This window comes from Streptomyces sp. NPDC018263, from assembly GCF_055562575.1.
The window spans coordinates 224,738-280,443 of record NZ_JBVHFA010000003.1; the positions used below are offsets into that span (position 1 = coordinate 224,738).

General features: G+C 70.4%; 54 protein-coding genes and 1 tRNA gene (2 of these 55 running past the window's edge). 13 read left to right on the top strand and 42 right to left on the bottom strand.

Annotated elements, in window-relative coordinates; translation table 11 throughout:
• The 7 genes from ACZ3HQ_RS10165 to ACZ3HQ_RS10195 form a co-directional block, all read right to left on the bottom strand.
• Positions 1-754, bottom strand: partial view of an MFS transporter gene (locus tag ACZ3HQ_RS10165; protein ID WP_467509249.1) — the 5' portion only. The gene continues 719 nt to the left of window position 1, outside the view; 754 of the gene's 1,473 nt are visible here — the first part of the coding sequence; the start codon lies at positions 752-754; its stop codon lies beyond the left edge, outside the window.
• Positions 755-841: 87 nt separating this feature from the next.
• Positions 842-1,864: a class II fructose-bisphosphate aldolase gene (gene fbaA, locus ACZ3HQ_RS10170; RefSeq protein ID WP_467509250.1), complete on the bottom strand. Its 1,023-nt coding sequence runs from the start codon at positions 1,862-1,864 to the stop codon at positions 842-844.
• 151 nt (positions 1,865-2,015) lie between these two features.
• Positions 2,016-2,564, bottom strand: a complete 549-nt coding sequence (gene pyrE / locus ACZ3HQ_RS10175; RefSeq protein ID WP_467509251.1) for an orotate phosphoribosyltransferase — start codon at positions 2,562-2,564, stop codon at positions 2,016-2,018.
• A gap of 9 nt (positions 2,565-2,573) precedes the next feature.
• The gene (locus ACZ3HQ_RS10180) at positions 2,574-3,362 is read right to left on the bottom strand and encodes an aldose epimerase family protein (protein ID WP_467509252.1); all 789 of its coding nucleotides are present in this window, start codon (positions 3,360-3,362) and stop codon (positions 2,574-2,576) included.
• Positions 3,363-3,901: 539 nt separating this feature from the next.
• A complete protein-coding gene (locus ACZ3HQ_RS10185; RefSeq protein ID WP_467509253.1) occupies positions 3,902-4,912 on the bottom strand; it encodes an SRPBCC domain-containing protein in 1,011 nt (336 codons plus the stop codon).
• Between the two features lie 537 nt (positions 4,913-5,449).
• Positions 5,450-7,096 (bottom strand): polyamine aminopropyltransferase, encoded by a 1,647-nt coding sequence (locus tag ACZ3HQ_RS10190; protein WP_467509254.1) that lies wholly within the window; start codon positions 7,094-7,096, stop codon positions 5,450-5,452.
• 80 nt (positions 7,097-7,176) lie between these two features.
• On the bottom strand, positions 7,177-7,704 hold the full coding sequence (locus ACZ3HQ_RS10195) for a DUF2617 family protein (protein ID WP_467509255.1): 528 nt from the start codon (positions 7,702-7,704) through the stop codon (positions 7,177-7,179).
• A 1,100-nt stretch (positions 7,705-8,804) separates the two neighbouring features.
• Here ACZ3HQ_RS10195 and ACZ3HQ_RS10200 point away from each other — a divergent pair.
• Positions 8,805-9,992 (top strand): pyridoxal phosphate-dependent aminotransferase, encoded by a 1,188-nt coding sequence (locus ACZ3HQ_RS10200; protein WP_467509256.1) that lies wholly within the window; start codon positions 8,805-8,807, stop codon positions 9,990-9,992.
• A 75-nt stretch (positions 9,993-10,067) separates the two neighbouring features.
• Here the strand turns inward: ACZ3HQ_RS10200 and ACZ3HQ_RS10205 are convergent, their stop codons facing one another.
• Positions 10,068-10,598, bottom strand: coding sequence for a type III secretion system chaperone family protein (locus ACZ3HQ_RS10205; RefSeq protein WP_030816547.1), 531 nt, complete (start codon positions 10,596-10,598; stop codon positions 10,068-10,070).
• Positions 10,599-10,769: 171 nt separating this feature from the next.
• Positions 10,770-13,367, bottom strand: a complete 2,598-nt coding sequence (gene clpB, locus ACZ3HQ_RS10210) for an ATP-dependent chaperone ClpB (protein WP_467509258.1) — start codon at positions 13,365-13,367, stop codon at positions 10,770-10,772.
• Positions 13,368-13,482: 115 nt separating this feature from the next.
• Here clpB and ACZ3HQ_RS10215 point away from each other — a divergent pair, with 115 nt between their 5' ends.
• Positions 13,483-13,896: a pyridoxamine 5'-phosphate oxidase family protein gene (locus ACZ3HQ_RS10215; protein WP_467509260.1), complete on the top strand. Its 414-nt coding sequence runs from the start codon at positions 13,483-13,485 to the stop codon at positions 13,894-13,896.
• Positions 13,897-14,035: 139 nt separating this feature from the next.
• Here the strand turns inward: ACZ3HQ_RS10215 and ACZ3HQ_RS10220 are convergent, their stop codons facing one another.
• Complete coding sequence (locus ACZ3HQ_RS10220; RefSeq protein ID WP_030816552.1) at positions 14,036-14,371, bottom strand: Rieske (2Fe-2S) protein; 336 nt, start codon at positions 14,369-14,371, stop codon at positions 14,036-14,038.
• A gap of 322 nt (positions 14,372-14,693) precedes the next feature.
• On the opposite strand from ACZ3HQ_RS10220, the gene ACZ3HQ_RS10225 reads away from it, so the two are divergent.
• Entirely contained in the window at positions 14,694-15,707 is a 1,014-nt protein-coding gene (locus ACZ3HQ_RS10225; protein WP_467509262.1) for a helix-turn-helix transcriptional regulator, read from the top strand.
• Here ACZ3HQ_RS10225 and ACZ3HQ_RS10230 read toward each other — a convergent pair.
• The 6 genes from ACZ3HQ_RS10230 to dnaK form a co-directional block, all read right to left on the bottom strand.
• Positions 15,691-16,731: a helix-turn-helix transcriptional regulator gene (locus ACZ3HQ_RS10230; RefSeq protein WP_467509264.1), complete on the bottom strand. Its 1,041-nt coding sequence runs from the start codon at positions 16,729-16,731 to the stop codon at positions 15,691-15,693. The genes ACZ3HQ_RS10225 and ACZ3HQ_RS10230 overlap by 17 nt on opposite strands.
• Positions 16,732-16,950: 219 nt before the next feature.
• Complete coding sequence (locus tag ACZ3HQ_RS10235; RefSeq protein WP_467509266.1) at positions 16,951-18,057, bottom strand: sugar ABC transporter substrate-binding protein; 1,107 nt, start codon at positions 18,055-18,057, stop codon at positions 16,951-16,953.
• Positions 18,058-18,368: 311 nt separating this feature from the next.
• Positions 18,369-18,827, bottom strand: coding sequence for a heat shock protein transcriptional repressor HspR (locus tag ACZ3HQ_RS10240; protein ID WP_030816557.1), 459 nt, complete (start codon positions 18,825-18,827; stop codon positions 18,369-18,371).
• Between the two features lie 5 nt (positions 18,828-18,832).
• A complete protein-coding gene (dnaJ, locus tag ACZ3HQ_RS10245) occupies positions 18,833-20,014 on the bottom strand; it encodes a molecular chaperone DnaJ (RefSeq protein ID WP_467509268.1) in 1,182 nt (393 codons plus the stop codon).
• A 45-nt stretch (positions 20,015-20,059) separates the two neighbouring features.
• On the bottom strand, positions 20,060-20,710 hold the full coding sequence (gene grpE / locus ACZ3HQ_RS10250; RefSeq protein ID WP_161192116.1) for a nucleotide exchange factor GrpE: 651 nt from the start codon (positions 20,708-20,710) through the stop codon (positions 20,060-20,062).
• Positions 20,707-22,548, bottom strand: a complete 1,842-nt coding sequence (dnaK, locus tag ACZ3HQ_RS10255; RefSeq protein WP_467509270.1) for a molecular chaperone DnaK — start codon at positions 22,546-22,548, stop codon at positions 20,707-20,709. The genes grpE and dnaK overlap by 4 nt, the downstream gene beginning before the upstream one ends.
• A gap of 284 nt (positions 22,549-22,832) precedes the next feature.
• Here dnaK and ACZ3HQ_RS10260 point away from each other — a divergent pair, with 284 nt between their 5' ends.
• Complete coding sequence (locus ACZ3HQ_RS10260) at positions 22,833-25,115, top strand: (Fe-S)-binding protein (protein WP_467509272.1); 2,283 nt, start codon at positions 22,833-22,835, stop codon at positions 25,113-25,115.
• Positions 25,116-25,197: 82 nt separating this feature from the next.
• Here ACZ3HQ_RS10260 and ACZ3HQ_RS10265 read toward each other — a convergent pair whose 3' ends face one another.
• Positions 25,198-25,524, bottom strand: coding sequence for an antibiotic biosynthesis monooxygenase family protein (locus ACZ3HQ_RS10265; RefSeq protein ID WP_467509274.1), 327 nt, complete (start codon positions 25,522-25,524; stop codon positions 25,198-25,200).
• Between the two features lie 179 nt (positions 25,525-25,703).
• On the opposite strand from ACZ3HQ_RS10265, the gene ACZ3HQ_RS10270 reads away from it, so the two are divergent.
• The gene (locus ACZ3HQ_RS10270; protein WP_467509276.1) at positions 25,704-26,609 is read left to right on the top strand and encodes a YIP1 family protein; all 906 of its coding nucleotides are present in this window, start codon (positions 25,704-25,706) and stop codon (positions 26,607-26,609) included.
• Positions 26,610-26,689: 80 nt separating this feature from the next.
• Here ACZ3HQ_RS10270 and ACZ3HQ_RS10275 read toward each other — a convergent pair whose 3' ends face one another.
• From ACZ3HQ_RS10275 to ACZ3HQ_RS10285, 3 genes are all read right to left on the bottom strand, one after another.
• Positions 26,690-27,187, bottom strand: coding sequence for a phosphoribosyltransferase (locus ACZ3HQ_RS10275; protein WP_467509278.1), 498 nt, complete (start codon positions 27,185-27,187; stop codon positions 26,690-26,692).
• Positions 27,188-27,200: 13 nt separating this feature from the next.
• Complete coding sequence (dcd, locus tag ACZ3HQ_RS10280) at positions 27,201-27,776, bottom strand: dCTP deaminase (protein WP_030816566.1); 576 nt, start codon at positions 27,774-27,776, stop codon at positions 27,201-27,203.
• A 210-nt stretch (positions 27,777-27,986) separates the two neighbouring features.
• Positions 27,987-28,145: a hypothetical protein gene (locus tag ACZ3HQ_RS10285; RefSeq protein ID WP_165425636.1), complete on the bottom strand. Its 159-nt coding sequence runs from the start codon at positions 28,143-28,145 to the stop codon at positions 27,987-27,989.
• Between the two features lie 208 nt (positions 28,146-28,353).
• Between ACZ3HQ_RS10285 and ACZ3HQ_RS10290 the strand changes: the two genes are divergently transcribed.
• A tRNA-Gly gene (locus ACZ3HQ_RS10290) sits at positions 28,354-28,427 on the top strand.
• 50 nt (positions 28,428-28,477) lie between these two features.
• Here the strand turns inward: ACZ3HQ_RS10290 and ACZ3HQ_RS10295 are convergent.
• The 12 genes from ACZ3HQ_RS10295 to ACZ3HQ_RS10350 form a co-directional block, all read right to left on the bottom strand.
• A complete protein-coding gene (locus ACZ3HQ_RS10295) occupies positions 28,478-29,647 on the bottom strand; it encodes a tyrosine-type recombinase/integrase (protein ID WP_467509281.1) in 1,170 nt (389 codons plus the stop codon).
• Positions 29,647-29,838: a helix-turn-helix domain-containing protein gene (locus ACZ3HQ_RS10300; protein WP_393792269.1), complete on the bottom strand. Its 192-nt coding sequence runs from the start codon at positions 29,836-29,838 to the stop codon at positions 29,647-29,649. The genes ACZ3HQ_RS10295 and ACZ3HQ_RS10300 overlap by 1 nt, the downstream gene beginning before the upstream one ends.
• Entirely contained in the window at positions 29,832-31,229 is a 1,398-nt protein-coding gene (repSA, locus tag ACZ3HQ_RS10305) for a replication initiator protein RepSA (protein ID WP_467509283.1), read from the bottom strand. Before repSA ends, ACZ3HQ_RS10300 begins: the two co-directional genes overlap by 7 nt.
• Positions 31,226-31,396 carry a hypothetical protein gene (locus ACZ3HQ_RS10310; RefSeq protein WP_467509285.1) on the bottom strand — a complete coding sequence of 57 codons (171 nt, stop codon included), beginning with the start codon at positions 31,394-31,396 and terminating at the stop codon, positions 31,226-31,228. The genes repSA and ACZ3HQ_RS10310 overlap by 4 nt, the downstream gene beginning before the upstream one ends.
• A 5-nt stretch (positions 31,397-31,401) precedes the next feature.
• Positions 31,402-31,584 (bottom strand): hypothetical protein, encoded by a 183-nt coding sequence (locus ACZ3HQ_RS10315; protein WP_467509287.1) that lies wholly within the window; start codon positions 31,582-31,584, stop codon positions 31,402-31,404.
• A 90-nt stretch (positions 31,585-31,674) separates the two neighbouring features.
• Entirely contained in the window at positions 31,675-32,220 is a 546-nt protein-coding gene (locus tag ACZ3HQ_RS10320; protein WP_467509289.1) for a GGDEF domain-containing protein, read from the bottom strand.
• Between the two features lie 5 nt (positions 32,221-32,225).
• Entirely contained in the window at positions 32,226-32,525 is a 300-nt protein-coding gene (locus ACZ3HQ_RS10325) for a SpdD protein (protein WP_467509291.1), read from the bottom strand.
• Positions 32,526-32,540: 15 nt separating this feature from the next.
• Positions 32,541-32,729, bottom strand: coding sequence for a mobile element transfer protein (locus ACZ3HQ_RS10330; RefSeq protein WP_467509293.1), 189 nt, complete (start codon positions 32,727-32,729; stop codon positions 32,541-32,543).
• Positions 32,730-32,750: 21 nt separating this feature from the next.
• Positions 32,751-33,419, bottom strand: a complete 669-nt coding sequence (locus ACZ3HQ_RS10335; protein WP_467509295.1) for a DUF2637 domain-containing protein — start codon at positions 33,417-33,419, stop codon at positions 32,751-32,753.
• Between the two features lie 5 nt (positions 33,420-33,424).
• On the bottom strand, positions 33,425-33,601 hold the full coding sequence (locus ACZ3HQ_RS10340) for a hypothetical protein (RefSeq protein ID WP_467509297.1): 177 nt from the start codon (positions 33,599-33,601) through the stop codon (positions 33,425-33,427).
• Between the two features lie 12 nt (positions 33,602-33,613).
• On the bottom strand, positions 33,614-34,954 hold the full coding sequence (locus tag ACZ3HQ_RS10345) for an FtsK/SpoIIIE domain-containing protein (protein ID WP_467509299.1): 1,341 nt from the start codon (positions 34,952-34,954) through the stop codon (positions 33,614-33,616).
• A gap of 2 nt (positions 34,955-34,956) precedes the next feature.
• Positions 34,957-35,286: an SCO3933 family regulatory protein gene (locus ACZ3HQ_RS10350; protein ID WP_355191149.1), complete on the bottom strand. Its 330-nt coding sequence runs from the start codon at positions 35,284-35,286 to the stop codon at positions 34,957-34,959.
• 151 nt (positions 35,287-35,437) lie between these two features.
• Between ACZ3HQ_RS10350 and ACZ3HQ_RS10355 the strand changes: the two genes are divergently transcribed.
• Both ACZ3HQ_RS10355 and ACZ3HQ_RS10360 read left to right on the top strand, forming a co-directional pair.
• Positions 35,438-35,752: a putative quinol monooxygenase gene (locus tag ACZ3HQ_RS10355; protein WP_381265193.1), complete on the top strand. Its 315-nt coding sequence runs from the start codon at positions 35,438-35,440 to the stop codon at positions 35,750-35,752.
• On the top strand, positions 35,749-36,984 hold the full coding sequence (locus ACZ3HQ_RS10360) for a helix-turn-helix domain-containing protein (RefSeq protein WP_467509302.1): 1,236 nt from the start codon (positions 35,749-35,751) through the stop codon (positions 36,982-36,984). Before ACZ3HQ_RS10355 ends, ACZ3HQ_RS10360 begins: the two co-directional genes overlap by 4 nt.
• 448 nt (positions 36,985-37,432) lie before the next feature.
• Here the strand turns inward: ACZ3HQ_RS10360 and ACZ3HQ_RS10365 are convergent, their stop codons facing one another.
• The 4 genes from ACZ3HQ_RS10365 to ACZ3HQ_RS10380 all read right to left on the bottom strand — a co-directional run bounded on the left by ACZ3HQ_RS10365 (position 37,433) and on the right by ACZ3HQ_RS10380 (position 41,372).
• Positions 37,433-38,470, bottom strand: coding sequence for an XRE family transcriptional regulator (locus tag ACZ3HQ_RS10365; RefSeq protein WP_467509304.1), 1,038 nt, complete (start codon positions 38,468-38,470; stop codon positions 37,433-37,435).
• The gene (locus ACZ3HQ_RS10370) at positions 38,470-39,078 is read right to left on the bottom strand and encodes a hypothetical protein (protein ID WP_467509306.1); all 609 of its coding nucleotides are present in this window, start codon (positions 39,076-39,078) and stop codon (positions 38,470-38,472) included. Before ACZ3HQ_RS10370 ends, ACZ3HQ_RS10365 begins: the two co-directional genes overlap by 1 nt.
• A gap of 611 nt (positions 39,079-39,689) precedes the next feature.
• Positions 39,690-39,992, bottom strand: coding sequence for a hypothetical protein (locus ACZ3HQ_RS10375; protein WP_467509308.1), 303 nt, complete (start codon positions 39,990-39,992; stop codon positions 39,690-39,692).
• A 255-nt stretch (positions 39,993-40,247) separates the two neighbouring features.
• Positions 40,248-41,372 (bottom strand): hypothetical protein, encoded by a 1,125-nt coding sequence (locus ACZ3HQ_RS10380; RefSeq protein WP_467509310.1) that lies wholly within the window; start codon positions 41,370-41,372, stop codon positions 40,248-40,250.
• A 603-nt stretch (positions 41,373-41,975) separates the two neighbouring features.
• Here ACZ3HQ_RS10380 and ACZ3HQ_RS10385 point away from each other — a divergent pair.
• The 3 genes from ACZ3HQ_RS10385 (at position 41,976) to ACZ3HQ_RS10395 (ending at position 46,425) form a co-directional block, all read left to right on the top strand.
• Positions 41,976-42,434, top strand: a complete 459-nt coding sequence (locus tag ACZ3HQ_RS10385) for a DUF4232 domain-containing protein (RefSeq protein ID WP_467509312.1) — start codon at positions 41,976-41,978, stop codon at positions 42,432-42,434.
• Positions 42,435-42,526: 92 nt separating this feature from the next.
• A complete protein-coding gene (locus ACZ3HQ_RS10390; protein WP_467509314.1) occupies positions 42,527-43,285 on the top strand; it encodes a polysaccharide deacetylase family protein in 759 nt (252 codons plus the stop codon).
• Between the two features lie 89 nt (positions 43,286-43,374).
• Positions 43,375-46,425: an FG-GAP-like repeat-containing protein gene (locus tag ACZ3HQ_RS10395; RefSeq protein ID WP_467509316.1), complete on the top strand. Its 3,051-nt coding sequence runs from the start codon at positions 43,375-43,377 to the stop codon at positions 46,423-46,425.
• Between the two features lie 15 nt (positions 46,426-46,440).
• On the opposite strand, the gene ACZ3HQ_RS10400 is transcribed toward ACZ3HQ_RS10395, so the two are convergent.
• The 3 genes from ACZ3HQ_RS10400 to ACZ3HQ_RS10410 form a co-directional block, all read right to left on the bottom strand.
• The gene (locus tag ACZ3HQ_RS10400) at positions 46,441-47,739 is read right to left on the bottom strand and encodes a phosphatase PAP2 family protein (protein ID WP_467509318.1); all 1,299 of its coding nucleotides are present in this window, start codon (positions 47,737-47,739) and stop codon (positions 46,441-46,443) included.
• Between the two features lie 256 nt (positions 47,740-47,995).
• On the bottom strand, positions 47,996-49,045 hold the full coding sequence (locus ACZ3HQ_RS10405) for an LAETG motif-containing sortase-dependent surface protein (protein ID WP_467509319.1): 1,050 nt from the start codon (positions 49,043-49,045) through the stop codon (positions 47,996-47,998).
• A 158-nt stretch (positions 49,046-49,203) separates the two neighbouring features.
• Positions 49,204-50,076, bottom strand: coding sequence for a PhzF family phenazine biosynthesis isomerase (locus ACZ3HQ_RS10410; RefSeq protein WP_467509321.1), 873 nt, complete (start codon positions 50,074-50,076; stop codon positions 49,204-49,206).
• 92 nt (positions 50,077-50,168) lie between these two features.
• On the opposite strand from ACZ3HQ_RS10410, the gene ACZ3HQ_RS10415 reads away from it, so the two are divergent.
• On the top strand, positions 50,169-51,086 hold the full coding sequence (locus ACZ3HQ_RS10415) for a LysR family transcriptional regulator (RefSeq protein ID WP_467509323.1): 918 nt from the start codon (positions 50,169-50,171) through the stop codon (positions 51,084-51,086).
• Here ACZ3HQ_RS10415 and ACZ3HQ_RS10420 read toward each other — a convergent pair.
• Positions 51,070-51,456 (bottom strand): hypothetical protein, encoded by a 387-nt coding sequence (locus ACZ3HQ_RS10420; protein WP_467509325.1) that lies wholly within the window; start codon positions 51,454-51,456, stop codon positions 51,070-51,072. The genes ACZ3HQ_RS10415 and ACZ3HQ_RS10420 overlap by 17 nt on opposite strands.
• Before the next feature lie 204 nt (positions 51,457-51,660).
• On the opposite strand from ACZ3HQ_RS10420, the gene ACZ3HQ_RS10425 reads away from it, so the two are divergent.
• Positions 51,661-54,060 carry a tetratricopeptide repeat protein gene (locus ACZ3HQ_RS10425; protein ID WP_467509327.1) on the top strand — a complete coding sequence of 800 codons (2,400 nt, stop codon included), beginning with the start codon at positions 51,661-51,663 and terminating at the stop codon, positions 54,058-54,060.
• Positions 54,061-54,095: 35 nt separating this feature from the next.
• Here the strand turns inward: ACZ3HQ_RS10425 and ACZ3HQ_RS10430 are convergent, their stop codons facing one another.
• Positions 54,096-55,346, bottom strand: coding sequence for a hypothetical protein (locus tag ACZ3HQ_RS10430; RefSeq protein ID WP_467509329.1), 1,251 nt, complete (start codon positions 55,344-55,346; stop codon positions 54,096-54,098).
• A 15-nt stretch (positions 55,347-55,361) separates the two neighbouring features.
• Positions 55,362-55,706, bottom strand: partial view of a class I SAM-dependent methyltransferase gene (locus ACZ3HQ_RS10435; protein ID WP_467509331.1) — the 3' end only. The gene runs 441 nt beyond the window's last position; 345 of the gene's 786 nt are visible here — the last part of the coding sequence; its start codon lies beyond the right edge, outside the window — the gene reads right to left on this strand; its stop codon occupies positions 55,362-55,364.

Below are 55,706 nucleotides of genomic sequence, written 5' to 3' on the forward strand. Positions count from 1 at the left end.
TCGGCCGGTGGTGCTCCACGTACACGAAGGCCACCGCCGCCGCCACGCCCGCCGCCGCCGTCACCCACACCGCGGCGGACGCGGAGCGGGCCTCGATCAGCGCGTACGTCAGCAGCGCCAGCGCCACCGCGCCCAGTACCGCCCCGAGCACGTCGAACCGCCCGCGCGCGGGCCCCGCGTCCGACTCGGGTACGTGCCGCAGGGCGACCGGTACGCAGATCAGGGCGAGCGGCACGTTCAGCAGGAACACCCAGCGCCAGCCCGGCCCCTCCACCAGCCAGCCCCCCAGGAACGGCCCGATCGCCGCGCCCACCCCGCCGAACCCGGACCACAGCCCCACCGCGCGGCTGCGGTCGTCCGGATGGAAGGACGCCTGGATCAGCGCGAGCGACCCCGGCGTGAGCAGCGCCCCGCCCACGCCCTGGAGCGCACGGGCGATGATCAGCACGTTCGGGTCGGGGGCCAGCCCGCACATCAGCGAGGCCGCCGCGAACCACACCACGCCGATCACGAAGACCTTGCGCCGCCCGTACCGGTCCCCCAGCGAACCGCCCAGCAGGATCAGCCCCGCCAGCGTCACCATGTACGCGTTGACCGTCCACTGGAGCGCCGCCAGGCTCGCGTCGAGGTCGCGGCCGATGCGGGGCAGCGCGACATTGACGACGGTCGAGTCCAGCAGGGCCATGCTGGAGCCGAGCACGGTGGTCAGCAGAATCCACCGGCCCTTGGGGGACGCCAGCCGGACATCGGGCATGCCCCCAGGTATACCCCGGATACCCGTAGGGGGCCCGGCCCCTGTGGAAGACAGGGTGCCGGGCCCCCTACGGGAGACCACGGAGGGTCACTTCATCTTGTTGCCCGCCGACCGCAGGTTGTTCGCGGCGATCACGACACGCGCCGCCATGCCCGCCTCGGCCAGCTTGCCCCAGGTGCGCGGGTCGTACTGCTTCTTGTCACCGACCTCGCCGTCGACCTTCAGCACACCGTCGTAGTGACGGAACATGTGGTCGGCGACCGGACGGGTGAAGGCGTACTGGGTGTCCGTGTCGATGTTCATCTTCACGACGCCGTTCTCCAGCGCGGTACGGATCTCCTCCTCGGAGGAACCGGAACCGCCGTGGAAGACGAAGTCGAACGGCGACTGCTTGCCGAACTTCGCGGCGACCCCGTCGTTCAGCTCCTTCAGCAGCTCCGGGCGGAGCACCACGTTGCCCGGCTTGTACACGCCGTGCACATTGCCGAAGGACGCGGCCAGCAGGTAACGGCCCTTCTCACCCAGGCCCAGCGCCTCGACGGTACGGATCGCGTCGTCGACCGTGGTGTAGAGGGAGTCGTTGATCTCGTGCGAGACGCCGTCCTCCTCACCGCCGGTCGGGGTGATCTCGACCTCGAGCACGATGTTCGCGCGGCGGGCCTGCTCCAGCAGCTCCTGGGCGATCTCCAGGTTGTCCGCGAGGGTCTCGGCGGAGCCGTCCCACATGTGCGACTGGAACAGCGGGTTGCGGCCGGCCTTCACCCGCTCCTCGGAGAGCGCGAGCAGCGGACGCACGTAACCGTCCAGCTTGTCCTTGGGGCAGTGGTCGGTGTGCAGCGCGATGTTGACCGGGTACTTCTCGGCCAGGATGTGCGCGTACTCCGCCAGCGCGACCGCGCCGGTCACCATGTCCTTGCTGTACTGGCCGCCGAGGAACTCCGCGCCGCCGGTCGAGATCTGGACGATGCCGTCGCTCTCCGCTTCCGCGAAGCCGCGCAGCGCCGCGTTCAGGGTCTGGCTGGAGGTGACGTTGATGGCCGGGTAGGCGAACTTGCCTGCCTTCGCCCGGTCGAGCATCTCGTTGTAGACCTCGGGAGTTGCGATGGGCATCTGTCCGCTCCTCGTGTTGCGGGTTGGCGTTCTGCGATATGCGGCCCTGGCCTGGACCCTGGGGGGCGACATCGGCGTCGGCCCCATCTTTCCAGACCTGCCCTGCCGGACGGTTCGGCGGCCGGGGAGAAGTCCAGCGCCAGGCGGACCGTCAGTCCAGCCCCAGTTCATCCTTCGAGAAGGCGAACCGGTACGGAACGCCCGCCCCGGCCTCGATCTTCTCCGCGGCGCCGGTCGCCCGGTCCACGATCGTGGCGACGGCGACGACCTCCGCGCCGGCCTCCCGTACCGCCTCCACCGCGGTCAGCGGCGAACCGCCGGTGGTGGAGGTGTCCTCGACGACCAGCACCCGGCGGCCCGCGATGTCCGGACCCTCCACCCGGCGCTGGAGACCGTGCGCCTTGGCGGCCTTGCGCACCACGAACGCGTCGAGCTTTTGCCCGCGCGCGGCGGCAGCGTGCAGCATGGCGGCGGCCACCGGGTCGGCCCCCATGGTCAGGCCGCCGACCGCGTCGAAGTCCAGGTCGGCGGTGAGGTCCAGCAGCACCTGGCCGACCAGCGGGGCGGCCTCGCCGTCCAGGGTGATGCGGCGCAGGTCGACGTAGTAGTCGGCCTCCAGACCCGAGGAGAGGGTCACCTTGCCGTGCACCACGGCCTTGTCCTTGATCTGCTGGAGCAGTTCGCCACGTACATCCGTCATGGGCCCAGCTTAGAGGCGGCGCCAGGTCCAGGTCGTGGACGCCTCCAGCGGCTCCAGCGGGGTGACCAGGCGCTGGGCGGTGTTCAGCCCGTTGGGCGGGCCGGTCTGCGGCTCGACGCACACGGCGGCGTCCTGCTCGTCGTAGACGACGGCCCACTGTTCGCGGCTGGCGACCTTGAGTTCGAGCTGTCCGGGCCAGGTCAGGCGCACGTCGACCCCCTCCGGCATACCGAAGCAGTCGTCCCAGGGGCCGGGCCTCGGCTCGATACGGTTGCCCGTCGGCAGGTGGTCCTCACCGCGCTCCTCCTGCCACGCCGGGTGGAAGTCGATCGTCACGTCCTCGCCGCCGATGTTCCGGTTGAACCAGGGGTGCCAGCCGATCTGCGCCGGGAACGAATCCTCGTACGTCTCCACGGACATCGTCAGCGTCAGGCTGTCCTCCCCGAGGCTCACGATCTGCGTCACCTTGCCGGAGTGCGGCCAGGGGTCGGTCAGTTCGTACGTCAGCACCGCCTCGTCGGCCGACTTGCGCGCGGTGCGCCAGGCGCCGTCACGGGCGGTGCCGTGGATGGCGTGCGGCGGGGAGTTCAGCGGCATCTGCCGTACGACTCCGCCGTCCAGGAACTGCCCGTCCCTGATCCGCCCGCACCAGGGAACCATCGGGAAACACCCGAACCGCTCCCCCTGACGCAGCAGCTCGGCCCCGCCGACCAGCAGCCCCCCGATCCGCCCGCCGTTACCGGGCAGCACCCGTACCTCCGCGTCACCCGCGGCCAACGTGATCTCTCCGTTACTCACGGGTCCGACCCTACTGGTCCCTCCGGGGGTCGGGCGGGGTGGGCGGTGCCGTCGCGTCGCCCCCTGGCGCCGACGCGACGGCTCGCTGCAGGCGGGGCGGGGGAGGCGACGCCCGGCACGGCCGGTGGGGGCGCGGAGGGGCGGGGGCTTCGGCAGACGGCTGGTGCGGGGCGGGGGCTGGGGTCGTGAGGCGGGGCCCGGAGGGGCGGGGGTTCGGCAGACGGCTGGTGCGGCGCGGGGGCTGCGGTCGTGAGGCGGGGGCCCGGAGGGGCGGGGCTTCGGCAGACGGCTGCTGCGGCGCGGGGGCTGCGGTCGTGAGGCGGGGGGGCACTGAGGGGTGGGGCTTCGGCAGACGGCTGCTGCGGCGCGGGGGCTGGGGTCATGAGGCGGGGGGCGCGGGAGTCCGCCCTCGGCTCGGGTCGGGGGGCTGCTGGAGCACGCCAGGGCGGCCACGCTCACGGCGCCGGGGGCCGCGTGCGCTTCGCCGCCCCGGCCGGCGTTGCGGCAGAGCCGGGGGGGGCGCCGTTGTCGCGGAGGGGTCAGTGGCGTTTGCGGAGGGCCCGTGCGACCACGATCGCTGAAGCGACCGCCACCGCCGCCGCCGGGGCGGCCCAGCGGAGGGCGGAGTTCGCGGTGACCGTCTGAGGGGCGGGGACAGGGGCGTAGCGGCCTCGGGGTGGGGCGTGGTCGACCTCCTCCGCGCTGCGCCCGATCATCGTCCGGCGGGCGTGGGCGGCCTCGGCGGGGGGTTCGGCGCGGACCTCCAGACCGTCGGGGACGGTGTCGGGAATGGCCGCGTCCGTCTCGGGGTCGAGGGAGGGCGGGGGGACGTCGGTGTCGAAGACGGAGGGGGGCTGGGTGCCGGGCTCAGGCTGCTGCCCCGACTCGGGCTTCTCGTCGTCGCCCTCGGCTTGCTGCTGCTCCGGTTCGGACGCGCCCTCTGCTGCCTGCGCCTGCTGTCCCGGCTCGACCTCCGCCGCTTCCGGCTCGGCGCCCGCAGAGGGGCCTGCCGCCGGCCCAGGGCCGGTGGCCTCGGACACGCCCTCCGCCTGCCCCGACCGGGACGCCTCCGCCCGCTGATCCGACTCGGCCTGCTGACCCGTGCCCTCCAACGGGCCCCGCGCCGAGCCGGTGTCCTCTGCCAAAGTCTCCAGCGTGCGGGACAGCAGCCGGTTCGCTGCCGTGGTCACCGCGTCCTCGGGGAGTTCGGCGAGGCGGCCCTCCGCCTTAGCGGTGCCGCCTACCGTGACCGTCGTGCCGCCCTGCGTGGACGCGAGGGCCAAGGTCAGCGACAGCGTGACCGTGCCGGCGCCGCGGGCCTCCGCGCCGTCACCGCGTACCGCGTACGTACCGTCCGCGCGGGCGCTCACCGCCAGCGTGCCCCGGTACGTCACCGAGTGCCCGCCGACGCGCAGCTTCAGGCGCCCGGCGACGGGTTCCGCCCCGGCGTCCTGCTGAAGTCCCGGCACCGCGCGGGCCACCCTCACGGCATCCGCGAGGGCCTCCCTGAGCCGGTCGACCGGAACCGGAACGAAGACCTGGAGCTCCATGTTGGCCGAGCCTACCCAGTAGTCCCCGGAATGCACCTGCCCTCGCGGCGAACGGGAGACCAGGACCCTGTCGGGGAGCGAGGAACCGGGCGCCGCAGCCCCCCGGCCCCGGAGGACAGACACCCGTAGCCCTACCGGGAAACTCCCACCCTGTGAGCCGCGACCCCGCGGAGGCCCCCGAATCCGCAGCGGGACCTGCCCCGCCTGGCCGCAGCGAGAACCCCACGGCCCAGACCCGCAGGGGTCCCAGACCCGCAGAGGCCCCAGACCCGTAGGGGAGCCAGACCTCAACTGCTTCCGCCGGCCCCGGCCGCCGAGGCCCCCGCCCTCAGGCCCTGAACCCGCAGGCACTTCGACCCGTCCGAGCCGGCTCCTAGGGGTTCCCCCCTACAGCCGACTCCGCCCCCAGGCCCCCGCCCGCGGGGCCCAACGCGGAGGTGCCCCACCCGGCGCAACACCACAGAGCGCTCCTGGCCCCGTGTCCGACTCGGGCCCCCACAGCCGGCCAAACCCGGAAGCCCCCGCCTCAGAACCCACTCAGTACTGCGGACGCGCCAGCGTGGACGGGCGCAGGCCCGGTACGCGGGTGAGGCGGGCCGCCGCCGCGTCCGCTCTCAGGTCCGAGTCGGTCAGGGTGGAGGGGTGGAAGTCGAGGTGGGGGCGGGGAGGCCGGGGGCCGGGGGTGGAGAGGAGGAAGCCCCAGTCGTGCGGGGTGCGGGAAGACCCCGCCGAGCGGTCGGGGCCCGTGGCGAAGCCGGTGTCGTGGCCGAGGACTCGGTAGGGGATCGAGGAGAAGCCCGCCGCCCGGAGGGTCGCCTCCACCGTCCAGAAGACGCGGGCCCGCGACGACACCGGCCCCGCGTGCACCGCGAGGCGCCCGGTCGGGGTGAGGACGCGCCGGGTGAGCCCGTAGAACTCCTGGGAGTACAGCTTGGTGCTCGCGGTGATGCCGGGATCGGGGAGGTCCGCGAGGACCACGTCGTACCGTCCGGCCGGCGCCCGCCGCAGCCAGGTCAGCGCGTCCGCCGTGGTGACGTGGACGCGCGGGTCGTCGTACGCGTGCGCGTTGAGGGCGGAGAGGCCGGGGTCGCGGCGGGCCAACCGTACGAGCCCGGCGTCCAGTTCGACCACGTCCACCCGCGCGACCCCGCGATGCCGCAGCACCTCCCGCGCGGCCAGCCCGTCGCCGCCGCCGAGGATCAGCACCCGCCGGTGCGGCCCGGACAGCGCGGGGTGGACCAGGGCGTCGTGGTACCGCCGCTCGTCCCGGCCGCCGACCCGCAGCCGCCCGTCGAGGAAGAGGTCGAGCGGCTTGCCGTCCGTACCTCCGGCGAGGACCACCTCCTGTACGTCCGTCTGCGCGGCCACCCGCACGTCCGGCCCGTAAACCGCGCGCCGCGCGGCCGCCTCGAAGTCACCGGCGAGCACGGCGGCGGAGGCGAGCACGCCGAGCACCAACAGCCCGGCGAGGAGCAGCGTCCAGCGGGCCCGCCGGGTGAGATCACGCCGGAACAGCCCGAGCACCAGCGCGCTCCCCGCGACCACGTTCACCGACCCGGTGAGCAGCGCGCCGGTCAACTGGCCCAGGAACGGCAGCAGTACGAAGGGAAACGCCAACCCCCCGACCAGCGCGCCCACATAGTCGGCGGCGAAGAGGTCGGCCACCGCCCCGCCCGCGTCCTGCCGCCGGATGCGCTGGATCAGCTCCATCAGCAAGGGCACCTCGGCCCCCACCAACAACCCGATGGCGAGCGAGAATCCGACCAGCAGGCAGCGCGGCCCGTCCGCCCAGATGCCACCCCAGCCGCCGGTCCACGCGAACACCGCGTACAGCGCCATCGCACTGCACCCGCCCACCAGCGCGAGCGCGGTCTCGATCGCGCCGAACCCCACCGCCGCCCGCCAGCGCAGCCGCTTCGCGCCGAGCGAGCCGATGCCCATGGCGAACACCATCACCGACAGCACCACGGACGCCTGGGTGACCGAGTCACCGATCAAGTACGAGGCGAAGGCGACGAGTTCGAGTTCGTACACCAGCCCGCAGGCCGCGCAGACGAAGACGCACGCGAGCACCAGGAACCGCCCGGTACCGGGCTCCACGGGCAGCCGCGCGGGCTCGGTCCAGGGCGGGGCCCCCGAGGACAGCGGGGCACCCGAGGACACGGGGGCGTGCGGATCGATCACGCTGCGACGTTACGTCACCACAGCGGGACGCTTCGTCACCCACACGTGTGGAAACTCCCCGTCAACCTGGCCCTGCTGGTTTACCAGGCCCCCTGCCCGGCCGGGACTCTCACCCCGACGCGGGTACGGGTCGCCACCAACTGCCCGTCCTGCGGGTACGCGTGCCAGGTACGCCACCGCACCTGGCCCTCGTGCCGCTGGGCGAGCATCGCGGTGAAGGCGTGCGGGCTGCCGGGGAAGACCCCGGCGAGTCCGTGCGGGTGGTCGGAGACCAGCGCGAGCAACTCCTGCGCGCGGCCCGCGAAGGAGCCCGGCGTGAGCATCTCCACGCGCGCGGCGAACTCGTACTCCCAGTCGCCGACGCGCTTGGCGACGCCGAGGGGGAGCGGGGTGGAGGAGCCGGGCATGCACGCGACCGTCTCCGAACAACTACCCAGGTCCTCCTCCAGAAGGACCTGGTGGGAGGCGCCGAGCAGCCTCAACTGCATCTTCGCCCCGCTCAGTTCGAGATCGAGGGTGGCCAGGGCCGGGAGCGGTTCGCGGCCGAGGGCCCAGGCGAGGTCGGCGGCTCGGGTGTCGGTGTAGGACGTGTTCAGGGTCGTGAGCATGGATCGGCTCCGCTAGCACACAAGGAGAGGGGCGGCACACCTCGGTGACACCGGGCGATTCGGCCAGGTCGGCCCGGCTGGAGAAGCGGTGTCCTGAGGACGTCCGAGGGCTTGAGGTGGTGTTTTAGAGGGAATCACGAACACTGGCCGTGCCACAGCGTTTTTACCCAAGTTCGGAGGGTTTCCATCCCTCAGAGGGCTCCACAGCTCAATTGTTCAACTACGGCGTACGCCCAGCGCGGAACGAACGGCTCCGCCGGACCGCGCGCCCGGGGCGCCGCCCCCCTGGGCGTTTCCGCCACGCGGGGGCGGCTGAGGGCGGCTGAATATCGCCGCTGAGCGGGCCGCCGTCCGCCGCGCCCGTTCGAACACGGGAGCGCGGGCCGGACGCGAGCCGGAACGCGGGCCGGACGCGAGCCGGAACGCGGGCCGGACGCGAGCCGGAACGCGGGCCGGAACGCGGCCGAGCCGCCGCCCCGGCCGCGCAGCCCCGCCCCGGCCGCGCAGCCCCGCTCCGGCCGCGCCGCCCAGCCCCGGTCGGCCGCCCCGCCCCGGCGGGCCGGCCGACCGGGTGGCTCAGCTACCGCCCCCGCAGCCCCCGCCCCCTCCGCAGGAGGACCCGCCGCCACAGGACGATCCGCCCCCGCAGGACGAGTGGCCGCCGCCCCCGCACGAGGAGTGGCCCCCGTGGCCGCTGTCCCCGCCGTGGTGACTCCCGTGGTGCCCGCCGTGATGCCCGCCGGAGGAACCCCCGGAGTCCCCGCCCCAGACCCACCAGCTCGACCCGCCGTCGTACACAGACGACGAAGAACCCGACGACTGGGACGACCCCGAACCGCCGCGCAGCGGACGGGCCGTCCCCGGCGAGACCCGCTGCCGCGCCCACCTGCGCCTCCGCCGGGACCGCTGCACGGCCAGGCCCACCACGATCACCACGACGAGGACGATGCCGACAACCATGGCGTCCCCCTTCCTTCCGTTCCCCCGAAGCGACCCCCCGTGGGCCCCTCGCCATCCCGCGCACCGCGCGGTGACCGGGGAATGCCCGCCCCCGAAGAACGCCAAAGCGGAGTTGAGGAACTCCAGAGCTTGGGCGGAGGATGGCCGGCATGACCTCCACCGCACGTCCGTACCTCAACCGCCGGCTCGCCGAGTTCGGGACGACCGTCTTCGCCGAGATGTCCGCGCTGGCCACGGCCACCGGCGCGATCAACCTCGGCCAGGGTTTCCCCGACACGGACGGACCCGAGGAGATCAGGGAGGCGGCGGTGCGGGCGCTGCGGGACGGCCGGGGGAACCAGTACCCGCCGGGGCCCGGCGTGCCGGAGCTGCGGCACGCGATCTCCGCGCACCAGCGGCGCCGGTACGGCCTCGCGTACGACCCCGACACCGAGGTCCTGGTCACGGCGGGCGCCACCGAGGCCATCGCGGCGACCCTGCTCGCGCTGGTGGAGCCGGGCGACGAGGTGGTCGCGCTGGAGCCGTACTACGACTCGTACGCGGCGAGCATCGCCATGGCGGGCGGGCGGCGCGTACCGGTGACGCTGCGCCCGGCCGAGGACCGCTTCCGGCTGGACCTGGACGAGCTGCGCGCGGCCGTCACCGACCGCACCCGGCTGCTGCTGATCAACACCCCGCACAACCCGACCGGCACGGTCCTGACCCGCGAGGAACTGGCCGCGATCGCCGAGCTGGCGGTGGAACGGGACCTGCTGGTGGTGACGGACGAGGTGTACGAGCACCTCGTCTTCGACGACGCCGAGCACCTCCCGCTCGCGGGCTTCCCCGGCATGCGCGACCGCACGGTGACCATCGGCTCGGCCGGCAAGACCTTCTCGTACACGGGCTGGAAGGTCGGCTGGGTGACGGCGGCTCCCGCCCTGGTCAGCGCGGTCCGCTCGGCGAAGCAGTACCTCACCTACGTCTCCGCCGGCCCCTTCCAGTACGCCGTCGCGGAGGCCCTCGCCCTGCCCGACTCCTACTTCGACGACTTCCGCCGCGACATGCTCACCCGCCGCGACATCCTCGCCACGGGCCTCGCGGAAGCCGGCTTCGGCGTCTTCCGCCCGGCGGGCACCTACTTCATCACCACCGACATCCGCCCCCTCGGCGAGAAGGACGGCTTCACCTTCTGCCGCACCCTCCCCGAACGCGCCGGCGTCGTCGCCATCCCGAACGCCGTCTTCTACGACGACCGCGAGGCGGGCGCCCCATTCGTCCGCTTCGCGTTCTGCAAGAAGCCGGAAGTCCTCCAGGAGGCCACGGACCGGCTGCGGCGCATGGCGTGAGCGCGCGGAACGGCCGAGGGCCGGGGCAGCGTGAAGCGCCCCGGCCCTCGGCCGTGTGTGCGGGTCGGCCGTGGACTACTCCACGTCCCCGCCCGAGTCCTCCGCGTCGTCGATCTCCTGCTCCAGGCCGAGCTGTTCGGCGAGCCACTTGTCGAACTCGATGGCCGCGCGGACCCAGCTCACCACGGAGGAGACGAAGTGGTTGAGGTCGACGCCCGTGCCGATCAGCATCTGGGCCTCGCCGATGAGGCGGACCGTGCCGTCGTCGTGGGTGTGGGTGTAGACCTTGGGCCACAGGGTGCGCCGGTTCCAGTCGTCGACGGACTCCAGCAGCCGCGTCTTCTCCTCGATCTGGTGCGGACGGTCGTAGAAGGTCCGCACGGAGAAGACGGCCTGCTCGTCCTCGCCGCGGAACATGAAGTACGTACGGAACTGCTCCCAGGGCGCCGCGAGGTCGCCCTCCTCGTCCACGACGTACTTCAGCTCCATCTGGTCCAGGAGCTGCTTCACGAGGTCCTGGTCCGGGAGGACGGGGCCCGCCGGTCCCTGCGGCTGCTGCTCGGGCTGGCCCCCGAAGTTCGGAATCGAGGACGGGTCGATGCTCACCGTGGTTCTCCTTCGTACGGAATTCCGCCATCCTCCCCCAGAGGGGGAGGTCCGTGGCAAGCCCCGGCGCGGCCTGTCAGCCACGGGCGGACACGCGGCCCGGGCGCGGGTGCCACGCGTCGCTTCGACGAGTGACACCCGCGCCCCGGGGGCAAACGCGCGGGCCCTGTTCTACAGGGACTTCTTCGTGGCCGGAGCCACCCTCAGGCCGTCCTCCGCGCGGTCCACGCGGACCGTGTCGCCGTCCTTGATCTCGCCGGAGAGGATCTCCTTGGCGAGGCGGTCGCCGATGGCCGTCTGGACCAGGCGGCGCAGCGGGCGCGCACCGTACGCCGGGTCGTTGCCCTCCTCCGCGAGCCAGGCCAGCGCCTCGGGCGTGACGTCGAGGGTCAGGCGCCGCTCCGCCAGCCGCCGGCCGAGCCGGTCGATCTGGAGGCGGGCGATCCGGGCCAGCTCCGCCTCGCTGAGCGCGGAGAACACCACGAGGTCGTCCAGCCGGTTCAGGAACTCCGGCTTGAACGAGGCCCGCACCGTGTCCAGCACCCGCTGCCGCTTCTCCGCCTCGTCCAGCGCCGGGTCGACCAGGTACTGGCTGCCCAGGTTGGAGGTGAGCACCAGGATGGTGTTGCGGAAGTCGACGGTGCGGCCCTGACCGTCGGTCAGCCGACCGTCGTCCAGCACCTGGAGCAGGATGTCGAAGACCTCGGGGTGCGCCTTCTCCACCTCGTCCAGCAGCACCACGCTGTACGGACGGCGCCGCACGGCCTCGGTGAGCTGGCCGCCCTCCTCGTATCCGACGTAGCCGGGAGGCGCGCCGACCAGGCGGGCGACGCTGTGCTTCTCGCCGTACTCCGACATGTCGATGCGGATCATCGCCCGCTCGTCGTCGAAGAGGAAGTCCGCGAGCGCCTTGGCCAGTTCGGTCTTGCCGACGCCGGTCGGGCCGAGGAACAGGAAGGAGCCGGTGGGCCGGTCGGGGTCCGCGACCCCGGCGCGCGAGCGACGCACCGCGTCGGACACGGCCTGCACGGCCTCGCTCTGGCCGATGAGCCGCTTGCCCAGCTCGTCCTCCATGCGCAGCAGCTTCTGCGTCTCGCCCTCCAGCAGGCGGCCGGCCGGGATGCCGGTCCAGGCGGCGACGACGTCCGCGATGTCGTCGGAGCCGACCTCCTCCTTGACCATGGTGTCCCGCGCGGCCTCCTCCTCGGCCTCGGAGGCGGCCTCCAGCTCCTTCTCCAGCTCGGGGATCTGCCCGTACAGCAGCTTGGAGGCGGTGTCGAAGTCGCCGTCGCGCTGGGCGCGTTCGGCCTGGCCGCGCAGGTCGTCCAGGCGCTCCTTCAGCTCCCCGACGCGGTTGAGGGACTGCTTCTCCTTCTCCCAGCGGGCGGTGAGCCCGCGCAGCTCCTCCTCCTTGTCGGCGAGGTCGCGGCGCAGCCGCTCCAGGCGCTCGCGGGAGGCCGGGTCGGTCTCCTTGCCGATCGCCAGCTCCTCCATGCGGAGCCGGTCGACCCCGCGCTGGAGCTCGTCGATCTCGACGGGTGAGGAGTCGATCTCCATGCGCAGCCGGGACGCGGCCTCGTCCACGAGGTCGATCGCCTTGTCGGGCAGGAAGCGGGAGGTGATGTACCGGTCGGACAGGGTCGCGGCGGCCACCAGCGCGCTGTCCGCGATCTGCACCTTGTGGTGCGCCTCGTACCGCCCCTTCAGACCGCGCAGGATCGCGATGGTGTCCTCGACGCTCGGCTCGGCGACCAGCACCTGCTGGAAGCGCCGCTCCAGCGCCGGGTCCTTCTCGATCCGCTCGCGGTACTCGTCCAGCGTGGTCGCGCCGACCATGCGCAGCTCACCGCGGGCCAGCATCGGCTTGAGCATGTTGCCCGCGTCCATCGCGGAGTCGCCCCCGGCGCCCGCGCCGACGACGGTGTGCAGCTCGTCGATGAAGGTGATGACCTGCCCGTCGGAGTCCTTGATCTCCGAGAGCACGGCCTTGAGCCGCTCCTCGAACTCACCGCGGTACTTGGCGCCCGCGACCATCGCGCCGAGGTCCAGCGAGACCAGCCGCTTGTCCTTCAGGGACTCCGGCACGTCGCCCTTGACGATGCGCTGGGCCAGCCCCTCGACCACGGCGGTCTTGCCGACGCCCGGCTCACCGATGAGGACGGGGTTGTTCTTGGTGCGGCGGCTCAGCACCTGCACGACCCGGCGGATCTCCTGGTCCCGGCCGATGACCGGGTCGAGGCGGCCCTCGCGGGCGGCGGCCGTGAAGTCGGTGCCGAACTTCTCCAGGGCCTTGTACTGACCCTCGGGGTCGGCAGTGGTCACGCGGCGTCCTCCTCTGGCCTTCTGAAAGGCGTCTTGCAGCTTCTTGGCGGTGGCTCCCTGCTCACGGAGCACGTCCCCGGCGGCGCCGCCCTTCGCGGCGAGACCGGTCAGCAGGTGTTCGGTGGAGAGGTAGTCGTCCCCGAGGTCCCCGGCGCGCTCGTCGGCGTCCGCGAGGACGGCGAGCAGCTCCCGGCTGGGCTGCGGGGGCGCGACGGTGGAGCCGGTCACGCTGGGCAGCGAGGCGAGCGCGCGCTCGGCCCCGGCGCGCACGGCGGCCGGGTCGGCGCCGACGGCGGCGAGCAGGTCGGTGATGTTCTCGTTGTCCTGGCCCGCGAGCAGCGCCAGCAACAGGTGAGCGGGCGTCAGGTCGGGGTGCCCCTCCGTCACGGCCCGCTGGCTTGCGGCGTTGATCGCGTCCCGGCTCCTGTTGGTCAGCTCGGCGTCCACGTGCGTGTTCTCCCCTTCCGCCACTACTCCACTGATGACTTAACCAGTGTACACAAACTTGAGTCGGGTGCGCTCAATTAAGCGCCGGGAACCTTGGATTGGCTAGGTTTCGGCCATGCCCTCATACTCCGTGGACCTGGACGCACCGGATGATTCGTACGTCGCCTTCTGGCGGGAGCGGCACCTGAGCACGCTCACCACCCTGCGCCCGGACGGCAGCCCGCACGTCGTGCCGGTGTGCGTGACCTGGGACCCCGAGGCGGGCATCGCCCGTGTCATCACCAGCGGCACCAGCACCAAGGCGGCGCTGGTGCGCGCGGCCGGGGCCGAGGGGGCGCGGGTGGCGGTGTGCCAGGTGGACGGCCGGCGCTGGGCCACGCTGGAGGGGCGGGCGCGGGTGCGCGAGGACCGGGAGGCGGTCGCGGAGGCGGAACGGCGCTTCACCGAGCGGTACGGCCGCGAGCCGCGCGAGAACCCGCTTCGGGTCGCCCTGGAGATCGAGGTGGAACGCGCGCTCGGGCACGGCTGAAGAGTTCCGGCCACGTGGCCGGAGTACCGAAACCCCGAAATATGCGCAGAAACTGCAGCGGCGTCACCGTGTTCAGGTCACGGTGACGCCGCTGCGGGGGGAAGTACCTGAGGCGATCTTTTACGACGGGGGAATCGCGTCAGGCACTGCGGGGGGTGGCAGTTGTGGTCCTGAGGTCGGCGACCTCGGGCTCCGCGAGACGGTGGTCCCGCTGGTCCAGATTGACGAAGATCATGCCGTACCGGACGGCACACCGCACCGGCTGCGGCGCGCCGCGCGGCTTGCGCAGGCAGCGGTACGCCCGTACGTCCTCGTCCTCGTCACGGGTGACCACCACCGGCTCGCCGAACACCGTCACCATCAACGAGTCGCCGCTGTGGGGGATGGCGGTGACCAGGTCGATGAAGTGCCAGCCGGAGCGGTAGGCGGTGGCCATCTCACGACGGAAGGAGCGGTCGTCGGGAGGCGTGGTCATGGTGATCAGTCCCACCGCGTGTCGAGCGGGGCGACGTCCCACCTCGTGTCCGCCGGCGTGGTGTCCCACCGGGTGTCCTGAACGCCCGCCGCTGTCGCGGCCCCCCGGTCACCCGGCGAGTGCGCGCTCGTCGCACCGGAGAGGCCCGCCAGTGTTCCGACGGCCGCAACGGCGGAGAGAGCGGCAACAAGCGCCGAGCGAAGCATTCTGTTACGCATGGTCGGCTTCGTCCTCACTTGAAAGTCCCCTCTTCCCCCGTCGAGTTAGACGATGGCTCATTCAGGCACATCATCGCCACACGATCGGTGCATCATGTTCCTGCATGTTCAGGACCCTGGGGGGTGGAGATTTGGCAACAAACGGGACAGAGGCGACACATCCCCACGCGGTGACAGAGATGTGCGCGGAAGGAAACCGCCTCTACGCGAGCGCCCTGCGCACCGGCCGTATCCCGCGCGCGGACGCCGAGGCGGCTCCGTGCCTGATGGAGTTCGCCCTGCTCCACCCCGACCCCGACGATCCCGGCTGGCTGCGGCCCGTGGCGCCGGCCGTCGCGCTGGCCCAGCGGCTGACCCCGATCGAGCGGGAGATCGCGGAGCGGCGGCGCCGGTCCATCGTGCTCTCCGAGATCTTCGAACCCTTCATGACGCTGAGCGCGCGCGAGGACGCCCCGACGCACGCCATCACCGTCCTGGAGGGCCTGGACCGCATCAACGCGGCCCTGGACCTCGCCACCGGCCAGTGCCGCACCGAGGTGCTCACCGTGCAGCCAGGCGGCCGCCGCAGCCCCGAGAACCGCCTCCTGGAGGCGCTGGACCGCGACCGCCCGCTGATCGAGCGCGGGGTGCGCATCCGCACCCTGTACCAGCACACCGCCCGCTACAGCGCCGACCGGCTCGCCTACGTGGACCGCTTCACCGACGGCAAGGCCGAGTACCGCACCATCGACGAACTGGTCGAGCGGCTGATCATCTGCGACGAGACGGTGGCCTTCATCCCGGTCCGCGAGGACCGCCAGGTCGCCCTGGAGCTGCGCCACCCCGGCCTGGTGCGCTACCTGGTCAAGGTCTTCGAGTTCATGTGGAGCCGCGCGGTCCCGCTGAGCGCCGGCACGCCGTACGAGACCGCTCCGGACGGCATCACCGACATCCAGCACTCCATCGCCAAGCTCCTGGTGGAGGGGCATGTCGACGAGGCCATCGCGCGCCGCCTCGGCATGAACGTCCGCACCTGCCGCGCCCACATCGCCAAGCTCGCCACCGCGCTGGGCAGCGGCAGCCGGGCCCAGCTCGGCTATCTGATCGCCCGCTCCGGGATGCTCAAGGAAGCGGACTAGGGCGGGTCCGCGCGCCGGCGGGCGCGGACGCCGGTCCGTGCGAGGGGCCGTCCAGCCCCACCTGGGCGATGCGGACGCCGAGTTGGGTACGGCTGGTCGCGCCCAGGGTCTCCGAGAGCCGGGCGATGTGCGCGCGACAGGTGCGCACGCTGATCCCGAGCCGCTCGGCGATCACCGCGTCCTGGTGGCCCTCGGCGAGCAGCGCGGCGATGGCGCGTTCGCGGTGCGAGATGCCCTCGATGCCGGTGTCGGGCAGCGGGGCGGTGAGCGGGATGGCCAGCCGCCACAGCCGCTCGAAGACCGTCACCAGGTACTCCACCAGCGCCGGGTGGCGCAGCTCCAGGGCCATGGTGCGGTCGGTGTTGGCGGGGATGAAGGCGACCGTGCGGTCGAAGAGGATGAGCCGGTCGATGACCTCGTCCAGCGTGCGGGCCTCCACCGCGTCGCCCATCAGCTCCAGGTAGTTGAGCAACCCCTGGCCGTGCCGGGCGACATGGGTGTACAGGTCGCGCATCCGGACACCCCGGGCGCGCAGTTCGAGCGCCCGGTGCAGCCCCTCGGTCAGCTCGGCCTCGCGCCGGATGCCGCCGGGCTGCACGGTGAGCACCTCGGTGGCACACCGCTCGGTGGCCTCGTCCATCGCGGCCTGGATACGGGTGAGCCCGTCCAGCACCCGGATCGCGGAGCCCTCACCCGGTGCGCCGATAGCGGGCAGTTGACGGCCGAGCCCGGCGTACCAGTCGAACGCGGCGACCGCCGAGCCCATCCGGCGCCGGCTCTCGGTGACCTCGTCGTAGACCCCGCGCAGCAGCCGGGTCATCACCTCCTGCGGGGAGGTGGGGACCAGCCAGTCCATGTCGTCGGGGTCGGGGTGCAGCAGGGCCAGCTCCAGCAGGCAGGGCACCGGCTCCGCGTCCGCGCGGGGCACCCGGCCCCGGCGCACGGCACGGGAGTACACGCGGTCCCCCTGCCCGCACAGCCGGTCGGCACCGTGGGGATGCTCCTCCGTCGCGTGCCCGGCCATCGCCCATTCCACCCCCGGTCGCCGCCACTTCGCAGCGCAACTATGCGGGGCGCCGCCCGCCTCCGCAACACGGCTCCTCCTGCCCCGGGCACCGCGAAACACCGGTATGCCCGGATCGCCGGGGGCCGGGCGGCCGACGAAAAGGGAGGCGGCCCCGCCGTCACCGGGGCCGCCTCCCTCACCTGTCTCCGGGCCGCTCCCCGGCCGCGCGTCCGCGCGTCAGCGCAGGCCCACGGCCGCGCAGGCCGACTTGTAGGAGGCGGTGCAGATCTGGTCGACGGTGTAGATGCCGTCCTCGACGACCGTGTCCTTGATCTTGCTCTTGGTCAGCGCGGTCACCTGGACCAGCTTGGCCGGGATCTGCTTGTCGGTGGGGCTGTCGACGCGGTCCTGGGTGAGGGCGTCGAACTGGATGTCCTTGCCCTGCACCTTGGCGACGGCCATCTGGGCGGCGGCCTCGGCCTCGTCCGGGTAGGACTTGTAGACGCTCATGTACTGCTGGCCCGCCAGGATGCGCTGTACGGCGTCCAGTTCGGCGTCCTGGCCGGTGATCGGGGGCAGGCTGGTGACGCCCGCGTTCTTCAGGGCCTTGATGACGCCGCCCGCCATGCCGTCGTTGGCGGCGTAGACGGCGGCGATGTTGTCCTTGCCGATCCGGCCTATCGCCTCGGTCATGTTGGCCTCGGCGTTCTCCGGCTTCCACTCCTTGGTGTCGAAGCTCTCCGCGATCGTCACCTTGCCGGTCAGCTCGGAGAGCGCACCCTCCTTGAACTGCTTGGCGTTGGGGTCGGTCGGCGAACCGTTCATCATCACGATCTTGTCGGAGAGCCCGGCGCCCGAACCCAGCCGCTCCAGCAGGGAACGGCCCTGCACCTCGCCGACCAGCTCGTTGTCGAAGGAGATGTACGCCTGGATCGGGCCCTCGGCCAGCCGGTCGTAGGCGATGACCGGGATGCCCGCGTCCTTGGCCTTCTTCACGGCCGGCGCGATCGCGTGCGCGTCGACGGCGTCCAGCAGGATGACGTTGACCTTCTCGTCGATCATCCGCTGCATCTGCTCGGCCTGCTGACCGGCGTCCGCGTCGGCGTTGGCGTACTCGACCTTGCCCTTGCCGTGGGTCAGTTCGGCCACCTTGCTCTTGATGATGGGGTAGTCGAACTTGTCGTAGCGGGTGTTCGCCTTCTCCGGCAGCAGCAGGCCGACGGTGACCTGGTCGCCCATGGTCGGGCTCGCGCTCGCGTCGTCTCCCGCCGCGTTCAGGACGCCACAGCCGGCGAGCGGGAGGACCATCGTGGAGACGGCCACGGACAGGGCGATACGGCGCATTCGAGGGCTCACTTCAGGTGCGTTCCGACGGGGTGCTGCGTGCGACCCGGGTGTCTGAAAAGACAACTTGGAGGCGCCCCACGGCGTCAAGCAAAACAACTTAACGAGATGGCAACACCACGCTGCGTTCAGCCGGTGAAGACCTGGCGGAACCTTGCGCAACCCGCTGTAAACACCCTTCACAACCTCCCCGTGCGAACCGCGTGTTACGTACACACGGGCGAATGAAGTCAGCCACGGTGTGAAAACCCGAAAGAGCCGGGAGGCTCAAGCCTCCCGGCTCTTTCGAAGGTGCTCGCCGGTTACGTCGCTCAGTCCGCGGACTGCTGCCGCTTCGGCCGCCACACCACCAGCGCGCTGGTCTGCTGGACCTCCTGGTACGGGACCAGGTCGCGCCGGTAGGAGGCGTGCACGGCGGCCTCGCGCTGACGCATCGTCGCCGCCGCGCCGTCGAGGGCCGACTCCAGCTCCGCGACACGGGACTGGAGCGCCGCGACGTGGTTCTCCAGTTCGATGATGCGCTTGATGCCGGCCAGGTTGATGCCCTCGTCCTGCGACAACTGCTGCACCTGGCGGAGCAGTTCGATGTCACGGGCCGAATAACGCCGCCCGCGCCCGGCCGTGCGGTCCGGGGAGACCAGACCGAGGCGGTCGTACTGCCGGAGCGTCTGCGGATGGAGTCCGGAGAGCTGCGCGGCGACCGAGATGACGTAGACCGGGGTCTCCTCGGTCAGCTCGTACGGGTTGCGCCGACGACCTGGTGTGTCCATCGGGCTCATTCTCCCTTCGCGGCCTCGAACAGCTCCGCCCGCGGGTCCTCGTCCGCGGTCGCCTCGCGATACGCCTCCAGCGCGTCACGAGCCTTCCCCGAGAGGTCCTTCGGGACACTCACCTCCACGGTGATCAGCAGATCGCCGTGACTGCCGTCCTTGCGCGCCGCGCCCTTGCCCCGCGCCCGCATGGTGCGGCCGTTGGGCGTGCCGGGCGGCAGCTTCAGGGTGACCGGGGACCCGCCGAGGGTGGGCACCCGCACCTCGCCGCCGAGCGCCGCCTCGGTGAAGGTGACCGGCACGGTGACGGTGAGGTTGTCGCCCTTGCGGCCGAACACCTTGTGCTCGCCCACGTGGACGGTGACGTACAGATCGCCCGCCGGACCGCCGCGCTCGCCGGGCGCGCCCTTGCCGCGCAGCCGGATGCGCTGCCCGTCGGTGACACCCGCCGGGATGCGGACCTGCATGGTGCGCGAGGACTTGGCCCGGCCGCTGCCGCCGCAGTCGGCGCAGGGGTGCTCCGCGATCAGGCCGCGGCCCTTGCAGTCGGGGCACGGGTCGGTGAGCGAGAAGCCGCCGCCGGAGCCCCGCGCGACCTGTCCGGTGCCGACGCAGGTCGGGCACACGCGCGGCGTGCCGTTCTTGTCGCCGGTGCCCGAACACGCCTTGCAGGGCGCCTGGGAGGTCATCCTGAGCGGTACGGTCGCGCCCTCGATCGCCTCGGTGAAGCTGAGCGTCACCTCGGTGTCGACGTCCTGCCCCCGGCGCGGCTGGGTACGGGTGGTACCCGGGCCGCCCCGGTTGAACAGACCGCCGAAGACATCGCCGAGCCCGCCGCCGAAGCCGCCGCTCTGCGCGCCGCCCGCACCGCCGGCGCCCCCGAAGAGGTCGCCGAGGTCGAAGTTGAACTGACCGCCGCCCGCACCCGGCCCCGGCCGGAATCCGCCGTTGCCGAACAGGGCCCGCGCGTCGTCGTACTCCTTGCGCTTCTTGGGGTCACCGAGGACGTCGTTCGCCTCGGAGATCTCCTTGAAGCGCTCCTCTGCGCGGGTGTTGCCCTTGTTGGCGTCCGGGTGGAACTCGCGGGCGAGCTTCCGGTACGCCTTCTTGATCTCGGCCTCGGTGGCGTCCTTGGGGACGCCGAGGACCTTGTAGAAGTCCTTCTCGATGAAGTCCTTGGTACTCATCCCCGACGTCCCTCCTTCCGGACCTGCATGATTTCCGTGATTACGTCAGCCCTCCTCCGGGCCACCGTTCTCCTTGTCGTCGGCCGCGCTCTCCTCGGCCTCCTCCGCCTTGACGGTCTGCGCGCCGGGCTGCGGCTCGGCGACGGCCACCCGCGCGGGGCGGATGGTGCGCTCACCGATGCGGTAACCGGGCTGGAGGATGGCCACGCACGTCGTCTCGGTGACGTCGGGCGCGTAGGAGTGCATCAGGGCTTCGTGGATCGTCGGGTCGAAGGGCTCGCCCTCCTTGCCGAACTGCATGAGGCCCATCTTGGCCGCCACGGTCTCCAGCGACTCGGCGACCGACTTGAAGCCGCCGAGCAGTTCGCCGTGCTCCCGCGCGCGGCCGATGTCGTCCAGCACGGGCAGCAGCTCGGTCAGGAGGTTCGCGATGGCGACCTCCTTGACCGCGACGCGGTCGCGCTCGACGCGGCGGCGGTAGTTCTGGTACTCGGCCTGGAGCCGCTGGAGGTCGGCCGTGCGCTCACCGAGCGCCGTCCGCACCTGGTCCAACTGCGCCACCAGACCGGCGTCCGCACTTGCGTCCCCCGCCGGGGCCGCCCCCTTCTCGGAGGCGGCCTTCGGCTCGGCGTCGTCGGGGTTCGCGCCGGAGGGGACGTCGGGCTTCTCCTCGAAGCCCGGGGTCTCCTCCGTCACGCGGCACCGTCCTTGCGCTCGTCGTCGACGATCTCGGCGTCCACGACGTCGTCGTCCTTGGCCTCACCGGCGTCGGCGGACGGACCGCCGGCGGCCTGGGCGCCCTGGGCGTCGGCGTACATGGCCTGGCCGAGCTTCTGCGAGACGGCCGCGACCTTCTCGGTGGCGGTACGGATCTCGGCGCTGTCCTCACCCTTGAGCTTCTCCTTCAGCTCGGTGACAGCCTCCTCGACCTCGGTCTTGATCTCGCCCGGGACCTTGTCCTCGTTGTCCTTGAGGAACTTCTCGGTCTGGTAGACGAGCTGCTCGCCCTGGTTGCGGGTCTCGGCGGCCTCGCGGCGGGCGTGGTCCTCCTCCGCGTACTTCTCGGCCTCCTGGCGCATGCGGTCGACCTCGTCCTTCGGCAGCGAGGAGCCACCGGTGACGGTCATCTTCTGCTCCTTGCCCGTGCCCAGGTCCTTCGCGGTCACGTGCATGATGCCGTTGGCGTCGATGTCGAAGGCGACCTCGATCTGCGGGACACCGCGCGGGGCCGGCGGCAGACCGGTCAGCTCGAACATCCCGAGCTTCTTGTTGTACGCCGCGATCTCGCGCTCGCCCTGGTAGACCTGGATCTGCACGGAGGGCTGGTTGTCCTCGGCGGTGGTGAAGATCTCGGACCGCTTGGTCGGGATCGTCGTGTTCCGCTCGATCAGCTTGGTCATGATGCCGCCCTTGGTCTCGATACCGAGGGACAGCGGGGTGACGTCGAGGAGCAGGACGTCCTTGACCTCGCCCTTGAGGACACCGGCCTGGAGGGCCGCGCCGATGGCGACGACCTCGTCCGGGTTGACGCCCTTGTTGGCCTCGTTGCCGCCGGTCAGTTCCTTGACCAGCTCGGCGACGGCCGGCATACGGGTCGAACCGCCGACGAGGACCACGTGGTCGATCTCGCCGAGCTGGATGCCCGCGTCCTTGATGACGTTGTGGAACGGCGTCTTGCAGCGCTCCAGGAGGTCGGCGGTGAGCTGCTGGAACTGGGCGCGGGTGAGCTTCTCGTCCAGGTGCAGCGGGCCCTCGGCGGACGCCGTGATGTAGGGCAGGTTGATCGAGGTCTCCGTGGAGGAGGACAGCTCGATCTTGGCCTTCTCGGCGGCCTCGCGGAGGCGCTGGAGGGCCATCTTGTCCTTGGCGAGGTCCACGCCGTGGCCGGCCTTGAACTGCTGGACCAGGTAGTCGACGACGCGCTGGTCCCAGTCGTCACCACCGAGGTGGTTGTCACCGTTGGTGGCCTTCACCTCGACGACGCCGTCACCGATCTCCAGCAGCGACACGTCGAAGGTGCCGCCACCGAGGTCGAAGACCAGGATGGTCTGGTCGTCCTTGTCGAGGCCGTACGCGAGGGCGGCGGCGGTCGGCTCGTTGACGATGCGCAGGACGTTCAGACCCGCGATCTCACCGGCCTCCTTGGTCGCCTGACGCTCGGAGTCGTTGAAGTACGCCGGGACGGTGATGACCGCGTCGGTCACCTTCTCGCCCAGGTAGGACTCGGCGTCGCGCTTCAGCTTCTGCAGAATGAACGCGGAGATCTGCTGCGGGTTGAAGTCCTTCCCGTCGAGCTGGATCTTCCAGTCGGTGCCCATGTGGCGCTTCACCGAGCGGATGGTCCGGTCCACGTTCGTGACCGCCTGGCGCTTGGCGACCTCGCCGACGAGCACCTCACCGTTCTTCGCGAAGGCGACGACGGACGGCGTGGTCCGGGCACCCTCGGCGTTGGTGATGACGGTGGGCTCGCCGCCCTCCAGAACGCTGACGACGGAGTTAGTCGTGCCCAGGTCGATGCCGACCGCACGTGCCATGGTTGATTCCTCCAGAGGACTTGAGTGGGACTGGCTCAAGTGTGCCACTCGGATCGCACTGGGTCAACAGACATGAGCCGACCGGACTCAACTCTTATATGGCGCTTATATGCAAGGCGGCGCCGGGCCCGACCGTCCGCGGGTTCCCCCGTCCCGGCGAAGGCAACCCTCAGCGACCCATCTCACCCCGCGCCGTGCTGCATCGCGCAGGAGGATGGGGGTAGTCTCAGACGGACTGCATAAGTTACCGCTTAGTAATTTCGAGGCCGCCTCAGGAGCCCCTCATGCAACTCGCCGCGATCATCGTGTCGCTGGTCCTGACCGTGGTCGGTGTCGCGCTGCTCGCCCGGGCCATCGGACAGTTCGTCCGGTACTTCAAGCTGGGCCAGCCCGTCCCCGCCGGTACCCGGACCGACAACCCGTACCAGCGCAGCGTGACGCTGGTGCGGGAGTTCCTCGGCCACACCCGGATGAACAAGTGGGGCATCGTCGGTGTGGCCCACTGGTTCGTGGCCGTGGGCTTCCTGACGCTGCCGCCGACCCTGGCCCAGGCGTTCGGCCAGCTCTTCAAGGCCGACTGGACGCTGCCCTTCATCGGCGACTTCCTGCCCTTCGAGCTGTACATCGAGTTCATCGGTGTGATGACCGTGCTCGGCATCGCCGTGCTGATGGTCATCCGGCTGCTGAGCCTGCCCAGCCGCCCGGGCCGCAAGTCCCGCTTCGCCGGTTCCAAGGCCGGCCAGGCGTACTTCGTCGAGTACGTCATCCTCACCATCGGCCTGGCGATCTACACCCTGCGCGGCCTCGAGGGCGCCCTGCACCACGTGGACCACTACGAGGCGGCCTACTTCGCCTCGTACCCGCTGGTCCTCGCCTTCAAGGCGCTCAGCGTCACCACGCTGCAGAACCTGGTCTACCTGGTCGCCATGATCAAGATCGGGACCTCGTTCATCTGGATGATCGTGGTCTCGCTCAACACCAACATGGGTGTGGCCTGGCACCGCTTCCTGGCGTTCCCGAACATCTGGTTCAAGCGGGACGCGGACGGCGGCGTCGCCCTCGGCGCGCTCCAGCCGATGACCTCCGGCGGCAAGCCGATCGACTTCACCGACCCCGGTGAGGACGACGTCTTCGGTGTCTCCCAGGTCGAGCAGTTCTCCTGGAAGGGCCTGCTGGACTTCTCCACCTGCACCGAGTGCGGCCGCTGCCAGTCGCAGTGCCCCGCGTGGAACACCGGCAAGCCGCTCTCCCCGAAGCTGCTGATCATGTCGCTGCGGGACCACGCCCACGCCAAGGCGCCCTACCTGCTCGCGGGTGGCGGCAAGACCATGGAGGGCGACGAGAAGGCGTCCGCGGAGCAGCTCGCGAACGTGCCCGCGGCCGCGCTGGCCGAGGCCGAGCGCCCGCTGATCGGCACCGCCGAGGAGAACGGCGTCATCGACCCGGACGTGCTGTGGTCCTGCACCACCTGCGGCGCCTGTGTCGAGCAGTGCCCGGTGGACATCGAGCACGTCGACCACATCGTCGACATGCGCCGCTACCAGGTGATGATCGAGTCCGCGTTCCCGTCCGAGGCGGGCACGATGCTCAAGAACCTGGAGAAGAAGGGCAACCCCTGGGGCCTGGCCAAGAAGCAGCGGCTGGAGTGGACCAAGGAGGTCGACTTCGAGGTCCCGGTCGTCGGCAAGGACATCGAGGACCTGTCCGAGGTCGAGTACCTCTACTGGGTCGGCTGCGCCGGTGCCCTGGAGGACCGCGCCAAGAAGACGACCAAGGCGTTCGCCGAGCTGCTGCACATCGCGGGCGTCAAGTTCGCCATCATGGGCGGCGACGAGAAGTGCACCGGTGACTCCGCCCGCCGTCTCGGCAACGAGCCCCTGTTCCAGGAGCTCGGCATGGAGAACGTCATGTCCCTCAACGCCGCGTTCGGCGAGGAGATGGACGACGACGGCAAGGTGATCCCGGAGTCGGCGAAGCCGAAGTCGGCCAAGAAGATCGTCGCCACCTGCCCGCACTGCCTCAACACACTCGGCAACGAGTACCCGCAGCTCGGCGGCGACTACGAGGTCATCCACCACACCCAGTTGCTCCAGCACCTGGTGGACGAGGGCAAGCTGATCCCCGTCACCCCGGTCGAGGGCATCATCACGTACCACGACCCCTGCTACCTGGGCCGGCACAACAAGATCTACACGCCTCCGCGCGAGATCATCGGCAAGGTCCCGGGTCTGCGGAACGAGGAGATGCACCGCCACAAGGAGCGCGGCTTCTGCTGTGGCGCCGGTGGCGCGCGGATGTGGATGGAGGAGCGGATCGGCAAGCGCATCAACAACGAGCGCGTCGACGAGGCCCTCTCCCTCAACCCCGACATCGTCTCCACCGCCTGCCCGTTCTGCCTGGTCATGCTGACCGACTCGGTCAACGGCAAGAAGAACGACGGCAAGGCGAAGGAGTCCATCCAGGTCGTGGACGTGGCCCAGCTCCTGCTGGACTCCGTCCGCACCCCGGCGGACCCGGCGGACGAGGACGAGCCCGCCACCGAGCCGGAGCCCGAGCCGGTCAAGTAGCGCACCGCTTCGCACACGACGGCGCCCCCTGGTCCACGAGACCGGGGGGCGCCGTCGTACCCGTAGGGGGTCGCGCCGGGGGTTACTTCGGGGACGCCTGCTGGACGACCTCGAAGGACCACAGGGTGGAGCCGGCCGCGGCGGGCCGCTGCTTCTCGCCGCCCTCACCGCCGCCGGTGCCCTGGTGGGCGGCCTTCATGGGGCCCTCCATCCACGCCTGGAAGGCCGCCTCGTCGCGCCAGCGGGTGTAGACGAGGTACTGGTCGGTGCCCTCCACCGGCCGCAGCAGCTCGAACCACTCGAACCCGTCCGAGCTCTCCACCGTGTGCGCCCGCGAGGCGAACCGCTTCTCCAGCACCTCCCGCTGCTCGTCGGGAACGGTCAGCACATTGATCTTCACTACGCTCATGCCCCCATCCTGCCCCCACCGTCTTACGTTCGCGTCTTCACCCAAACCTCCGGCCGCCCCCGGCCACCCCCGGTCTTCCCCCTGACGGTCCCTTAGGGGATGTCACAGGATGGCCGCAATGCCGGGCCCGACCCCCCGGGCCCGGCACACGGGCCGTCGGGAGCAGGTACGTTCGACGGGTGGCTGGATTCAGGATGGGACGCGGGGACCGGGACAACCGCACCGCACAAGGACAGCAGGCGCACGCGCCCCAGGGCCCGGCGTACGGCGGCCAGGCCCCGCACCACGGGCAGCGGGGGCCCGGCTACGGCTACCCGCAGGGCCGTCCGGGGCACCCGCAGGGGAACCAGTACGGGTACCCGGGACCGGTGAACGACGGCCCGGAGTACTTCGGCGACCCCGGTCCCGCGGGCCACGGCGGGCACGACCCGTACGCGGCGAACCAGCCGGGCCACACCCAGGCGTTCTCCATCGACGAGGCGTCCGCCTACACGCAGGGCCAGACCTACCACGCGGGCGCGGCGCAGCCCCCCGGCCCGTCCGGCCCGGCGCTGCACTGGAAGGAACTGCTGAAGGGGGTCGTGTTCAACCCGAACCCGACCTTCCTCCGCATGCGGGACTACACGATGTGGGGCCCCGCCCTGATCGTGACGTTCCTCTACGGCCTGCTCGCGGTGTTCGGCTTCGACGGCGCCCGCGCGGACGTGATCGGCGCGACGTTCACCAACGCGGTGCCGATCGTGCTGATCTCGGCCGTGACGATGGTGCTGAGCGCGTTCGTCCTGGGCGTGGTCACCCACACCCTGGCCCGCCAGCTCGGCGGCGACGGCGCCTGGCAGCCCACCGTCGGCCTGTCGATGCTGATCATGTCGCTGACGGACGCCCCGCGCCTGGTCTTCGCCATGTTCTTCGGCGGCGACGCGAGCTTCGTCCAGGTCATCGGCTGGATCACCTGGCTCGCCGCGGGCGCCCTGCTCACGCTGATGGTCTCCCGCTCCCACGACCTGCCCTGGCCGAAGGCGCTGGGCGCGTCGGCGATCCAGTTGATCGCGCTGCTGTCGATCGTGAAGCTGGGGACGTTCTGAGCCTGCTCAGGTGATCGGACAAGAGGAAGGGCCCCCGGAGCTTGCCGCTCCGGGGGCCCTTCCTCGTACGTGGGGGCCGCTCAGGCGTCCAGAACCTGCCCGGTACGGCGTACGACCGGCGGCTCGACGCTCCACGGGAAGTTGATCCAGTCCTCGGTGCGCTTCCAGACGTACTCGCACTTCACGAGGGAGTGGGACTTCTCGTAGATGACCGCGGAGCGCACCTCGGCGACGGTGTCGAGGCAGAAGTCGCGCACCAGCTTGAGCGTCTTGCCGGTGTCGGCGACGTCGTCGGTGATGAGCACCTTCTTGTCGGAGAAGTCGATGCGGTCCGGGACGGGCGCCAGCATCACCGGCATGTCGAGCGTGGTGCCGACGCCGGTGTAGAACTCCACGTTCACCAGGTGGATGTTCTTGCAGTCCAGGGCGTAGGCCAGGCCGCCGGCCACGAAGACGCCGCCGCGCGCGATGCTCAGCACGATGTCGGGCTCGTAGCCGTCGTCCGCGATGGTCTGCGCCAGTTCACGGACGGCCGTGCCGAAGCGCTCGTAGGTCAGGTTCTCCCGCACGTCACTCATATCGTCGTCGCCCTCATACCTGGGTCCGGTGGAAGTTCAGGAACGACCGCGAGGCGGTCGGACCGCGCTGGCCCTGGTACCGGGAGCCGTAGCGCTCGCTGCCGTAGGGGTGCTCGGCGGGCGAGGAGAGCCGGAACATGCAGAGCTGGCCGATCTTCATACCGGGCCAGAGCTTGATCGGCAGGGTGGCGAGGTTGGACAGCTCCAGGGTGACGTGGCCGCTGAAGCCGGGGTCGATGAAGCCGGCGGTGGAGTGGGTGACCAGGCCGAGCCGGCCCAGCGAGCTCTTGCCCTCCAGGCGGGAGGCGAGGTCGTCGGGGAGGGTGATGACCTCGTACGTGCTCGCCAGGACGAACTCACCGGGGTGCAGGATGAACGGCTCGTCGCCCTCGGGCTCGACCAGCCGGGTGAGGTCCGGCTGCTCCACGGAGGGGTCGATGTGGGGGTACCGGTGGTTCTCGAACACCCGGAAGTAACGGTCCAGCCGTACGTCGATGCTCGAGGGCTGCACCATGGATTCTTCGAAGGGATCGATCCGGACCCGCCCGGCGTCGATCTCGGCCCGGATGTCCTTGTCTGAGAGAAGCACGCCCCGAGGATACGCAAGCGGCGCGGACCGCCGACAATCGCGACGGGTCCGCGCCGCTGGTGGTACGGGTGCGGGCGGCTGCGTGATGCGGGTGCGGGCCGCTCGGTAGTGCGGGTGCGAGCCGCTGCGTGATGCGGGTGCGGGCCGCTCGGTGGTGCGGGTGCCTACCGGTTGGCGGCGGGGGTGCCCACCGCCCGGTGATACGTGTGCCTACCGCTTCTGCAGCGTGACCGGCACCGCGCTGCGCAGCCGCGCGCAGCGGGGGCACCGGACGAGCCGGCCGGGGCCCAGCCGCTCGGCCTGCTGCATCGGGAACGAAGCGGCGCTGAAGACGTGCCCGTCCGCGCAGCGGACGACGGTGCGTTCCATCAAGTCCCTCAAGTCCCTTCCCCAGGAGCCGCGTCGGGCTCACTCCCCCGACGCCGAATGCCACATTACGGGACCAACCGGACCCTGTTCCAGGCGGCACTCCGGGGCCCCGAAGCCCCCACCGTACGCCCCGCTCCGACCCACCCATGAGGTACAGTGAGCGAGCGTTCGGACGCCGACTGCACCCCAGTCGATATGTCCGTATTGCGCGGGTGTAGTTTAATGGTAGAACATCAGCTTCCCAAGCTGAGAGCGCGAGTTCGATTCTCGTCACCCGCTCCATGAAGAAGGCCCAGGTCATCGACCGGGGCCTTTTTGCTGTTCGGGTCCTCTCAGTCGTCGCGTGCCAGATCCGTGCCAGAAGCTTGATCCTTCGCCTTCCGTGCCACAGCCCGGCGAGCCTTCCGCACACTGCGGTCCAGCATCCCGGCGACTTCCTGCTGCCGAGCGTCCTCGGAGTGCTGGTATCGCATCGCGGCCTTCTCCGACGACTGGCCGGCCCGAGTCATCGTGTCCTTGAGCGTGGCGCCCGAACGGGTCGAGAGGGTGTGCCCGGTGTGCCGGAGGTCGTAGAAGCGGAAGTCGTCGGGCAGCCCGACGACCGCACGAGCCTTGCGCCAGTATCGGCCGAAGGTGCTGCGCCGGAAGGGGGCCCCGCGTTCCCCGACGAAGACCAGCCCATCGGGCCCTTCCTCGGCGAAGGACTCCATGTGCCAGACCACCTCGCGCTCAAGGAACGAGGGCAGGTGGATCGTGCGCACGCCGGCCTCCGACTTGGTGTCGCCCGGAGCGCGCCGGCCATTTGTCCGCTCGGGCTCGGCAACACGGATGGTGACCTTCAGGGTGTCGAGATCAACGTCACGGCGGCGGAGCCCGGCCAATTCCTCCGGTCGAGTGGGGCCGTACGCCCCGAGGTAGACCATGAGGCGCCACCGCACGCCGATGGCATCGGCCAGGGCATCAACCTGGGCGACGGTCGCGGTAGGGCGCTCCTTGGCCTTCTCGGCTCCCGCGCCCTTGATGCGGCACGGGTTTCGGCGGATCAACTCGTCATCCACTGCGGTCTCCATGACCGCCTTGAGCAGCCGGTACGCCTTCGCGGTCGCGGTCCTCGCACCGGTACGGAGACGTTCCGTACGCCAGGCCCGGACACGGGGAGGGGTGATCTCATCCAGGTTGTCGGCACCGAAAGTCGGCAGGAGGTGGGCGTCGAGCAGGTACCGGTACAGGTCGACGGTGAGGACGCCTAGTTCGCGGTCCTCGACCCACTTGTCGGCGTAGACGCGGAAGTTGACCGCCCCTGCATCAGGGTCTCGCCAATCCCCCTTGCGCACCTCGGTCTGCTTCTCGGCAAGCCAGTCGTCCGCCTCGGTCGTGGTGGCGAACGTCCGAGGCGCCGGCCGCATCACACCATCCGGTCCGGGATACCGGGCCTGGAACCGGCCGGAGGGAAGCCGCCTGATCGCTCCGAACCGACGACGCCGGCCCCTGCTGTTCGCCATTACGCAGCCCTCCTCACCGGGACGGTGCGCGAAGCGATGTACTGCCTGACCACCGACTCCGCGATGAAGACCCGCCGGCGGTCCTTGACGTACTCGATCCGCCGTTCCTCGATCAGGCGCCGCACGTAGCGTTCTCCTCCGAGCACCTCGGCGACCTCCCGCACGGTGAGCAGTCGATCCACGGTCACCACTCCCCCTCGGAGTTCGGGTCGGGCATGTCGCTCAGGGCCTCACGGGCGGCATCACGGTTGTGCTGGATGTCCCGGCGGATGTTGGCGGCGAGCCAGGATTCACCGGGGGTGTGGCCGTGGCCGGCGTAGGCCCAGTGGGCGAGCGTGAGGGTGGTGGCCTCTTCCTCCATGCCGGGGTCGGGCAGGCCGAGGGCGGCACGCTGCTGGGCGGCGCGGTAGTCGGCGCGGGTCTGGCGGAGGGCGCCGAGGGTGGTGGAGTAGCTGCGGGACTTGGTGGAGAAGTGGCCGCGGAAGCCGAGCATGTGCGCCCAGTCCCTCAACTTCCGCTCGGGGTAGAGCGGGTGGAGGTCGAGGCATGCGGCGATGAGCCGGGCCGGGTGCTCGGGCACGTCGAGCAGGGCCAGGGCTTCCTTGTTGCCGATGCGCCGGTCGACGGTGCCGGTGGTTTCGGCGGCTTTGGTGGCGTACTTGGCGACGTAGGAGGCCACGGCCTGTTCGGTGATCTCGGCACCGTCCCCGAACGCGCGGATCGGGCGCACGTCGATCTGCTCACCCCAGCGCAGGGTCCGGGCCGGCTGGTCCCCGGCGGGGTCCACGTCCAGGGCGACGCGGGCGGCGGCGGCGCGGATCGCGGTGTCGAGGAGTTCACCGGTCGCCCAGGGCGGGGGTGGGGTGTCGGGGCCGTCCGGTCCGTCGAAGCGGATCACGGCGTGGAAGTGGACGGCGCCGCGTTTCTGGTACTCAGCGACCTTGCCGAACGAGACCTTCGAGGTTTCCTTGGCTTCCTTCTGGGTGAGGCCGGCCATGCGGGCGATCTCGCGGCGGAGGTAGATCGTGAAGTAGCGCCACAGGTCGGAGGCGTGGTTGTTCCACAGCACCGCCCCCGCGTAGTCGTAGCTATCGGGGTTGAGCGGCGTGCCCAGCTCGGGTGCGTCCTCACCGTGGCGGGTGCCGCAGCGGCAGGGCCGGGTGCCGGGCCGGTTGTGCACGGGCCCGAACGAGGGGGCGGTGAGCGTGGCGAACACGCGCGGGTGGTCGCGGATCGTTGTCGGGGTGCCCTTGTCGGGGTCTCCGACGAGGCCGGCGCGGATGAGGTGGTAGGTGTCCCCGGCGTAGGTCCAGGCGCAGGCCGGGCAGCGTGAGGCGCGCCGGTTGCCGCAGGCGAGGCGGAGGACGCCGCCAGGTTCGGTGGCGGTCGAGTAGTGGTGCAGGACGTGCCCGGTGGCGGCGTCGCGGGTGACGGTCGTTCCGGTGAGCCGGATCGGGTCGGTGCAGCCGCCGGTGCGGCGGATCTGGTCCTGGATGCGGTCGAAGCCGGTGGACCCGGCCAGCCTCAGCACGTCGGTGAGGGTGGCCGGGTCCAGGCCCGCCGAGGTGGCGGCGTCAATCACTTGCCGTCCTCCCGGTCGGTGTGGGCGTCGATCCACTCCTCGGCGCACACCTTGTGCACGGGCTTGCCCCGCTCGGAGCGCAGCGGGGTCGGCTTGTCGCACAGGACGCACGGCTTGTCGCCGGTCGAGTCGTAGTGGTCGCTGGAACGCCAGTTCAGAAGGGCCACAGCGGTCACTTCCCGGCGCGGGCGAAGCGGGCGGCGGGGGTGTGGTGGCCGGTGCCGTGGCAGGCGGGGCAGTCGACGCGGATCAGGCTGCGGGTGCCGTCACCGTGGCGGGTGCCGGTGGTGACCATGGCCGAGGCGTGGCCGTCGCAGTCGCGGCACAGGCGCGGGACAGGGGTGTGCTGGGGCATGATGGTGCTTCCCTTCCGGGTCCTTTGGATCTGGGATGTGGGCCCCCGGAGCGGCGGAGACTTGGCGGTTGAGGCCGCTCCGGGGGTTAGTCAGTTGGCGTTGCGTCGGCTGTGGCCCTTGATCGCGTACATCGCGGTGTCGGCGGCGGAGAGCGCGTCGGTGAGGGTGGGGACCGGCAGGTCCGCGCGGTGGCAGCGTCCGACCGAGGCGGAAACCGGCAGCACCTCGCCGTGGTGGTGGACGGGGCGGTCCAGGGCGGTCCGCAGGGTGTCAAGGCCGGTGGTGTGTGCGGGGTCGGTGACGATGGCGACGAATTCGTCTCCGCCGATCCGGGCGGCGATCCCGTGGCGTCCCACCCAGTCGTTCAGCCGGCGGGCGGTCGCGGTGAGCACCGCGTCCCCGGCGGCGTGGCCGTGATGGTCGTTGATGGCCTTGAAGTCGTCCAGGTCGACCAGGACCACGAGGGCGTTGGGGTGCCGGTCGAGGAGGCGTTCTGCGCGGGTCGTCCATCCGGCGCGGGTGTGCAGGCCGGTGAGCGGGTCCCGGCGGGCGCCGGCCAGGCGGTGGGCGAGGACGGTGCCGTGCACGGCCCAGCCCAGGGCCGGTAACGCGGCGGCGACGGGCGCGAGGTCCATGCCGGTCACCGGCCGTTGCGGGAGTCGTTGAGCAGCGAGCGCAGCACCACGGCGCAGATGGCCACGCTCACGCCGGTGATGGCGACCGCCAGGAGCATGGAGACCAGGACGGTGCCGACAATGAGGACCACGGCGGTGCCGCCGCCGACGAGGGCGAGGGTGCTGCCGGGGGTGAGCTGGATGGTCGGCCGGTTCGACACCGGCGCCGAGGCGGCCGGGGTCGGGCTAGTGGTGGCCGGCGCGGTCGAGGAGGCCGTGGGCGCGGTGGGGGCGGTGTCGGTGGGCGGGTACTTGGGGACAAACATCAGCGATTCCTCCTGTCAGGGGGTGCAGCGGTGGGTGCGGGCGGCGAGTTCGGCGGCGGAGCGGTCGGCGTAGTCGGTGGAGAAGCCGCAGCGGGGGGCGGAGCAGGCGACGGTGTGGCGGTTGCGGCCACGGCCGTCGTGGTAAGTGGCGACGGTGACCGGGCCGAAGCGGCGCACGTCACGGAACCGGCGGTACACGCTCAACGGGATCAACTCCCTTCCGGGTCAGGTGAGTTCGAGCTGTGCGGCGATGGCCTGACAGGTCGGCGCGGGAAGCCCGAGCCGGGCGGCGAGCGCGTCAGCGGTGATCGGCTCACCCGTGGTCTTGCGGTGGGCGTCCGCGATGGAGCGGGCGTGATCGACCAGGGCCGCAGGGACCGTAGGAACCGGCGCGGACGGCTTGACGGGCGCGGGGTCCAGTTCCGCAGGAGCCGAGGCGGGGGCCGGGGCCGGCGCGGTGTCGGTGCGATGCAACTCGACCTCCGGCACCGCCAACTCAGGTTCCACAGAGGGGATTTCAGGAGAAGTCGCCGGGGCGGGCGTGTGGACCAGGAGAGTTCCGCCGAGGAAGGCGAGCGCGGGCCAGCCAGCGACCAGGATGCGCAGCCAGGCGGGCACGTGATCGAGGTCAAGCAGACCGGCCGTGGCGACGTTGGCGCCAAGCGAGGCGGCGAGCGCGATCGTGAACCAGGTCCAGGAGGCCCCGTCCCGGCCGATCCGGAGCCGACGCCACGCGGCGACGAGCAGCAGGTCGACGGAGATGGGGTAGGCCCACGCCTTCCAGCCCGACTGCCCGGCAGCGGCGGCCAGATCATGCAGGTGAGCGAAGGACAGAGCCCCGGCGATCACGGCCTGGATCAGTACGGCGTCAGGGCGGCGGAGTGCACGGTTCACGGTGATCACTCCCCGGCCGGTGCTTCGCCGGTGCCCAGGCAGGTCAGGCAGAGCGCGGCCTGCTGGTCCTCGGTGGCGCGGCCCTTGCGGGCGCCGACGCGCACGGTCTCGGTGATCTCCCCGTTGCCGTGGCAGTCCGGGCAGGCGGCCGGCTTCAGCGGGGTCTTCTTGCGCGTGGCCATGACGTGCCCCTCTCAGTCCGTGACCGGGAACGGCTTCACCAGCGACGGACCCGGAACCGGAACGTCGATGGGCACGTGGGGCCGGTAGGGGTCGAGGGCGGGAAGGTCGGGCACGAGGTGCGCGAACTCCCAGCACATGGCCGCCGCTTCGGCACGAGTGGTGTGCGGGGTGCGGATCTTCGTCCAGCCGCCGGTGGAGTCGGTGGCCACGGCGGTGCCGGGGCGTTCGGCGGGGATGAGGGAGGCGGTCAGCACGGCGTCGGGGGCCACGTCCGCCAGACCCATTTCGGCGGTCTGCTTGTCGTTGACCCGGTGCACCACACGCCCGGTGAGCTGGGCACGGAGCATGGTCGCGCCGCGACCGAGTTCGGAGCCGAAGCGCTGCCCGCACACCTCCAGATGAATCCCGACCGCACGCGCCATCTGCGCGAGGCGGATCAGGGCGGTGACGATCCGTTCCCGGCGCTCCTCGTCCTTCTTGGAGGAGATCAGGAACAGCTCCGCCACCTCGTCCACCAGGACGATGACCGGGACGGGCCGTAGGCCGGCGGGCAGGTCCCACATGTCCGAGACGCCGTGCAGGCTCAGCAGCTCGAACCGGGACTCCATCTCACCCACCAGCACATCCAGCAGCGCGGCGGAGTCGTCCGGGGTGGTCGCCAGCGCCGACAGCCGAGCCGCGTACGCGGACTGCTCCACACCGCGCTTGCAGTCGATCCCAACCAGGGCCACCGGCAGCTTGGCCAGTCCCTTGATCAGGTTGCGCTGATAGACCGACTTCCCGGAGTTGTTCGCACCGAGGGTGAGCGCCATCGGGATCTGGCGGTAGTCCCGCAGGAACGCGGTCCCGTCCTCCCGCAGCGCCACCGGCACCGACAACCCCTCAGCACGAGCCCGACGCGGCATCCGGACCCGGCGCAGCACGTCATAGCCGGTCATACGGAGTTCGACATGGCCCGGCTTGGTCTCCTGGACGGTCACCGAATGGACACCCCAGGCGTGGCGGAGCCGCTCGGAGGCGGCCACCAGGTCGGCCGGTTCCAGGCCGGCAGGAAGGCGGAGGGTGACGCGCAGGCCGGTGGAGGTGCCCCGGACGTGGCGGACCTTCGGCGGAACCGGCTGCACCTCGGTATGGGCGATGTTCCGCGCCAGGAAGGCCCGCAGACGGGACGGCTGAACCGTCAGCCCGCACACGTCCATCGTGGAGCGGTAGGTGAAGGAGAACCGGCCCCAGGTGACCGGCATGCCGACCAGCGACCAGTACACGCGCGGCGCGTACACCTTCGCGTAGCCGAGACCACCAGCGCCCGCTAACGCTCCCGTGGTCTCCAGGACCGTGGACAGGTCGGCCATGGTCAGACCGCCGGGGTGATCGCCACGGCACGGAACGAGATCCCGTGCCGCTTCTGGCCGTTGAACTCGTTCTCCCAGTCCCGCGCCTTCAGCCCCACGACCCGGACCGGGGTACCCGGCGCCAGACCCTCCGGGCAACCGGTCTCCGGAACGGTCACCTGGTAGAGGTTGCCCTCCCCCTCATCCGAGACCAGCAGGCCCACGGTCGACATGTCCGCACCGGTCTCCCGGTCCACGGCCCGCTCCCCGGTCTTCTTGTTCACCATCTTCGGTTCCGGCGCGGTTGCCACGAACACCACGGCGGACGAAAGGTCGATCTTGAACGACGGCATCCGTCATTCCTTGAGTCAGCCCCAGCGACCTCCGCCGGGTAGCAGCTTCTCTATGAATGTAGGCACAGAAAAACTGCGAGTCAAGAAGTTCTGCGAGTAGCAGTGCAGATACATCTCTGCGACTCTGAGTACGACAACCAAGGAGGAGTACATGACCAGCGGTTTCGGTCTCGTCGTCCGGTTCACGCTGCGCGACGCTGAAGCGGCAGAAGGGTTCGACGCTCTCGTGAGCGAGACCCTTGAAGGCATCCGAGCGCACGAGCCCGGCACCCTCGCTTACGTCGTGCACACCGTGGCGGACGACCCCAACGCCCGCCTGTTCTACGAGCTGTACGCGGACCGCGAGGCGTTCGACGAGCATGAGCGACAGGAGCACACCCGGCGCTTCCTGAGCGAGCGGGAACGGTATGTGGCGGACGTGGACGTGACCTTCGTCCAGAGCCAGGGCTCCGGGGTGCGGAGGTGACCCCTGAGGAGCGACGGATCTTTGGCGCGCGGGTCGCGGACCTCCGCGAACAACGTGGTCTGACCCAGAAGCAGTTGGCTGCGGAGATCGGCCGCACGGCGAGTTGGCTGTCGCAGGTTGAGCGGGGGATTCAGCCGGTCAATCGGCTCGATGTACTGAGGCTGCTGGCTGATGGCCTCGGCGTCTCCGTCCAGGAGCTTCAGGCGGATGCGCCGGCGCAGGTCCCCGTGGAGGCTTCTGCCGATGAGCTGCCGAACGACCTTGACCAGGCGCGGTTGGTCATCTCGGGCCACCCGGTTCCCGAGGTCGTTCTAGACCCCGCTGGGCCCGGACCCGCCAACGTCGAGGAACTCCAGCGCGCGGTGGATCGGGTGTGGGAGCTGACCCACGCCAACGAGTTCGCAGAACTCAGTGCCACGCTGGGGCCGTTGGTGCCTCGGATCGAGCGAGCGGCACGGACGGCTTCGCCGGATGATCGGGGCAGGCTCTGGGGGCTGTTGAGCCGCACATACCAGGCTCTTGCGGCAGCGTTCGTTCGCCAGGACGAGGCGGATGCCGCGTGGGTGGCAGCAGACCGGGCGATCCGGGCGGCCGAGGAGTCGGGCAACACGCTGGAGGTGTTTGCCAGCATCTTCCGTCTCGCCCAGGCGTTCGTCCGGCTCAAGCACCTTGACCAGGCCGAGCACTCCGCGACGACTGCCCTGAACGCCCTTGAGCGGCACTACGGCGACGCTGCGGACGAGCCCGAAGCGCTGTCGGTGATCGGAGCACTTCATCTGGCACTGGCGCTGATCCACGCGCGAGCCGGCGCCCGCACGAGGGCACGGCAGGAGATGAAGCGAGCGCGTGAGGTGGCCGCGCGTCTTGGGGAGGACCGGAACGACTTCAACTTGGAGTTCGGGCCGACGAACGCCGAGATCCAGGCGGTCTCGATCGCGGTCGAGCTGGGAGACGCCGGCGAGGCCATCGAGGTCGGCACCGAGCTGGACACGTCCACCATGTCCGTGGAACGCCGGGCACGCCTGAAGCTGGATCTCGGCCGGGCCTACGCCCAGCGGCGCCAAGTCGGTGAGGCCATGGGTGCCCTGTTGGACGCCGAGCAACTGTCGCCCGACCTGATCCACACCCACGTTGCCGCCCGCGACACGATCCGGGACCTTCTCCTCTTCGCCGGCCGCACCGCGCCCCCGGAGCTGAAGGAACTCGCAGAACGAGCCGACGCGCGCCCCTGAGTTGTTACAGGTTTCTCTACCTCATCAAGCCCCGGCTGCGCTCCGCTCCGCCGGGCGCGCTCCCGGCTCCGCCGCGGGCGGCGCTCCTGCCTCCGGCCCGCTCTGCCCGCGCTGCACCGACGCGCGCCCTGATGCGGGAGGGGCCGGAGGTCATGAGGCGATCACCGCATAGGACGGGTCACGGTCAAGGCGATGCCTCCGGCGGGGGATCGGCCGGCACCGGGGGGAGGGGGGCGCCGATGCCGCCTGCAGGTCTGAAGTGGTGAGCGTGGGGTGCTCCCGTCCCGTACGCCATCGACCCAGGCAGAGCCGAGCAGACGCGGCCCATGGCGTCCAGGTCGTTCGTACAGTGGCGCGCTCCACCTGGACGCCATGAACCACGCCCGCTCCACGGTGTGTGGGTCGACGGCGTACGGGACGGGAGCTGGGTGAGCGGTGGTGGAGGGGACTACACAGCCCTCAGGCCCCGCGCCTCGTACAGGTCGAACCACTCGTGTGTGTGTAGGCCGACCATATCCGCAAGGTCCGACGACGAGTAAGCATGATCAACGTGGTGCACCCGGATGATCTCATCCACCAAAGTGGGCTTCTCGTGAGGAATCTGGACAGGCTCATCCTTCGTCCACCCTCTCTGCGAGAGTTGGACACGAAGGGATGTGTGCTGTCGGTCTGTGATGACTTGAAGGTCCCGTGCCCTCCGAATCAAGGCTCCCATAGAAGTGCGCCAAACCGGCTTCAGGCGCGCGGCGATGGTCAGGTTCATTCCGCGCAATTGAGACTTGATCTCCCGAGACGGCATAAGGAACTCGGCAGCAAACCGGTCGGCCTCTTCCTCTTGACCCGGTTCGGGGACACCGTGCATCACCAAGTGCCCAAGCTCGTGAGCAAGAGAAAATCGCAAATTACAGGCAGGAAGAAGGGTGTTAAGCACGAAGAACGGACTTTCGCCAGGCGGCCACACGCTAATCGCGTTGATCTTGGCGGAACTGAACTCCTTGGCCACTACGACACCGCCCGCAGCCTCGATCCACTCAGTCAGATTCTGAACAGGACCGATGGGCATTCGCCAGGCTGCACGAACCGCGCGCGCGATCTCCTCCGGGCTGCCATAGTCCTCGACCAGCATTGACGGAATGGTTAGAGGGAATTCCAAGTCGAGAGCCGACGAGAGGCGCTTTGCGCGGATTCGATGGAAGTTCACAAATGCTTGGATCTGCTTGAGCGCCTTCTGGGGCAAGCTTTGCTGCTTACGATGGTAGAAGCTCGACGACCCGAACCCGTAGACAGGCTCTCGCCATGTCAACACTTCCACCGGGTAGTCCAACGCGGAGGCGATGCTCTTCGCTCGCTCCTCGCTCATCTCGCGATTCGAATGCTCAATCTTGGAGATGAGCGAGGAGGTAACCCCCACCTTTGTCGCCAGCTCACCCATAGTCATCCCACGAGATTCACGAGCTAGTGTCACCATGGCAGGGTTGTACGGCATTATTCCATCTCCGCCTGAGGTTCGGTTTGAGGCTTGCGTGAACGCACACCAGGCTTGGGCGCACCCGAGTCGGGGGTAGGCAGCATGGCCACTCCTGCCAGGCCACCGTTGGCTTCGTCGTGCAGGTCGATCTCCCACACGTTTTCGCCGTTCAGGGGACAGACTACAGCCAGCTTCTTGAGTTTGGTCCCAAGGGCGTCGAGGAGATATCCCGCGACCACCGTTGTCGCATTGAGGCCGAGGTCCAACTCCTGTTTTGCCAGACGCCTTTGCTGCAATGTCATGATCTGGCTAACCTTGAGGGCCTTGCTCCGAAACTTCTTAAAGCGAATGACCAGCCTGCTGTCGAAGGTCAAAGTAAAGAACCCTCGACTGGAGCTGAAGGTGACGCCCGAGGTCTCCTCGAATTCCGTTTGAACTCGAGCCACCAGGAGGTCGTACATGAAGTTTGCGCGAGAAGTCGTGCGGTACTGAGGCGCCTTGCTCACAAGAGCAGGCTCCAGTTCTTGCCAGTCTTCCCAGGCGCCTTCGAAGCACGCGCATAGCGCGGGCAGATGCGGGTGGAGCAACGTCCGGGCCTCAGCCTCGGTGATCAGCTCAAGCGGCATGCGGGACAGCATGACGTCTTAATTTTGTTCTGTCAATCTTGACACTTATCTGGACCCGGTGGGGGTGGAGACATGGTCCCACGGGGGTCTGACACCAACAGGCTGGCACTGTCGATGACTCGCTCACGCTGATGGGTCAACTCTGCTGTACAGCGCGGAGGTGCAGCCGCAGCAGGCCTCACGCAGCAGAAGCCCCCAGGGGGTGAACGACGCCTGGAGGAACGGTCGATGGACGGGCGCGCGCCAAGAGCCCGGGATCAGACGTTCCCCGTGCCATACCTGTGCCAGATCGTGCGGTGAAGCACGGGGAGTGGCGGGGAAGCGCCACGTCGACATGGCCAGCGCGTGACCGCTCCTTCGCAGTTCAGCTCGGCAGCCGCCCGCACAGAACCCGAGCTTCCCAAGCTGAGAGCGCGAGTTCGATTCTCGTCACCCGCTCAGCGTCAGCCCCCAGGTCAGTGGCCTGGGGGCTGTTTCTTGTCCAGGCCGAATTCGGGGGCGCCCTCTGCGTGCCTTCAGCCATGGACCAGTGATCGTATGAGCCTCCACTCAGTCACCGGCAGGGCATGATCGCGCAGCGCCGGAGTATGACCCGTCGGCCGAGTCGGCTTCTAGGCGGCCGCTGGTACGTAGACCGGCTGCGAGGCGGACGGCTGGAAGTTGTCGTCAGCGTCGAAAGCGGCCCGGTAGTAGCGGGCGCCGCTCTGGTCCAGGTCCGCGCCGAACGCGTAGCTGCTGCCGCCCCAGTGCGCCTCGTCCGTGGTGAGGGTCGACCAGTTCACGCCGTCGGGCGAGTACTGCACCCGCACGTGGATGACGGAGGGCGACCAACCGTCGGGGAACTCCATAAGCCCCTCGGCATGCACCTGCCCAGTCTCGGCGCGGTCGGCGGTGAAGGCCGTGAAGCGCTCCACGACGGAGTTCTCGCACTCACCGTGGACCTGAAGCGCGCGGGAATACCGCTTGCATGGACGCGGCCCGGTCGGGCCGCACCGAGACGGTGAAGTGCCCCTGGACGTCCGTGGTCACGGTGGTCTGCGTCCAGTAGCCACATTGACGTAGACCTGGCACGCCGCGAGAGGCTTCTCGTGACGGTTCGGCCACCGCCCGTAGAGCGTGCCCCCGACGCACGAACGTCCTCTCGGGTCCCGGAACGGAAGGCATTCCCCTCACTCAATGAGTTCCAACCACAAGTCGAGTTCAGGAGCTTCCGCCTTGTACGGGCGCCTTCGGTCAGGACGAATCTCCTGGTAGCGAGCTACCAGGCACGCCGCCGTCCGCGCTGTGACGGTGGGTAGGTCATGTTCAATCGCCCTCACCCAGGGAAAGTCGTACTTGGGATCGTGAAGCAAACTCAAGGGAAACGGCGCGAACAAAGAGTGGCAAGCCTTCCAGCAGATCAACTCCGGCGCGTACGCGATCAGGTGGCCGTAACCCTGCTTGAATTTCCGCGGCATCCCATCCAGCGCTGCGTGAGCTGAACTCCACGCCTCGACGGCGCGCATCACGCCCACAGGGGACATTTGCCCGTGAAAAAGACTCTGGTAGACGGGCGAACTGCAATCGTCCCACAGCATTTCCCTACCTTGCGCTGTGGAAGCGAGATTTGCCGCGATCGGCTGGGGATCGACTGACAGACAAGCGAGGGCAGATGTCACATCCGCCATGGAAAAGCGCTGCCCATGGGGCCCTGCCGTCATACCCCGACGTGGATCGAAGTCACCCTTCTCCCAATCTCCCGCCATCAGTTTGAGGATGTGCGGACAGCGGATCAACCGATCCTGCGCAGTGGAGGGATTGAGATATCGCTCGGCGACGTCGTAGACACGACGGGCACGCTCTCTTTCGATGCCGCAGTGGATCTCAAGACGGATGACGACGCGCTGCAGGTGGTCGTAGGGCAGTCGGTACCGCGCGTCCGCGATGACCTTCAGCCGCTGCAAACCGTCGATGCACTCCAGCCCGGTGATGTGCAGCGAGTCGCCGAACGGTCGCGGGCCTGGCTGAACATCTACAGCCTCCGCGCCCAGCACGATGGAGCCCGCGGCACCGAAGTCCTCGGGCCGATCCTCCAGCATCCGCGCGAGGGCTCTGTTGGCCTCGGTATCTCCAAGGCTTCCCCGGCCGGACCACAGCCGGCGCGCCGCATCAACCGGAGCCGCGACTTGTACGAGGTCGGCCGCAGTGACATCCACTACCCAGCAACGCGTGAGCTGCGCGAAGCGCAGGGGCCGAAGGTTGAGGACGTTTTCGCCCGACAGGGGGCACTCTGCGGAAGGGAAGATCGAGTTCACGCCTGTTCAACGCGACGGACCTCGCAGCGTGACGGTGCCGCGTCGATCCGGCGAGTACGACTCGCCGCCCCTCACGCGTCCCGATACCAACGCACTGGAGGTCGACGTACCAGTGGACGTCATGGGCGGTGAGGTGGAGGACCTCGGGGTCGGTGCGGCTGACCTTGTAGGGGAGGCCTCATTGGCCGGCCTTCGGGGTCAGTGCGGGGTGGGGGCGTCGAGGGTTCGTGTCGGAAGACCTCGTCTCGACGCCTCCGCCACAGCCGGAGGAGCCCAGGTACGCGTTCCACCTCGGCGGGGGGCCGGTCGACGAGGTACTTCGCCTCGCATTGGGGGTCGTCCCAGGCGTAGGTGCGGGTGCTGAACGTGAGCGGGGCCGTGGCACGCGCCGACGATCCGCCGTCCCGGTCGAGGGTCAACGCGGTGGCCACCGTGACGACGAGGGCGACGGCCGCCGCGGCCAGGGCCCAGCGCTTGCGGAAGGGACGGCGGGACGGTCTTCCACGGCGACGGATACGGGCTCCGCCGGGGCACTCTCCTCCAGCGCCGGAAAGACCCCCGCCGCCCCCGTTCCCGCGCCGCCACCGCCAGCACCCACCGCCGGTGCAGCTCCACCGCCGTCACCACGGCCGGCGGCACCACCGCGAACACCGAGCTGACCGTCACCGAGGTGTCCCGCCCGATCAACCACCTGCTGCTCAAGGCCACCAACACCGGCACCACGCCCCCCTCCTGCGCGCCGACGCCGACGCGCAGGCCCCGCCGGCGTGGGTCGAGGGCAGCGAGCCGCAGGGCGTGGGGACGCTCAAGCCGGGCGAGTCCGCCTACGCCGGCATCGCCACGTACTCCCCCGACGGCGAGGGCGGCGCCGCCGGGAAGGCCCTCGGCGTCCTGTTCACCGAGCGGAACGCGGGCGGCGCCGGCAGGGAGAGGGCCCTGAGCCTGCCGAACGGCGGGGTCTTCTTCAACAGCACCGCTGGCGTGACGTGTTGGGAGTACGGCGCGGCCGACGCCGCCACCGGTAGGCACGTTGTCCCTGAACTTCCCCGGAATTGTCCGTGATCGGTAACACGCGCATCCCCCCGCTCCCGCCCTCCGTCCTGACAAGTGGTCGCGACGCGGCCGGGATTGGACAGGCGAGAGTGGGGGCGGACATGGCGCGGCACAACGGGACGCGGGGCTGGTACGGCAAGGTGGCCGGGGCGGCGCTCGGGGTGACGATGCTGGCGGTCGGTGCCTCCATATGGACCGCGCAGGCCGACACCGCGGGGGCGCCCGCGCCGAAGCCCGCGACGAGCAGCGTCAAGCCGGTCGACGTGACCATCGCGCACTCCTCCGACCAGGGCGCGCGCGGCGTCAACATCACCATCGACGACGGCCCCGACCCCGTCTGGACGCCTCAAGTACTCGACGTGCTCAAGGAGTACGGGGTGAAGGCCACCTTCTGCATGGTCGGCACCCAGGCGCAGGCGCACCCCGACCTGGTGAAGCAGGTCGTCGCGGCGGGGCACCGGCTGTGCGACCACACGGTGTCGCACGACACCGCGATGGACAAGAAGCCCGTGTCCTACCAGTCGCAGCAGATCCTCGACGCCGAGCGCATGATCACCGAGGCGTCCGGGGGCGTACGGCCCATGTACTACCGCGCCCCCGGCGGCGCCTTCACCCCCGCCAGCCGCAAGCTCGCCGCCTCGCGCGGAATGCGCCCGCTGGGCTGGAACGTCGACACCAAGGACTTCGAACGGCCGGGCACGGAGGCCATCGTGGCCACGGTAGAGCGCGAACTCCCCAATGGCCCCACGCTGCTGTTCCACGACGCGGGAGGCGACCGCTCGCAGACGGTCGAGGCGCTGCGGCGGATACTGCCCGAACTCAAGCAGCAGGGCTACTCGTTCGGGTTCCCGGTGCGCTGAGTCCCCGTAGCAGCTTTCACCTGGCACAACTGCTACTATCCGCCAGCTTGTTCGGGGGATGGGGCCCTCCGTAGGGGGAGGGGTGGCAAGTGACTCGTCGTAGGTTCACGCAGGGCTCTCTGGCCGTCGTCATCGGCCTGGCGCTCTCGGCGTCCGCCGTGACGGTGACGGCTCCGGCGTACGCGGACGGCGCGTCGGAGATCGTTCTGCCGGCGACGATGCGGACGACTCCGCGCACGGTGTACCTGGAGAGCGCGGGCGCCTCCGGCTTCCTGCAGTACCGCAGCGGCACGGAGGGCTCGGGGCTGTGGTGGATCGGCTACGACGGCAGCCAAAGGCCGGTGGAGGGCGGCGAGACGCAGCCGCCGTACGGTTCGGGCCACTACGGCACCGGTTCGGACATCGTCGCCCTGCCGCCCTCCCGACGCGGAGGCGGGCAGGTCCTGCTCCGGGACATGGCAACCGGCGGGGCGGAGACCGTGACGCTCCCGGCGGACCACTACTACCTGCGGACGTACGGCCGTACCGTGCTGGCCTACACCCTGACGGGCACCGAACGGACCGGACTCTCCCTGCTGCGCTCCGAGAACGGCGGCACGGTGACGACACCCGTCACCGGGCTCCCGGACGGGTCGGTGTTCCCCTACCACCCCGTGGGTTCCGCTTCCGGCATCCTCGTCAGGTTCTCCGGCCCGGACCGGGTCCTGCGGGCCGCGTGGGTGGACCCGGAGACCGGGAGCGCCACGATCCTCCCGCCGGAGCTGACGAACACGGACGCCGTGGCCGGACCGGACTACCTGGCCGCGTGGAACGGCCCGACGCAGGTGCGCATCTATGCCCCTGGTGCCTGGGACACGCCCGTGCGCGAGGTCACGGTGCTCCGCGTGGCCGACACCCAGATCCTCGGCATCGTCGGTGAGGCGGTCGTCGTGGGACGGCGGAACGGCTCAGGTCTCTCGAACGTGACCGCGGTGCCCTTCGACGGCTCCGCGGCCCGGCCCCTGCTGCAGCGGGCCGCCTCCACGTTCCTCACCGCCCCCGACGGGAGCCTGGTCGGCGCCGGCGGGGAGTCCGCCGAGGACTACGGCATCGCCCGGATCGAAGCGGGACCCGACGGCCTCCCCGCAGCGCGCCGGATCGTGGACGTCCCGCCCAGGCCCGTGGGTATCGAGTCGCTCGACCTGAGCGGTGGTGAGCTGCTGACGTACGAGTCCGGCGACGGCGCGACGCATCTGTACAGCCGCTCGCTGACCACGGCCGGGACCCTGTCGGCGGGGCCGCGCACGGACCGGGGCAAGACCTGGCACTGCGGGGCGACGGACGGGGACCACGGGAGCTGTCCGACCCTGATGGGCACGGGTGACGGCCGGGCGGTGACGCTGGACGCGCTCGGGCAGGTCTCCGTCCTGGGCCGGGACGAGCCCCTGCCCGGCACCGCGCTGGCCTCCGGTCTGAAGGACAACCACGGCCTCGCGAGCGCCGCCGGCCGGTACGCGGCCTGGACCGGGCCCACGGACGACGGCCTGAGCGTGGCCGACCTGGACACGGGGAAGATCGTGCGCACCCTCGGGGGCGCGGCCCGCCCGGCCGCCGACCTGTGGGGCGAGACGCTGTGGACGGCGGCCGCCGACGGCACCGTGTCCGCCACCGAGGTGCGTTCGGGCAGCGCGATCACGTCGTTCCACGCACCCGCCGGCTGCGCCTCGGGGACCGTCCGGGCGGTGGGCCGCTGGGTGTACTGGTCCGGTTGGTGCGACCTTCCCCAGGGCGGCAGTACGCGGAAGGCCGTCGTGTACGACACGAGAGGGAAGACGCTCGTCGCCGTGCCCGCGGCGGCGGACAGCCTGCTGGGCGACGGCTTCGTGGTCTCGCGCGACCCGGGCTCCGGGGCGCTGGTCCTCACGGACGTCAGCCGTGGCCCCGCGGTGAGTCGGACGCTGGTCACCAGAGCCGGGGAGTGGGACGTCGACCCGTACACCGGCCTGGTCGGTTACGTGGAACCCGCCACCCAGGACATCCACGTCGTACGCGGCGGAGTTCCCGCCACCGGCCTCGCGGTCGTCGGCGCGAAGACGGCCGCCTCGGTCGGCCTGGTGAGCCCGTCGTCCGCGTGGAACGGCACCTGGTGGCTGTCGCGGCCGGCCGCGTCGTGGACGCTGGTCTTCCGGAACAAGGCGACCGGCGCCACCCTGCGCACCCTGTCCGGCGGCGCGGCCCCCGACGCGGTCCACGCGAGCTGGAACGGCAGAACTTCCTCGGGGGCGTACGTACCGAACGGCACGTACACCTGGGCGCTGACGGTGGTCCCGGCCGACGGCCGCGGCGCGTCGGCGACGTCCTCCGGCTCGCTGAAGCTGACCGGTGGCGCGGCCGTGCGGCGCGACCAGATCGGCTCCGACGGCATCGGGGACCTGCTCACGCTCAACTCCTCGGGCGGCCTGACCTTCCACCGGGGCGACGGCGCGGGGAAGTTCGCGGCGAAGACCTCGGCCTCGGGCTGGCCGGCCTCGGTCAAGGCGGTGCCGTTCGGTGACCTCAGCGGTGACCGGTGCAACGACGTGCTGGTGCGGTCCGGCGGCGGCGAGCTGCGCGCCTACCGGCCCGCGTGCGGGACGGCCGTGAAGCCGTCCACCGCCTACACCTCCCTGGGCACGGGCTGGAACCAGTACGACGTGCTGACCTCGCCCGGCGACCTGAGCGGTGACGGCCGCGCCGACCTGATCGGCCGCCAGTCCTCGACCGGCGACGTCTACCTCTGGACGGCGACGAGCGCGGGCAACCTGTCCGCGAGGGTGAGAATCGCGTCGAAGTGGACGGGCTACAAGAAGATCGTGGGCGCCGGCGACCTGGACGGCGACGGCCACGGCGACCTGCTCGTGCAGGACAGGTCCAACGAGTTGTGGCGCTACGGCGGCACGGGGACCGGCAAGCTCAAGGCACGCGTGCGGGTCTTCAGCGACTGGGGCGCGTCGTACGACGTGATCGTGGGCGTCGGCGACATCACCGGTGACGGCCGGGCGGACATCGTCTCCCGCGACTCCTCCGGCGCGGTGTGGCGCAACAACGGCAACGGCAAGGGGTCGTTCGGCGGCCGCACGGGGCTCGCCACCGGCTGGCGGGGGTACAAGGGGCTGTTCTGAACCGGTTCGCGCACGTCAGGGAGTCGCCGCTGCCGCCCGCACCGTCGGCGTCAGCGGCGCGGCGCCCGGTTCCCACCTTCTGGTGGTCCATATGTAGCCGTAGATCACCGCGCTCGTGGTCAGGAGGATGAAGGGGCCGACCGTCCACGGGTGGTGGGCCATCTGGACGGGTGCGAAGCGGACCGCGAGCAGAAGCGCGGTGAAGAACGCCGCTCCGCCGATGACCTGCTGTACGGCCGGGCGGTCCCAGCCGTGGTCGTACGCGCGCAGGGTCGTTTCGATGGTGAGGGTGAACACCACGCCGGCGACGAGGTCGATGCCGTAGTGGTAGCCGAAGCCCAGGGTCGCGGTGAGGGTGGCCAGGAGCCAGAAGGTGCCCGCGAAGCGCAGGAACTTCGGGGCCCGGCGGGAGTGGATGAAGATCGCGGTGGCCCAGGCCGTGTGCAGGCTGGGCATGCAGTTGCGGGGCGTGATCTGGTCGTAGACCACCGAGTGCGGGGAACCGACCGGGGGCGGGGTGTGGGGCCAGAGTTCGGCCACCGCCCAGTGCGCGCTGCCCGTGCCGAACGCGCCGGTGCCGTAGGCGAAGACGGGGCCGACGACGGGGTAGATCATGTAGACGGCCGGTCCGAGCAGGCCGATCACCAGGAACGTGCGCACCAGATGGTGGGCCGGGAAGCGGCGCTCGGCCGCCACGTTGCGGAGCTGGTACAGCGAGACGACGACCGCGGCCACCGCGAGCTGGCCGTAGACCGCGTGGAGGATGTGCCACCCCACCGGGCCGGAGGCTTCGACGATCCGGCCCACCACCCACGAGGGGTTGCCCAGCGCGTGATCGGCGGTCGCCACGTACGGGTCGAGCACCTGGGGACGGCTCTTGGCGGTGATCAGCAGCCAGATGTCGCCCGTCTTGCGGCCGGCCACCAGCAGCAGGCCCAGGCCGACGCCCTTCAGCAGCAGGACCCGTTCAGGGCCGGTACGGCGGGTGAGGGCGATGACTCCGCAGCCCAGCACCACCCACAGCGCGCCGTTGCCGAAGGCACGGCCCTCGATCCCGCCGACCGCGCCGATGTCGAAGACCCAGCGCGTCAGGGCGAGGACGAGGTCGATGCCGGCCGCGGCCGCGACCGCGATGAAGCGCTGCCGCCAGGTGAGCACCACCAGGGTCAGCGCCAGGCCCGCGTACAGCAGGGCCCCGGACTTGGGGCGGTACACCAACTCCGCGACCTGGTTGGTGAGCGGCCCCGGCAGGCCGTAGCGACGCGCGGTCAGCTCCAGCACGACGAGGAACCCGAGAGCCGTCACACCCGCCACGGCCCAGAGTCTCTTGCGTGGTCGACGCACGACGGCGGACGCGGTCGTGCCGGATATTCGCGAAAACCCCCGTGACAGCATGCGCCTCAACTTATCGGCACAGGGCACGGAAAAGCGCACCTGGGGACAGAACTGATCAACAACGGGCAGACCTTGGTCGGAGGGGGTACCGAAACAGGCCCGGACGGGGTGTGTCCGGGCCTGCTCGATGTGGTGCGGGTACCCAGGGCCCCTAGGGGCTCCCAGGGGTGTCGGGTCAGACCGCGACGTTCCCGCCCTCGTTGCGACGGCGGCGGACGACGAAGACCGCGCCCAGGCCGAGCGCGACGGCCGCGCCGCCGGCCAGGGCTATCGCCGGGAGGGCCGAGCTGGAACCGGTCTCGGCGAGGTGGCCCTGGGGGACGACCTGGGTGTTGCCGGCGGGCTTGGTGGTGGGCAGGGGCTTGCTGCCGCCCTGCGGCTTGGGGGTGGAGTCGTCGACCGGGCCGGGGGTGACACCGGCGGCCAGGATGTCGAACTCGTAGAAGGCGTCGTCCGAGGCGTAGACGCAGTTGCCCTCGTCGTCCACGTACGAGCCGATGCTGAGGGCGAAGCCGGACCCGGCGGGCGCCTTCTTGTCGACCGACAGGCGCAGGTCGATGGAGAACGACTCCTTGGCCTTGACGTCGGTGTAGCCGAGGTAGCCGGCGGCGTCGTCGTCGAGGTCGACGGAGATGTCGTTCCACTTGCCCGAGGTCGGGTCCTGGTACTGCAGGGTGAGGTACTGGCTGGCGTCGGAGAAGTCGTCCTCGCTCATCGCCGCGGCGAAGACACCGAGGTCGACCCGCTTGTAGGCGTGCTTGCCCGAGTTCTTCACGTTGAGCTTGAAGCCGTGGAACCCGCTGCCCGCGACGACCTTCGACGGGAGCCCGGAGAGGCTCGTGGTGAGCTCCTCGTCGAGCTTCGGGTCGGTGTCGTCGCAGTCCTCCGGACCGGTGGACGCCGACGCCGACGCCGACGCGGAAGCGCTCGGCGACGCGGAGGTGGAGGCGGGCGCCGAGGACGAGGTGCCGGCCTTGACGGGCGCGGCCGAGGTGGAGGTCTCGGCGGGCGGGGTGGAGGTGTTCGCCGCGGCCGGGGTGGAGGTGTTGGTGGCCGGGGTGGAGGTGACGTCACCCGCGGGCTCGGACGCACCGGTCGAGGCGGACCCGGTGGGGGTGGGCGACGGCGAACCGTCCGCCGCCTGCGCCACCGAGGCCGTCATGAGCACGACGGGAGAAAGGACGGCCGTCGCAGCAGCGAGGGCCAGGGAACGACGCAGCTTCATTACGAACCTCTGGGCAGCAGGGATCAACGTTTGCGCATAGCTGACTCACACGCGGGGAAAAGGGTTGCCCAGGAAGTTTCGAAATCTGCACGCGAACTGCCCGAGTTCAGCACACAGATAGGGCATTGCTGCTCATTTCCGGGTGTTACGGACGGGGTTCAGGAGGCCGGTGCGGCGATCGGTACGGCCTGCCCCGTGACCCTCACGGGAGTCTCGTACGGGTCCACCTCGATGGTCAGGTCGCTCGGGCGGCCCATGTCCTCGCCCTGGCGGATGGTGATCGTGCTCGGGGCGGTCACCAGGCCGACGGTGCGCAGATAGCCGCCGAAGGCCGCCGCCGCAGCGCCGGTGGCCGGGTCCTCGACGACGCCACCGACGGGGAAGGGGTCGCGGGCGTGGTAACTGCTTTCGTTCTCCCGCCAGACGAGGTGGACGGTCGTCCACCCCTGGGTGCGCATGAGGGTGGCGAGGGCGTCGAAGTCGTAGGCCAGGTCGGCCAGTCGGGCGCGGGAGGCGGCGGCGAGGATCAGATGGTCGTTGCCCCCGAAGGCCACGTGCGGCGGCAGGGCCGGGTCCAGGTCGGCGGCGTCCCAGCGCAGGGCGGTGAGCGCGGCGGTCAGCTCGGGGGCGGTGGCCGGTCGGGAGCGGGTGGGGACGCTGGTGAGGGTCGCCCGTACGGTGCCGTCCTCGTCGGCCGTCGTCTCCACCCTGATCTCCCCCGCGGGGGTGTCGAAGACGAGTTCACCGGCGCCGATGCGCTCGGCGAGGGCCACCGAGGTGGCGACCGTGGCGTGTCCGCAGAAGGCGACCTCGGCGAGGGGGCTGAAGTAGCGGAGGGTGAACCGGCGCCGGGTGTCGTCCCGCTCGGTGACGAAGGCGGTCTCGGAGTAGCCGACCTCGGCGGCGAGGGCGAGCATGCGCCGCTCGTCCAGGCCGGTCGCGTCGAGGACGACCCCTGCGGGGTTTCCCCCGTGGGGGTCGGGGGTGAACGCCGTGTAGCGCAGGACATCGGTTGCCGTGGTGTGAGCCATGCCCTCATGCTGGCGCCGCAGGGGGCATCAATACCAACGATAGTTTTTCATACGAGCCATCGGCATTCTCGATGGCTGGCTAGGCTTCCGCCATGGAAACCCGGCTGCTCCAGACCTTCGCCACGCTGGCCAGAACGGGCAGCTTCACGGCCGCCGCGACCGAGCTGCGCCTGGCGCAGTCCACGGTGACCGTGCAGATCAAGGCCCTGGAAAAGGCGCTGGGCACGCGGCTGTTCGACCGGCTGGCCAGGGGGGCGCTGCTCACCGAGGACGGGCGGCGGCTGCTCGGGCCGGCCGAGGAGGTGCTGGAGGCGGAGTCCCGGCTATTCGCGTCCGCCGCCGAGGAGGGTCCCGTCTCCGGGACGGTGGTCGTGGGCGCGGGCGAGACCCTGTGTTCGGCCCACCTGCCGGTCATCGTCGCCGCGTTGCGCGAACTCCACCCCGAGGTGGAGGTCCAGCTCGAACCCCGGGGGACCTCCGCCGCCCTGACCGGCCTGCGCTCCGGCCAACTGGACCTCGCCCTGCTGCTGGAGGAGCGTGTCGACCACGCGGACATCGCTGCGGAACGCATCGCCGCCCAGCCGCTGGACCTGCTGTGCGCACCGGGCCACCGCCTGGCGGACCGCACTCACCCGGCGACCTGGGAGGAGCTGGCCGAGGAGGACTTCTTCCTCCACGAACAGGGCTGCTCCTACAGCGACTGGCTCGCCGAGCAACTCCAGGCGGTCCCGGGCGCCCACCCCCGCATGACCCGCTTCGGCAGCATCGAGGCGGCCCGCTCCTGCGTCACCGCGGGCCTCGGCCTGACAGTCCTCCCCCACGCGAACGCGTCCCGCGCGCTGGAGGAGGGGCGGCTGACCCTTGTCGCGGGCCCACCCCTGCCGGACGTCCCGATCCACCTCGCCCACCACCGACGACGGCAGTTGACCCGGGCGGCTCGGGGGGTGGTGGGGGCGGTGGTGGGGTATTTCGAAGGGGGCGTTGACCAGCCCTCTATTCAGGGAGGTTGAAATTGACGCCCGAGAAGTCGCGCCCCTGAAGGACGGGTGCGTGATGGGTACTGCCTCTGATCACGTTACGTGTATCGCCATCTCCGGTACGGAGATTCTGCGCCTGCTGCTGCCACTGCACGAGTTCGGCCCGGAAGGCTTCGTCGCCCTGGGCACGACGCGCAAGGGTTTCGCTCAACGCCTGGGCCCGCGCTCTGTCACCGGGTGACTGCGCGAGGGCGACCAGCTCGGTGCCGCCGGTGGGCGGTTCCGACGGCCCGGCCGGGGCCCGCCGAATCATTCCCGCAAGGCGTTCCCAGAGCTGTTTTCCGGCCTCTCCGGCTGCGCCGGTGGCAATTGCCACGAGCAGGCCGGCGGAAATGGGTTCCATGCTGGCGCTCTCCTCACCCGCCCCGGGACTTGTCCTCCGCGGCGCTTTTCGATCAGCGGCGATATCCGGGAACCTTCGAGACTGCCATAGACCTGTTTATGCTGACTACAGCTTGACCACGTTAGTCCGAGATTGACCAATAAGAGCGTGATTCCAATCATTCACCCTCCAGGGTGAGGACACTCCCGAGAGGGGGGAAGGAACGTGCGGTCTTCGGACCCGGACAGCACGGAGGCGCTGCTGGCAGTCATGACCGCATGTGCCGACCAGCCCCTCTCCGCCGCATGGCAGGAACTCGCTGACCTCGTACGGACCGCCGGACGAGCGGACGGGCGGCTGGCTCGGCTCTGGCCGCCACAAGGGCTCGGCCCCGACGCCTGGCGTCAGCTCGCTCACGAGTTGCACGGCCTGACCCTGCATGACACCGACACCGCACGCGCGGTGGCCGACTACTTGCACCGTCACGCCACCCCCGTCACACCGCCGGCTTCGGGCACCGTCAACATCATCGGCGGCGGCGCCGTACTCCACGGACCCAGCGTGCAGTCACGGGACATCCACGGGGGCGTCCACTTTCATCTGCCGCCTCCTCCCCCCGTACCGAGACCGCGACAACTGCCACCACTCACCCCGCGTTTCGTCGGGCGGGCGCAGGACCTGCGCACGCTGAACGAGCTGCGCGCACGGCATCCCGCCCACGCCCCGCAGGTCCTCGTGATCAGTGGGCTTGCGGGCGCCGGAAAGTCCACCCTCGCCACGCACTGGCTGCACGCGCTGGAAAGTGCCTTCCCCGACGGCCTTCTCCACGCGGACCTCGGCGGACGCTGCTCGATCGGGGTGGACGGCCCCGTTTCCCCGGCCACGGTTCTGGAAGCGTTCCTGACCGCCCTCGGCGTCCCCTCCGTACCGGCCGATCCGGCACAACGGTCCGCTCTGTGGCGCTCCCTCACCTCGGAGCTACGGCTGGCCGTCCTGCTGGACGACGCCGTCTCAGCGGCACAGGTACGCCCTCTGCTGGTGGGCGCCGCCTCCGGGCTCACCGTGGTGACCAGCAGGAACAGCCTCACCGGGCTGCGTATCGAGGGCGCGGACGTGCACCGGCTGGAGGGCCTTGCCACGGAGTCGGCCCTGGAGCTGCTGGCCATGGGCGGCGGGGAACGCGTAGCGCGGGAGCGCGCCGCGGCACACGAAGTGGTCCGGCTGTGCGGCCGGTTACCCCTTGCGGTCGGCCTCGCATCGGCGCAGCTCGCGCTGCGCCCACACCGCTCGGTGTCCGCGCTGGCCCGCAGTCTGGGCCACGGGGAAGGTCCCGTCGACGCTCTTCTTCAGAACGGCGAGGCGGTGATCCGCACCGCCCTCGACATGTCCTACGAGCTGCTACCGCCCGAGGCCGCCGCCCTCTATCGCCGCATGGGGCTCTTGCCCACGGACCGGTACGACCTCTCCGTGCTGGCCGCCGTCACCGAGGACGCGTCCGCGCAGCGCGCCGACAGCGCCGTACACACCCTCGTAGAGGCGAACCTCCTCGAGGAGACGGGCCCGGGGACGTACGGATTCCACGCACTGGTCCGGTCACACGCTCACCGGACCGGTGCGGAGCAGGAAAGCCCCGAGGAACGTGACCGTGCTCTGAGCCGGTTCGTCGACTGGTGTCTGGCCACCGCCGCCGTGGCCGAGGAAATCCTCGTGCCGAGCCACCGGCTGCCGGGACACGACCAGCCCCTGCTCAACGCCACCCCCACCCCGCTCGACGGGCCGGAGGAGGCGCTGGCATGGCTGGACACCTACCGGAACGCACTGATGGGCGCCGTCCGGCACTGTGCCCACGCCGACTGGAACGAGAGATGCTGGCGTCTGACCGACGTGATGTGGCCTCTTTTCCTGCGCTTCCGTCCGTCGGGGATGTGGCTGGAGGCTCATCGCCTGGGCCTCGACGCGGCACGCCTGAGTGACTCGCGGCAGGGAAGGGGCCGCATGCTCACCTCCGGCGCGATCGGTCTGCGCGACGCGGGTGAGTACGTCGAGGCGGGCCGGTGGTACCGGCAGGCACTCACTCTGGCCACGCAGGACGGTGACACCCGGCAGCAGGCACAGGCCATCAACGGACTCGGGCACCTGGCTCTCCTCTCCCACCGCCTCGACGCCGCCCGTGAACACTTCGAACGAGCCTTGCACTTGAGGGAGTCGATCGGTTACCAGCGCGGAGCAGCTCTCTCCCGGCGACGCCTCGGTGAGACGGCGTTGGCCGAGGGCGACCCCGCTCGTGCCGCCCGTCACCTGCGGCGTGCGCATGAGGAGCTGAGGGCTCTGGGCGAGGCGTACGAGGCGACCCGCGTGCTTGCTCTTCTCGGCCATGCGCTGGTCCTCGCTCTGGACCATGAGGGTGGCACCCAGCGGTTGCGGGAGGCGCTGACGAACTTCCGTACCGGGGGCTCACGCTCGGAGCACTGGGAGGGGCGCTGTCTGGAATGGCTGGGCACGGCGGCCGAGTCGCAGGACGATCCCACGACAGCGAGGCTGTGCTACTCGGCCGCTCGCGACCTCTTCCGCAGATTGAGCCCCAGGGACACGGAACGCCTGGACGACCGGCTGCGGCATCTGTGATCAGGCCGCGAGCACGTGACCCGCGACCCGTCCGTTCACCACCGCTCTCCCCTGCCCGAAGCGGCCGTCGCCCACCGGTCCAGCGGCGGCGGTGACGGCAGGGAGGCGACTGCCGGCGGATGGGCAGGCTCACCCAGGCCCAGCACCCGGTAGAGGAGCGATCGCATGAGCCGGTGGAACTGGCCCGGCACCGATGACAACGAGGCGGCCACCTCGTCGTACTGTCCGGGCCGGCGCATGCAGGCCGCGTAGTCCAGTTGCTCGGCCAGCGGGTGCCCGGGCGAGAGCACCGGTGCGGCGGCGGCCAGCAGTGCCGCCGGGGAGGTGGCGGCCACCTCCCGCTTCTGGCCGGGCGTGAGCAGGAGGGTGGCCTCGGTGAGGGCACCGTAGGCGGTCAGTGAACCGTGGTCGCCGACGATCCAGTCGGCGGCCACCAGGATGGACTGCCAGTCCGCCTCAGGCGGCACGATCGCGATCCCGCGCGCACTGCACGCGTCCAGCCAGCCGCGCACCTGCCAGTTCCCGTGTCCCGCGTACACGTTCGGATGGATCAGCAGAGCGATCCGGTAGGTGTCGTCCCGCGGCAGGCTCAACAGGTGCGGCAGCAGGGCATCGAGCCGTCCCAGGGTGGAGGTTTCCCCCCAGGTGGAGTTGATGACCAGCAGCCGCTGCCCGGTCTTGAGGCCCAGGGATCGCCGGTAGTGCTCGCGCGACGGCTTGGCGGTGAGGATGCGGTCCACGCAGGGGTCACCCACGACGTGCGCCACCGGCACCGCCTCCGGGCAGGAATCCCTCAGCTCCTTCAGATCGCGGTCGTGCGCGTACGCGATCGCCGCGGGGGTCACCCGGCCGTCGTGCACCAGGTGCTGGCGGCTCAGCATTCCCGGCCAGCGGGGCTCACCCGGTGCCAGCGTGGTGGTGTCGGTGAGCAGCTTGATGTGGCCGGCGCCGTGCGACACACGCAGGACCCGGACGCTGAGTTCGTGCATGCCGCGCGAACTCGCGGCCAGCGCCAGGTCGAACTCGGCGCGCCGGGCCTCCTCCCAGGGCAGCACGGAAATGCCCAAACTCTCCAAATACCGCTCGGCTCCACTGCCGAAGGCATGCGGCGGCCCGACCGTGAAGGCCGTCTGAACACGGAGGTCGGCCTTCAGCAGGCCGACCACTTCCTCCAGCCGCTGCGCGAACGTCACGGTCTGCGCCACGACCAGCACCCTCTTGCAGCCCCGCATGGTGAGCCAGTGCCCTTGCTCGATCAGGGCAGGCCCAGTTGCTTCGACAGCCACGCTTTCCCCCATCGCTCATCGGTGTGAACAGCGGTCGACGGGGGGCTTCCCCGGCGGGTACGGCACTTTCCTCGCGGACTCCTTGCAGCAGCCTGGTCCGGCGCCGTCCTGTGAGGTGGGGAGCCTGCGTGCCCGCACCATGAGCGTCGTGGGCCATACACAGCGAGGGTCGCTCAACTCCCTCACGGCCAGCAGACGTACCCCGTGGCGCAGGAGAGTGTGTCTCCACCCCTGGGCGCCGAGTTCCCAGCGCACCAGTCGGCGGCGGGTCCCGTCGGGTAGACGGAGCGCGTCCCATCGCGGGCCCTCGCCGGGCTCTCCACGCCCGGCACGGCGCGGATGAGGAACGGAGAAGATCAG

Excerpts from the sequence above, each read along its gene's own strand:
- fbaA (WP_467509250.1), bottom strand. The coding sequence starts at position 1,864 with ATGCCCATCGCAACTCCCGAGGTCTACAACGAGATGCTCGACCGGGCG.
- pyrE (WP_467509251.1), bottom strand. The coding sequence starts at position 2,564 with ATGACGGATGTACGTGGCGAACTGCTCCAGCAGATCAAGGACAAGGCC.
- ACZ3HQ_RS10185 (WP_467509253.1), bottom strand. The coding sequence starts at position 4,912 with ATGGAGCTCCAGGTCTTCGTTCCGGTTCCGGTCGACCGGCTCAGGGAG.
- ACZ3HQ_RS10195 (WP_467509255.1), bottom strand. The coding sequence starts at position 7,704 with ATGCTCACGACCCTGAACACGTCCTACACCGACACCCGAGCCGCCGAC.
- ACZ3HQ_RS10200 (WP_467509256.1), top strand. The coding sequence starts at position 8,805 with ATGGCCGGCATGACCTCCACCGCACGTCCGTACCTCAACCGCCGGCTC.
- ACZ3HQ_RS10215 (WP_467509260.1), top strand. The coding sequence starts at position 13,483 with ATGCCCTCATACTCCGTGGACCTGGACGCACCGGATGATTCGTACGTC.
- ACZ3HQ_RS10220 (WP_030816552.1), bottom strand. The coding sequence starts at position 14,371 with ATGACCACGCCTCCCGACGACCGCTCCTTCCGTCGTGAGATGGCCACC.
- ACZ3HQ_RS10225 (WP_467509262.1), top strand. The coding sequence starts at position 14,694 with ATGTTCAGGACCCTGGGGGGTGGAGATTTGGCAACAAACGGGACAGAG.
- ACZ3HQ_RS10230 (WP_467509264.1), bottom strand. The coding sequence starts at position 16,731 with ATGGCCGGGCACGCGACGGAGGAGCATCCCCACGGTGCCGACCGGCTG.
- ACZ3HQ_RS10235 (WP_467509266.1), bottom strand. The coding sequence starts at position 18,057 with ATGCGCCGTATCGCCCTGTCCGTGGCCGTCTCCACGATGGTCCTCCCG.
- ACZ3HQ_RS10240 (WP_030816557.1), bottom strand. The coding sequence starts at position 18,827 with ATGGACACACCAGGTCGTCGGCGCAACCCGTACGAGCTGACCGAGGAG.
- dnaJ (WP_467509268.1), bottom strand. The coding sequence starts at position 20,014 with ATGAGTACCAAGGACTTCATCGAGAAGGACTTCTACAAGGTCCTCGGC.
- dnaK (WP_467509270.1), bottom strand. The coding sequence starts at position 22,548 with ATGGCACGTGCGGTCGGCATCGACCTGGGCACGACTAACTCCGTCGTC.
- ACZ3HQ_RS10260 (WP_467509272.1), top strand. The coding sequence starts at position 22,833 with ATGCAACTCGCCGCGATCATCGTGTCGCTGGTCCTGACCGTGGTCGGT.
- ACZ3HQ_RS10265 (WP_467509274.1), bottom strand. The coding sequence starts at position 25,524 with ATGAGCGTAGTGAAGATCAATGTGCTGACCGTTCCCGACGAGCAGCGG.
- ACZ3HQ_RS10275 (WP_467509278.1), bottom strand. The coding sequence starts at position 27,187 with ATGAGTGACGTGCGGGAGAACCTGACCTACGAGCGCTTCGGCACGGCC.
- ACZ3HQ_RS10285 (WP_165425636.1), bottom strand. The coding sequence starts at position 28,145 with ATGGAACGCACCGTCGTCCGCTGCGCGGACGGGCACGTCTTCAGCGCC.
- ACZ3HQ_RS10295 (WP_467509281.1), bottom strand. The coding sequence starts at position 29,647 with ATGGCGAACAGCAGGGGCCGGCGTCGTCGGTTCGGAGCGATCAGGCGG.
- ACZ3HQ_RS10315 (WP_467509287.1), bottom strand. The coding sequence starts at position 31,584 with ATGCCCCAGCACACCCCTGTCCCGCGCCTGTGCCGCGACTGCGACGGC.
- ACZ3HQ_RS10320 (WP_467509289.1), bottom strand. The coding sequence starts at position 32,220 with ATGGACCTCGCGCCCGTCGCCGCCGCGTTACCGGCCCTGGGCTGGGCC.
- ACZ3HQ_RS10325 (WP_467509291.1), bottom strand. The coding sequence starts at position 32,525 with ATGTTTGTCCCCAAGTACCCGCCCACCGACACCGCCCCCACCGCGCCC.
- ACZ3HQ_RS10340 (WP_467509297.1), bottom strand. The coding sequence starts at position 33,601 with ATGGCCACGCGCAAGAAGACCCCGCTGAAGCCGGCCGCCTGCCCGGAC.
- ACZ3HQ_RS10345 (WP_467509299.1), bottom strand. The coding sequence starts at position 34,954 with ATGGCCGACCTGTCCACGGTCCTGGAGACCACGGGAGCGTTAGCGGGC.
- ACZ3HQ_RS10350 (WP_355191149.1), bottom strand. The coding sequence starts at position 35,286 with ATGCCGTCGTTCAAGATCGACCTTTCGTCCGCCGTGGTGTTCGTGGCA.
- ACZ3HQ_RS10355 (WP_381265193.1), top strand. The coding sequence starts at position 35,438 with ATGACCAGCGGTTTCGGTCTCGTCGTCCGGTTCACGCTGCGCGACGCT.
- ACZ3HQ_RS10365 (WP_467509304.1), bottom strand. The coding sequence starts at position 38,470 with ATGCCGTACAACCCTGCCATGGTGACACTAGCTCGTGAATCTCGTGGG.
- ACZ3HQ_RS10370 (WP_467509306.1), bottom strand. The coding sequence starts at position 39,078 with ATGCCGCTTGAGCTGATCACCGAGGCTGAGGCCCGGACGTTGCTCCAC.
- ACZ3HQ_RS10390 (WP_467509314.1), top strand. The coding sequence starts at position 42,527 with ATGGCGCGGCACAACGGGACGCGGGGCTGGTACGGCAAGGTGGCCGGG.
- ACZ3HQ_RS10405 (WP_467509319.1), bottom strand. The coding sequence starts at position 49,045 with ATGAAGCTGCGTCGTTCCCTGGCCCTCGCTGCTGCGACGGCCGTCCTT.
- ACZ3HQ_RS10410 (WP_467509321.1), bottom strand. The coding sequence starts at position 50,076 with ATGGCTCACACCACGGCAACCGATGTCCTGCGCTACACGGCGTTCACC.
- ACZ3HQ_RS10415 (WP_467509323.1), top strand. The coding sequence starts at position 50,169 with ATGGAAACCCGGCTGCTCCAGACCTTCGCCACGCTGGCCAGAACGGGC.
- ACZ3HQ_RS10420 (WP_467509325.1), bottom strand. The coding sequence starts at position 51,456 with ATGGAACCCATTTCCGCCGGCCTGCTCGTGGCAATTGCCACCGGCGCA.